General features: G+C 60.2%; 59 protein-coding genes and 1 tRNA gene (1 of these 60 cut by a window edge). 37 read left to right on the top strand and 23 right to left on the bottom strand.

Going from position 1 to position 55,504, the window contains the following annotated elements:
- Positions 1–319: the start of a penicillin-insensitive murein endopeptidase gene (mepA, locus tag AC1DYF_RS05735; RefSeq protein ID WP_477875728.1), read on the bottom strand. 743 nt of this gene lie to the left of the window's left edge; only the first 319 of its 1,062 coding nucleotides appear in the window; its start codon is at positions 317–319; its stop codon lies off the left edge, out of view.
- A 245-nt stretch (positions 320–564) separates the two neighbouring features.
- On the opposite strand from mepA, the gene AC1DYF_RS05730 reads away from it, so the two are divergent.
- The 9 genes from AC1DYF_RS05730 (at position 565) to AC1DYF_RS05690 (ending at position 11,024) form a co-directional block, all read left to right on the top strand.
- Entirely contained in the window at positions 565–2,400 is a 1,836-nt protein-coding gene (locus AC1DYF_RS05730) for an extracellular solute-binding protein (protein WP_477875727.1), read from the top strand.
- Between the two features lie 147 nt (positions 2,401–2,547).
- On the top strand, positions 2,548–3,618 hold the full coding sequence (locus AC1DYF_RS05725) for a microcin C ABC transporter permease YejB (RefSeq protein WP_477875726.1): 1,071 nt from the start codon (positions 2,548–2,550) through the stop codon (positions 3,616–3,618).
- A 7-nt stretch (positions 3,619–3,625) separates the two neighbouring features.
- Positions 3,626–4,735 (top strand): ABC transporter permease, encoded by a 1,110-nt coding sequence (locus tag AC1DYF_RS05720; protein ID WP_477875725.1) that lies wholly within the window; start codon positions 3,626–3,628, stop codon positions 4,733–4,735.
- 64 nt (positions 4,736–4,799) lie between these two features.
- The gene (locus tag AC1DYF_RS05715) at positions 4,800–5,084 is read left to right on the top strand and encodes a hypothetical protein (protein WP_477679902.1); all 285 of its coding nucleotides are present in this window, start codon (positions 4,800–4,802) and stop codon (positions 5,082–5,084) included.
- Positions 5,081–5,581 carry a type II toxin-antitoxin system VapC family toxin gene (locus AC1DYF_RS05710; protein WP_477875724.1) on the top strand — a complete coding sequence of 167 codons (501 nt, stop codon included), beginning with the start codon at positions 5,081–5,083 and terminating at the stop codon, positions 5,579–5,581. Before AC1DYF_RS05715 ends, AC1DYF_RS05710 begins: the two co-directional genes overlap by 4 nt.
- The gene (locus AC1DYF_RS05705; protein ID WP_477875723.1) at positions 5,578–7,206 is read left to right on the top strand and encodes an ABC transporter ATP-binding protein; all 1,629 of its coding nucleotides are present in this window, start codon (positions 5,578–5,580) and stop codon (positions 7,204–7,206) included. The genes AC1DYF_RS05710 and AC1DYF_RS05705 overlap by 4 nt, the downstream gene beginning before the upstream one ends.
- A 6-nt stretch (positions 7,207–7,212) precedes the next feature.
- Entirely contained in the window at positions 7,213–8,172 is a 960-nt protein-coding gene (locus AC1DYF_RS05700) for a 2-hydroxyacid dehydrogenase (RefSeq protein WP_477875722.1), read from the top strand.
- Between the two features lie 210 nt (positions 8,173–8,382).
- Positions 8,383–10,080 carry a long-chain-fatty-acid--CoA ligase gene (locus AC1DYF_RS05695; protein ID WP_477875721.1) on the top strand — a complete coding sequence of 566 codons (1,698 nt, stop codon included), beginning with the start codon at positions 8,383–8,385 and terminating at the stop codon, positions 10,078–10,080.
- 317 nt (positions 10,081–10,397) lie between these two features.
- On the top strand, positions 10,398–11,024 hold the full coding sequence (locus tag AC1DYF_RS05690; protein WP_477875720.1) for a TetR/AcrR family transcriptional regulator: 627 nt from the start codon (positions 10,398–10,400) through the stop codon (positions 11,022–11,024).
- Between the two features lie 19 nt (positions 11,025–11,043).
- Here AC1DYF_RS05690 and AC1DYF_RS05685 read toward each other — a convergent pair whose 3' ends face one another.
- A complete protein-coding gene (locus tag AC1DYF_RS05685; protein ID WP_477875719.1) occupies positions 11,044–11,280 on the bottom strand; it encodes a DUF1127 domain-containing protein in 237 nt (78 codons plus the stop codon).
- Between the two features lie 351 nt (positions 11,281–11,631).
- Entirely contained in the window at positions 11,632–11,916 is a 285-nt protein-coding gene (locus AC1DYF_RS05680) for a DUF1127 domain-containing protein (RefSeq protein ID WP_477875718.1), read from the bottom strand.
- A 123-nt stretch (positions 11,917–12,039) separates the two neighbouring features.
- Here AC1DYF_RS05680 and AC1DYF_RS05675 point away from each other — a divergent pair, with 123 nt between their 5' ends.
- Complete coding sequence (locus AC1DYF_RS05675; protein WP_477875717.1) at positions 12,040–12,990, top strand: LysR substrate-binding domain-containing protein; 951 nt, start codon at positions 12,040–12,042, stop codon at positions 12,988–12,990.
- Between the two features lie 120 nt (positions 12,991–13,110).
- Complete coding sequence (locus tag AC1DYF_RS05670) at positions 13,111–15,105, top strand: CocE/NonD family hydrolase (RefSeq protein ID WP_477875716.1); 1,995 nt, start codon at positions 13,111–13,113, stop codon at positions 15,103–15,105.
- 57 nt (positions 15,106–15,162) lie between these two features.
- Here the strand turns inward: AC1DYF_RS05670 and AC1DYF_RS05665 are convergent, their stop codons facing one another.
- Complete coding sequence (locus tag AC1DYF_RS05665) at positions 15,163–15,585, bottom strand: ACT domain-containing protein (protein WP_477875715.1); 423 nt, start codon at positions 15,583–15,585, stop codon at positions 15,163–15,165.
- Positions 15,563–17,155 carry a magnesium-protoporphyrin IX monomethyl ester anaerobic oxidative cyclase gene (gene bchE / locus AC1DYF_RS05660; protein WP_477875714.1) on the bottom strand — a complete coding sequence of 531 codons (1,593 nt, stop codon included), beginning with the start codon at positions 17,153–17,155 and terminating at the stop codon, positions 15,563–15,565. Before bchE ends, AC1DYF_RS05665 begins: the two co-directional genes overlap by 23 nt.
- Positions 17,156–17,330: 175 nt before the next feature.
- Here bchE and AC1DYF_RS05655 point away from each other — a divergent pair, with 175 nt between their 5' ends.
- Positions 17,331–18,032 (top strand): pyrimidine 5'-nucleotidase, encoded by a 702-nt coding sequence (locus AC1DYF_RS05655; protein ID WP_477875713.1) that lies wholly within the window; start codon positions 17,331–17,333, stop codon positions 18,030–18,032.
- A 183-nt stretch (positions 18,033–18,215) separates the two neighbouring features.
- Positions 18,216–18,701, top strand: a complete 486-nt coding sequence (locus AC1DYF_RS05650; protein ID WP_477875712.1) for an EF-hand domain-containing protein — start codon at positions 18,216–18,218, stop codon at positions 18,699–18,701.
- A 52-nt stretch (positions 18,702–18,753) separates the two neighbouring features.
- Here AC1DYF_RS05650 and AC1DYF_RS05645 read toward each other — a convergent pair whose 3' ends face one another.
- Positions 18,754–19,635, bottom strand: coding sequence for an LOG family protein (locus AC1DYF_RS05645; protein ID WP_477875711.1), 882 nt, complete (start codon positions 19,633–19,635; stop codon positions 18,754–18,756).
- A gap of 86 nt (positions 19,636–19,721) precedes the next feature.
- On the opposite strand from AC1DYF_RS05645, the gene dapD reads away from it, so the two are divergent.
- The 5 genes from dapD (at position 19,722) to AC1DYF_RS05620 (ending at position 23,677) form a co-directional block, all read left to right on the top strand.
- Positions 19,722–20,579 carry a 2,3,4,5-tetrahydropyridine-2,6-dicarboxylate N-succinyltransferase gene (gene dapD, locus AC1DYF_RS05640; RefSeq protein WP_477875710.1) on the top strand — a complete coding sequence of 286 codons (858 nt, stop codon included), beginning with the start codon at positions 19,722–19,724 and terminating at the stop codon, positions 20,577–20,579.
- 154 nt (positions 20,580–20,733) lie between these two features.
- Complete coding sequence (locus AC1DYF_RS05635; RefSeq protein WP_477875709.1) at positions 20,734–21,471, top strand: hypothetical protein; 738 nt, start codon at positions 20,734–20,736, stop codon at positions 21,469–21,471.
- A 1-nt stretch (position 21,472) separates the two neighbouring features.
- A complete protein-coding gene (locus tag AC1DYF_RS05630) occupies positions 21,473–21,853 on the top strand; it encodes a DUF805 domain-containing protein (RefSeq protein ID WP_477875708.1) in 381 nt (126 codons plus the stop codon).
- 50 nt (positions 21,854–21,903) lie between these two features.
- Complete coding sequence (gene dapE, locus AC1DYF_RS05625) at positions 21,904–23,097, top strand: succinyl-diaminopimelate desuccinylase (protein WP_477875707.1); 1,194 nt, start codon at positions 21,904–21,906, stop codon at positions 23,095–23,097.
- Positions 23,084–23,677 carry a hypothetical protein gene (locus tag AC1DYF_RS05620; protein WP_477875706.1) on the top strand — a complete coding sequence of 198 codons (594 nt, stop codon included), beginning with the start codon at positions 23,084–23,086 and terminating at the stop codon, positions 23,675–23,677. Before dapE ends, AC1DYF_RS05620 begins: the two co-directional genes overlap by 14 nt.
- Here AC1DYF_RS05620 and truA read toward each other — a convergent pair.
- The 5 genes from truA to def all read right to left on the bottom strand — a co-directional run bounded on the left by truA (position 23,672) and on the right by def (position 26,703).
- A complete protein-coding gene (gene truA / locus AC1DYF_RS05615; protein WP_477875705.1) occupies positions 23,672–24,460 on the bottom strand; it encodes a tRNA pseudouridine(38-40) synthase TruA in 789 nt (262 codons plus the stop codon). The two genes, AC1DYF_RS05620 and truA, sit on opposite strands and share 6 nt — an antisense overlap.
- Positions 24,460–25,395, bottom strand: a complete 936-nt coding sequence (fmt, locus tag AC1DYF_RS05610; RefSeq protein WP_477875704.1) for a methionyl-tRNA formyltransferase — start codon at positions 25,393–25,395, stop codon at positions 24,460–24,462. The genes truA and fmt overlap by 1 nt, the downstream gene beginning before the upstream one ends.
- A 22-nt stretch (positions 25,396–25,417) precedes the next feature.
- Positions 25,418–25,840, bottom strand: coding sequence for a PIN domain-containing protein (locus AC1DYF_RS05605; RefSeq protein WP_477875703.1), 423 nt, complete (start codon positions 25,838–25,840; stop codon positions 25,418–25,420).
- Entirely contained in the window at positions 25,837–26,124 is a 288-nt protein-coding gene (locus AC1DYF_RS05600) for a FitA-like ribbon-helix-helix domain-containing protein (protein WP_477875702.1), read from the bottom strand. Before AC1DYF_RS05600 ends, AC1DYF_RS05605 begins: the two co-directional genes overlap by 4 nt.
- A 66-nt stretch (positions 26,125–26,190) precedes the next feature.
- Positions 26,191–26,703, bottom strand: coding sequence for a peptide deformylase (def, locus tag AC1DYF_RS05595; RefSeq protein WP_477875701.1), 513 nt, complete (start codon positions 26,701–26,703; stop codon positions 26,191–26,193).
- Between the two features lie 134 nt (positions 26,704–26,837).
- Between def and AC1DYF_RS05590 the strand changes: the two genes are divergently transcribed.
- The 3 genes from AC1DYF_RS05590 (at position 26,838) to AC1DYF_RS05580 (ending at position 31,416) form a co-directional block, all read left to right on the top strand.
- Complete coding sequence (locus AC1DYF_RS05590) at positions 26,838–28,046, top strand: DNA recombination protein RmuC (protein ID WP_477875700.1); 1,209 nt, start codon at positions 26,838–26,840, stop codon at positions 28,044–28,046.
- Between the two features lie 44 nt (positions 28,047–28,090).
- The gene (locus AC1DYF_RS05585; protein ID WP_477875699.1) at positions 28,091–28,990 is read left to right on the top strand and encodes a ribokinase; all 900 of its coding nucleotides are present in this window, start codon (positions 28,091–28,093) and stop codon (positions 28,988–28,990) included.
- Between the two features lie 194 nt (positions 28,991–29,184).
- Positions 29,185–31,416: a methyl-accepting chemotaxis protein gene (locus AC1DYF_RS05580; RefSeq protein ID WP_477875698.1), complete on the top strand. Its 2,232-nt coding sequence runs from the start codon at positions 29,185–29,187 to the stop codon at positions 31,414–31,416.
- A 105-nt stretch (positions 31,417–31,521) separates the two neighbouring features.
- On the opposite strand, the gene AC1DYF_RS05575 is transcribed toward AC1DYF_RS05580, so the two are convergent.
- A complete protein-coding gene (locus AC1DYF_RS05575) occupies positions 31,522–32,466 on the bottom strand; it encodes a nucleoside hydrolase (RefSeq protein WP_477875697.1) in 945 nt (314 codons plus the stop codon).
- Positions 32,467–32,647: 181 nt separating this feature from the next.
- Between AC1DYF_RS05575 and AC1DYF_RS05570 the strand changes: the two genes are divergently transcribed.
- The 4 genes from AC1DYF_RS05570 (at position 32,648) to AC1DYF_RS05555 (ending at position 34,674) form a co-directional block, all read left to right on the top strand.
- Entirely contained in the window at positions 32,648–33,079 is a 432-nt protein-coding gene (locus AC1DYF_RS05570) for an Hsp20 family protein (RefSeq protein WP_477875696.1), read from the top strand.
- Positions 33,080–33,131: 52 nt separating this feature from the next.
- Positions 33,132–33,389, top strand: coding sequence for a BQ00720 family protein (locus AC1DYF_RS05565; protein ID WP_477875695.1), 258 nt, complete (start codon positions 33,132–33,134; stop codon positions 33,387–33,389).
- A gap of 111 nt (positions 33,390–33,500) precedes the next feature.
- Positions 33,501–33,758, top strand: a complete 258-nt coding sequence (locus AC1DYF_RS05560) for a hypothetical protein (protein ID WP_477875694.1) — start codon at positions 33,501–33,503, stop codon at positions 33,756–33,758.
- Positions 33,759–33,864: 106 nt separating this feature from the next.
- On the top strand, positions 33,865–34,674 hold the full coding sequence (locus tag AC1DYF_RS05555; protein ID WP_477875693.1) for an alpha/beta fold hydrolase: 810 nt from the start codon (positions 33,865–33,867) through the stop codon (positions 34,672–34,674).
- A gap of 16 nt (positions 34,675–34,690) precedes the next feature.
- Here the strand turns inward: AC1DYF_RS05555 and trmB are convergent, their stop codons facing one another.
- From trmB to lnt, 4 genes are all read right to left on the bottom strand, one after another.
- The gene (gene trmB, locus AC1DYF_RS05550; protein WP_477875692.1) at positions 34,691–35,422 is read right to left on the bottom strand and encodes a tRNA (guanosine(46)-N7)-methyltransferase TrmB; all 732 of its coding nucleotides are present in this window, start codon (positions 35,420–35,422) and stop codon (positions 34,691–34,693) included.
- Entirely contained in the window at positions 35,419–36,684 is a 1,266-nt protein-coding gene (metK, locus tag AC1DYF_RS05545) for a methionine adenosyltransferase (RefSeq protein ID WP_477875691.1), read from the bottom strand. Before metK ends, trmB begins: the two co-directional genes overlap by 4 nt.
- Positions 36,685–37,190: 506 nt before the next feature.
- Entirely contained in the window at positions 37,191–37,613 is a 423-nt protein-coding gene (locus AC1DYF_RS05540) for a helix-turn-helix domain-containing protein (RefSeq protein WP_477875690.1), read from the bottom strand.
- 146 nt (positions 37,614–37,759) lie between these two features.
- Positions 37,760–39,358, bottom strand: coding sequence for an apolipoprotein N-acyltransferase (gene lnt, locus AC1DYF_RS05535; RefSeq protein ID WP_477875689.1), 1,599 nt, complete (start codon positions 39,356–39,358; stop codon positions 37,760–37,762).
- A gap of 264 nt (positions 39,359–39,622) precedes the next feature.
- On the opposite strand from lnt, the gene AC1DYF_RS05530 reads away from it, so the two are divergent.
- The 3 genes from AC1DYF_RS05530 to AC1DYF_RS05520 all read left to right on the top strand — a co-directional run bounded on the left by AC1DYF_RS05530 (position 39,623) and on the right by AC1DYF_RS05520 (position 42,014).
- Positions 39,623–41,047, top strand: coding sequence for a mannose-1-phosphate guanylyltransferase/mannose-6-phosphate isomerase (locus AC1DYF_RS05530; RefSeq protein WP_477875688.1), 1,425 nt, complete (start codon positions 39,623–39,625; stop codon positions 41,045–41,047).
- 105 nt (positions 41,048–41,152) lie between these two features.
- On the top strand, positions 41,153–41,344 hold the full coding sequence (locus AC1DYF_RS05525) for a CsbD family protein (RefSeq protein ID WP_477875687.1): 192 nt from the start codon (positions 41,153–41,155) through the stop codon (positions 41,342–41,344).
- A gap of 397 nt (positions 41,345–41,741) precedes the next feature.
- Positions 41,742–42,014, top strand: a complete 273-nt coding sequence (locus AC1DYF_RS05520) for a hypothetical protein (RefSeq protein WP_477875686.1) — start codon at positions 41,742–41,744, stop codon at positions 42,012–42,014.
- A 170-nt stretch (positions 42,015–42,184) separates the two neighbouring features.
- Here AC1DYF_RS05520 and AC1DYF_RS05515 read toward each other — a convergent pair whose 3' ends face one another.
- Positions 42,185–42,490, bottom strand: coding sequence for a hypothetical protein (locus tag AC1DYF_RS05515; protein WP_477875685.1), 306 nt, complete (start codon positions 42,488–42,490; stop codon positions 42,185–42,187).
- A gap of 72 nt (positions 42,491–42,562) precedes the next feature.
- Between AC1DYF_RS05515 and AC1DYF_RS05510 the strand changes: the two genes are divergently transcribed.
- Positions 42,563–42,796 (top strand): hypothetical protein, encoded by a 234-nt coding sequence (locus tag AC1DYF_RS05510; RefSeq protein WP_477875684.1) that lies wholly within the window; start codon positions 42,563–42,565, stop codon positions 42,794–42,796.
- 63 nt (positions 42,797–42,859) lie between these two features.
- On the opposite strand, the gene AC1DYF_RS05505 is transcribed toward AC1DYF_RS05510, so the two are convergent.
- The 3 genes from AC1DYF_RS05505 to AC1DYF_RS05495 form a co-directional block, all read right to left on the bottom strand.
- The gene (locus AC1DYF_RS05505) at positions 42,860–43,537 is read right to left on the bottom strand and encodes a glycosyltransferase (RefSeq protein WP_477875683.1); all 678 of its coding nucleotides are present in this window, start codon (positions 43,535–43,537) and stop codon (positions 42,860–42,862) included.
- A gap of 592 nt (positions 43,538–44,129) precedes the next feature.
- Positions 44,130–44,205: transfer RNA gene (locus AC1DYF_RS05500), tRNA-Ala, on the bottom strand.
- A 135-nt stretch (positions 44,206–44,340) separates the two neighbouring features.
- Entirely contained in the window at positions 44,341–44,739 is a 399-nt protein-coding gene (locus AC1DYF_RS05495) for a TIGR02300 family protein (RefSeq protein ID WP_477875682.1), read from the bottom strand.
- A 257-nt stretch (positions 44,740–44,996) separates the two neighbouring features.
- Here AC1DYF_RS05495 and aroA point away from each other — a divergent pair, with 257 nt between their 5' ends.
- The 6 genes from aroA to AC1DYF_RS05465 all read left to right on the top strand — a co-directional run bounded on the left by aroA (position 44,997) and on the right by AC1DYF_RS05465 (position 49,545).
- A complete protein-coding gene (aroA, locus tag AC1DYF_RS05490; RefSeq protein WP_477875681.1) occupies positions 44,997–46,343 on the top strand; it encodes a 3-phosphoshikimate 1-carboxyvinyltransferase in 1,347 nt (448 codons plus the stop codon).
- Positions 46,344–46,475: 132 nt separating this feature from the next.
- Positions 46,476–47,294: a hypothetical protein gene (locus tag AC1DYF_RS05485; RefSeq protein WP_477875680.1), complete on the top strand. Its 819-nt coding sequence runs from the start codon at positions 46,476–46,478 to the stop codon at positions 47,292–47,294.
- Positions 47,295–47,356: 62 nt separating this feature from the next.
- The gene (locus AC1DYF_RS05480; RefSeq protein WP_477875679.1) at positions 47,357–47,974 is read left to right on the top strand and encodes a glutathione S-transferase family protein; all 618 of its coding nucleotides are present in this window, start codon (positions 47,357–47,359) and stop codon (positions 47,972–47,974) included.
- Entirely contained in the window at positions 47,971–48,354 is a 384-nt protein-coding gene (locus tag AC1DYF_RS05475; RefSeq protein WP_477875678.1) for a VOC family protein, read from the top strand. The genes AC1DYF_RS05480 and AC1DYF_RS05475 overlap by 4 nt, the downstream gene beginning before the upstream one ends.
- On the top strand, positions 48,351–48,959 hold the full coding sequence (locus AC1DYF_RS05470; RefSeq protein WP_477875677.1) for a class I SAM-dependent DNA methyltransferase: 609 nt from the start codon (positions 48,351–48,353) through the stop codon (positions 48,957–48,959). Before AC1DYF_RS05475 ends, AC1DYF_RS05470 begins: the two co-directional genes overlap by 4 nt.
- Before the next feature lie 130 nt (positions 48,960–49,089).
- The gene (locus AC1DYF_RS05465; RefSeq protein ID WP_477875676.1) at positions 49,090–49,545 is read left to right on the top strand and encodes a GFA family protein; all 456 of its coding nucleotides are present in this window, start codon (positions 49,090–49,092) and stop codon (positions 49,543–49,545) included.
- A 98-nt stretch (positions 49,546–49,643) separates the two neighbouring features.
- Here AC1DYF_RS05465 and AC1DYF_RS05460 read toward each other — a convergent pair whose 3' ends face one another.
- Both AC1DYF_RS05460 and AC1DYF_RS05455 read right to left on the bottom strand, forming a co-directional pair.
- Positions 49,644–50,159, bottom strand: coding sequence for a lysostaphin resistance A-like protein (locus AC1DYF_RS05460; protein ID WP_477875675.1), 516 nt, complete (start codon positions 50,157–50,159; stop codon positions 49,644–49,646).
- Positions 50,160–50,399, bottom strand: a complete 240-nt coding sequence (locus AC1DYF_RS05455) for a hypothetical protein (RefSeq protein WP_477875674.1) — start codon at positions 50,397–50,399, stop codon at positions 50,160–50,162.
- A 229-nt stretch (positions 50,400–50,628) separates the two neighbouring features.
- Here AC1DYF_RS05455 and cmk point away from each other — a divergent pair, with 229 nt between their 5' ends.
- Together cmk and rpsA are read left to right on the top strand one after the other, a co-directional pair.
- Complete coding sequence (gene cmk, locus AC1DYF_RS05450) at positions 50,629–51,285, top strand: (d)CMP kinase (RefSeq protein ID WP_477875673.1); 657 nt, start codon at positions 50,629–50,631, stop codon at positions 51,283–51,285.
- A 101-nt stretch (positions 51,286–51,386) separates the two neighbouring features.
- Positions 51,387–53,090 (top strand): 30S ribosomal protein S1, encoded by a 1,704-nt coding sequence (rpsA, locus tag AC1DYF_RS05445; RefSeq protein ID WP_477875672.1) that lies wholly within the window; start codon positions 51,387–51,389, stop codon positions 53,088–53,090.
- Positions 53,091–53,343: 253 nt separating this feature from the next.
- Here the strand turns inward: rpsA and AC1DYF_RS05440 are convergent, their stop codons facing one another.
- Positions 53,344–55,230: a hypothetical protein gene (locus AC1DYF_RS05440; RefSeq protein WP_477875671.1), complete on the bottom strand. Its 1,887-nt coding sequence runs from the start codon at positions 55,228–55,230 to the stop codon at positions 53,344–53,346.
- Positions 55,231–55,504 lie beyond the last annotated feature (274 nt).

The raw sequence follows: 55,504 nt of genomic DNA, 5'->3' as shown, positions 1-55,504 counted from the left end.
AAGCATGGCCGTTCAGCATCGGGCCGCCACGCGGCTGGGCGATGTCGCCGATCAACAGGCCATTCCAGCCGTCCTTGTCATGGGCGTCGTGCGACAGGCGCTCCAGAAGGCTGATCATTGCCGGATTGCCCCAGCGACGATTGCGCGATGGATGCAGCACCTGCCAGGTCGGGCCATCGGAGGGGATCGCCACGCCGCCCATCAGGCAGCCATTGGCGTAGAAGCCGATCGATTCGGTCGGCCCCACCGTCGGCAATTGCTTGACGCCAAACAGCTTCTTGGCGGGGATGGGATCCTGCGCCACAGCAGGCGCGGCCATGGTGAGACTCAGAATTGAAACGGCGAGCCGGAATAGAAAACTTCTCAACGCTGCTCCCTCTGAATTTCCTGTATTGATCATCGTCCTGCGCGAAACTGATTTGGCCAGACTACTATAATTCGTGAGGATTTGGCGGAAAGCATGGCTTTGCCGAAAAATCTCACTCGCGAATGGCAAATTTGCCACGATCGTTTTTTGACATTAGATCATCAGAGGAATCGCAGTCTGTCGCAAAGGAAGTGAAGATGGGTTTGAGGATGAATGGAAAACATGCGGCACTGTCGGGATTGCTTGCCCTGTCGCTCCTCATTCCCGGCCCCGTCTGGGCAGACAACTGGACCAACGGCGTGTCGGTCATCGGTAAGCTTAAATATCCGCCGGGCTTCAAGCATTTCGATTATGTCAATCCTGACGCGCCGAAGGCGGGGGATTTGCATCTTTCGGCATATGGTACTTTCGATTCGCTCAATCCGGTGGCAGGCAGCAAGGGCAACGTCGAGGGTGCAATCGGCCTGGTTTTCGAGACGCTGATGAAGTCTTCTTCGGACGAAGCGTTTTCGTCATATGGTCTGCTAGCCGAAGCAGTCTCCTATCCCGAGGATTTCTCTTCTGCCTCGTTCCGGCTCAATCCGAAGGCAAAATGGGCCGACGGCCAGCCAGTAACCGTGGATGACGTAATTTATTCCTTGGACAAGGCCAAAGAACTCGACCCGGCCAAGGCCTTCTACTATCAGCATGTTTTAAAGGCCGAGAAGACCGGTGACCGCGAGGTTAAATTCACCTTCGACCAGAAGGGCAATCGGGAATTGCCCAATATCGTTGGCCAGCTGATCATCGTACCGAAGCACTGGTGGGAAGGAGTGGATGCGAATGGCGAGAAGCGCGATGTTGGCGGAACGACCCTGGAACCGGTGATGGGGTCCGGTCCCTACAAGATCGTTGCCATCCGTCCGGGTTCATCGGTCAAGTATGAGTTGCGTGACGACTACTGGGGCAGGGACTTGCCGGTCAACGTCGGCCAGAATAACTTCAGGAGCATCGAATATACCTATTTCGTCGACCGCGACGTCGAGTTCCAGGCGTTCCGCAGCGGCGCCATCGATTATTGGCAGGAAAACAAGGCACAACGCTGGGAGACTCAGTTCAATTTCCCAGCAATGATGCAGGGTAAAATCAAGAGAGAAAAATTCCCGAATGAAGCTCGTGCACAAGGTGTGATGGTTGCCTTCATTCCAAATCTGCGGCGGGACAAATTCAAGGATGAGCGCGTCCGGGAGGCATTGAACGAGGCTTTCGACTTCGAGACGCTGAGGCGCACCATATTTTACGGCTGGTACGAGCGGATCAACTCCTACTTTGCTGGAACAGAACTAGCCTCCAGTGGCTTGCCGATAGGCAAGGAGCTGGAAATTCTCAGCAGTATCAAGGACGAACTGCCGCCGTCCATCTTTACCAAGGAATACAAGAATCCGGTTGGAGGCGACCCGAACAAGGTGCGCAACAACCTTCGACAAGCCGTGGCGTTGTTCAAGCAGGCTGGCTATGAAATCCGCGGCAATAAAATGGTCAATGTCAAAACCGGTGAGCCCTACAGCTTCGAGATCATGCTCAGCTCGAATATCATAGAGCCGGTCGCACTATCGCTGGCCGCCAATCTCAAGCTGATCGGTGTGACGGTCACTATCCGCTCCGTCGACGCTTCGCAATTTGTCCAGCGTGCCCGGACACGTGATTTCGACGTAATGTACAATGCTTGGGGCGAGAGCCTCAACCCGGGCAACGAGCAGGCGGAATACTGGGGTTCAAAGTCGGCTGCGACACCGGGTACGCAAAACTATCTAGGTGTTGCCGATCCCGCGATCGACAAGCTCATTCAGAAGGTAATCTTTTCGGCGGATCGTGACGACCAAGTAGCGGCGGTTCATGCACTGGATCGCGTCTTGCTGCATCACCATTACGTGATACCGAGCTATTTCCGCAGCGAAGATCCCGTCGCTTGGTGGGATAAGTTCGACCGGCCCAAGGAACTGCCGAAATATTCGATCGGCTTCCCGGCGATTTGGTGGATGAAGCAGAAATAGTCCTTGAGCCTGACGAAAGGCTGGTATCCTAGCCGTCGCAGATAGTCCCAATCGACGCGAATCAGCGGTTTTCTGGAGAATCATTTGACCACCGGACAGGCAACGGCATCACGATGCCCCGCAACGCTCATGGACCGGGAGGCCTGATTGGGAGCCTATATCCTTCGGCGCCTGCTGCTGATGATCCCGACGCTTCTGGGAATCATGCTGCTTTCATTCACCATCGTGCAGTTCGCCCCAGGCGGTCCGGTCGAGCAGATCGTCGCCGAACTGACCGGGCAGAATACCGATTCGCTGAATGGCGGCGGCAATGATGTCGGCGTGAACACCAGCTCGAAATATCGCGGTGCTCAGGGTCTTGATCCGGAATTCATCGCCAAGCTCAACAAGCAGTTCGGCTTCGACAAGCCTGCTTGGCAGCGTTTCGGCGAAATGATGTGGAACTATATCCGCTTCGATTTCGGCGAAAGCTTCTTCCGCAACGAAACGGTCATCAACCTGATCAAGGAGAAGATACCGGTATCGATCTCGCTTGGCGTCTGGATCCTGCTGCTTTCTTATGCCATTTCGATCCCGCTCGGTATTCGCAAGGCAGTTCAGGACGGCTCGACCTTCGATGTCTGGACCTCCGGCGTGGTCATCGTCGGCTATGCCATTCCGAGCTTCCTGTTCGGCATCATGCTGATCGTGCTGTTTGCCGGCGGCTCGTTTTTCAACTGGTTTCCACTACGCGGCCTGACCTCCGACAATTTCGACCAGTTGAGTATCGGCGGCAAGATCCTCGACTATCTCTGGCACATTACTCTGCCGGTCGTATCGATGTTGGTCTCGGCATTCGCCACCACCACGCTGCTTACCAAGAATTCCTTCCTCGAAGAGATCCGCAAGCAATATGTGACGACGGCGCGTGCGAAAGGCCTGACGGAGCGACGCGTGCTCTATGGCCACGTCTTTCGCAATGCCATGCTGATCGTCATCGCCGGCTTCCCCGGCGCCTTCATCACCGCCTTCTTCTCCGGCGCACTGCTGATCGAGAATATCTTCTCCCTCGATGGCCTCGGCCGGATGGGCTACGAGGCCGTGATAAAGCGCGACTATCCGATCGTTTTCGGCACGCTCTATATCTTCTCTCTGATGAGCATGTTCCTGACGCTGGCTTCCGACCTGATTTACACATGGGTCGATCCGCGCATCGATYTCGAAAGACGGGATGTCTGAGATGGAGATGCCGATCAGAAAACCGCGCCTGACACCACTCAACGCCCGCCGGCTCGCCAATTTCCGCGCCAACAAGCGCGGCTATTGGTCATTCTGGATTTTCGCCGTCCTGTTCGTGCTCAGCCTGTTCGCTGAATTCATCGCCAACGACCGGCCGATCCTAGTCTCTTACAAAGGCGAGATCCTGATGCCGATCTTCGTCGACTATCAGGAGGACAAGTTCGGCGGTTTCCTAGCCGAAACGGATTTCAAGACCGACTATATCCGTGACGAGATCAACGCCCATGGTTGGATGTTGTGGCCGCCGATTCGTTATTCCTATGACACCGCCAATTCCAACATACCGCATTCGGCACCGACAGAGCCGTTCTGGAGGATGGACGCTAAGGATCGATGTGCCGGCTATCCTGGGAAGGATGCCGATCCCGATTGCACGCTCGGCAATATGAACTGGCTTGGCACCGACAGCCAGGCCCGCGATGTGCTGGCCCGCGTCATCTATGGCTTCCGTATTTCGGTCTTGTTCGGCCTGGCGCTCACTTTGCTGTCGTCGATTATCGGAGTCGGCGCTGGCGCCGTGCAAGGCTATTTCGGCGGCCGGACTGACCTGCTTTTCCAGCGCTTCATCGAAATCTGGTCGTCCATGCCGGAACTCTACATCCTCTTGATCATCGCTGCCGTCCTGCCGTCCGGCTTTTTCATCCTGCTCGGCGTGCTGTTGTTGTTTTCGTGGACACGCCTTGTGGCGGTGGTGCGCGCGGAGTTCCTGCGGGCGCGGAATTTTGAATATGTACGTGCGGCCCGTGCGCTCGGCGTCAACAATGCCACAATCATGTGGCGGCATCTGCTGCCCAACGCCATGGTGGCGACGCTGACGTTCGTGCCGTTCATTCTGTCCAGCTCGATCTCGACACTGACTGCGCTCGACTATCTCAGCCTTGGAATGCCGCCCGGTTCTCCCTCCCTCGGTGAACTGGTCAGCCAGGCCAAGAACAATCTGCAGGCACCCTGGCTCGGCTTCACCGCCTTTTTCACGCTCGCCATTACGCTCTCGCTGCTAATCTTCATCGGCGAAGCAGTGCGCGACGCTTTCGATCCAAGGAAGACCTTCGGATGAGCAGAACTCGCTTTTTCACGGGTTCCAGCTTATCTTCAAGACAAAGCCTTGAGGATTGAATGTCATGAACAAGATCGTGCGCGAACACTATCCGGTTGCGAACCTGCCCGAGGATTTGCGGAAGGAATTTGAAGGTGCCGAGATGGTGACGCTCCAGATACAAGAGGAAAGCGATTTAGTGGAAATCCGCGATTTGTGGTCTGTTCCGATCGAGCAAATCAAGCCGCTTACGCCTCAGCAATTCGAGGCAGCGTTACAGGAAATTCGCAGTTCCGGTCTGCCCAACGTATCCCCGGATGAGTCTGTTAGACGCATTCGCGAACTTCGAGACGAATGGGATAGCGAATGACGGTGTTCGAACGCATCTACCTTGATGCCAATGTGCTTATCGACTTGGCTCAAGATCAGGGTAGGGTGGGTTCGCTTCTGCAATCCATAGTCATAAAGCATCCAAAAGAAGGTAGACACCCGCTTTTCATGACCAGCGAATTGACGTTCGCTGAAGTGTTGGTATGGCCCTACCGGGACAAAGTTGAATCTCTGGCGAAGTTTTATCTTCAGATCCGCTCCGGCAGCTATTGGCTGGATGTCATTCCGGCGTCGTTCACAATGCTTGCAAGAGCTGCCGCTCTTCGAGCGACATTCAAGTCGCTAAAGCTGCCCGATGCCATCCACTTGGGCACGAGCCGAATTGCCAATTGCTCTCATTTTCTCACCAACGATCTGGGGCTGTCGGATATCGCAGAAGCACGGCATCAATTCCGGGAGGAATTGATGCCTCCGGTGAATGTTATTCGTGCGAACATCAACAGCCTGGAGTCGATCCTCGGGGAAATTACATCATGACTGATCCTCTCCTGTCCATCCGCGATCTTTCCGTCGCCTTCCAGCAAGGCGGCAGGACATCGATTGCGGTCGACCATATTTCCTTCGACATCCTGCAGGGCGAAGTCGTGGCGCTGGTGGGTGAATCCGGCTCGGGCAAGTCGGTGACTGCCAACTCCATTCTCAAACTGCTGGCCTATCCCGCGGCCAGTCATCCGTCGGGGCAGATTTTCTTCAAAGGCCAGGACCTGCTCGCCGCAAAGTCTGAGGCCTTGCGGCATGTCCGCGGCAACGACATCACCATGATCTTCCAGGAGCCGATGACCTCGCTCAATCCGTTGCACACGATCGAGCGGCAGATCGCTGAAATCCTGCATCTGCATCAGGCGGTCAACCGGACGGAGGCGCGCAGTCGCGTGATCGAACTCCTGACCCAGGTTGGCATCCGCGACCCGGAAAAGCGGCTATCTGCCTTCCCACATGAACTGTCCGGTGGCCAGCGCCAGCGCGTCATGATCGCTATGGCGCTCGCCAACCGACCGGAGCTTCTGATCGCCGACGAGCCGACGACGGCGCTCGACGTCACGGTGCAGGCGCAAATCCTGGAATTGCTGCGCAAGCTCAAGGCCGAGCATGGCATGTCGATGCTGTTCATCACCCATGACCTCGGCATCGTCCGCAAGATAGCCGATCGGGTCTGCGTCATGACCAAGGGCAAGATCGTCGAGGCTGGTCCGACCGCCGAAATCTTCGCCAATCCGCAGCATCCTTATACGAAGCATCTTCTCGCCGCTGAGCCGAAGGGCGAGCCGCCGGTTACCGATGAGTCCAAACCGATCATCATCGAAAGCCAGGACTTGAAAGTCTGGTTTCCGATCAAGACGGGCTTCCTGCGCAAGATCACCGATTATGTGAAGGCGGTCGATGGCATCGACCTCAAGCTCAAGGCGGGCCAGACGCTCGGCATCGTCGGCGAATCCGGTTCCGGCAAGACGACGCTCGGTCTGGCCCTGACGCGGCTGATTTCGTCCAAGGGACGCATCGCCTTTGTCGGCTCGGATATTCAGAACGCCAGCTTCGCCGAGATGCGGCCGCGCCGTCGGCAAATGCAGGTCGTCTTCCAGGATCCCTATGGATCGCTATCGCCGCGCATGTCGGTGGCCGAGATCATCGGCGAGGGTCTTGGCGTGCATGAGCCGTCAATCTCCGACGAGGAACGCGATCGCCGTGTTTCGGAGGCGCTGACGGAAGTCGGGCTCGACCCGGAAACGCGTCACCGCTATCCGCATGAATTTTCCGGTGGCCAGCGGCAGCGCATCTCCATTGCCCGCGCCATGGTGCTGAAACCGAAATTCGTCATGCTCGACGAACCGACTTCGGCGCTCGACATGAGCGTGCAGGCCCAGGTCGTCGAACTGCTGCGAGACCTGCAGGCCAAGCACGACCTTGCCTACCTGTTCATCAGCCATGACCTCAAGGTGGTCCGGGCACTCGCCAACGAGATCATCGTCATGCGCAACGGCAAGGTCGTCGAGCAAGGCCCATCCAAAGAGTTGTTTTCGGCGCCCAAGGAGGATTATACCAAGGCCCTCCTCGCCGCGGCCTTCAATATCGAGGCCGTCAAGACCGCCGCCGTCCATCAGTGAGTGCCCATGCCTGCCAAAAGCCCGGTTATCGTCGATCTGCGTTTTCATCCCGATCAGGTGCGTGAGGGCCTGAAGCACGCCTTTGCGGGACGCGAGGTGATCAACCGTGCCGATCCGGCGAATGCGGGTCGCGATCTCTCCGGCATCCCCTATGCCGTGCTGTGGAAGCCGCAGGATGATCTCTTCTCCCGCGCCATGGACCTGAAGGTCCTGTTTTCCGGCGGCGCCGGCGTCGATCATGTGCTGACGCTGCCCGGTCTGCCGAGCCTGCCTCTGGTCCGCTTCGTCGACCACACGCTGACGACGCGCATGAGCGAATGGATCGTCATGCAATGCCTGCTGCATCTGCGTCAGCATCTCGCCTATGACCGGCACCAGCGTGCAAAGCTCTGGCGGCCGCTCACCCAGCCCGAAGCCGCCGACATCAATGTCGGCATCATGGGCATGGGCGTGCTGGGTTCGGATGCAGCCCACAAGCTGAAGGCTATGGGCTTCAACGTGCTCGGCTGGTCGAAAAGCGGCAAGGCAATCGACGGTGTGGAAATCTATGCCGCCGATGGTCTCGACGAATTCCTCGGCAAGACAGACATTCTTGTCGGCCTCCTGCCGCTGACACAGGAGACCCGCGACATTTTTGACATGGTGCTGTTCCGCAAGCTGCGCCGCACCGGCGCGCTTGGCGGCCCGGTTTTCGTCAATGCCGGCCGCGGCGGCAGCCAGGTCGAGGCTGATCTCACTGTTGCGCTCACGGACGGCACGCTCAAAGCCGCCTCGCTCGACGTCTTCGAGGCCGAGCCGCTGCCGCTCGACTCGCCTTTCTGGTCGATGCCCAACGTCATCCTGACGCCGCACTGCGCTGCCGATTCCGACACAGCCGCGCTGTTTGCCTATGTCGAGCGTCAGATTGATCGGTTCGAAAGCGGCCAGCCGCTTGAAAATGTCGTGACCCGCGAAGCAGGTTATTAACGACGATCCCAAATCACTGCCTGCGATGAGGCGCGCCGGCTGGCGCATTGCTCGGGAAACTGCGTTTTCCACGCTCGCACCTATGAGCAGACAATTTGACGTAAACGTAAGAGTTACAAATTTCTGTCATAAAGGGCTTGAAGGCGATTTGTTCTTTGATCATGTTCTGATGTGCGCGCGGACCGATTTGCGCGGTCCAGGGAGGAACGCATGAACGTAGTCTCTCCGGCTTCGACCATAGCACTGCCTGGCCGCCCTTGGCTCAAATCCTATCCGAGCGGCATACCGGCGGAGATCGCCCCGCTCGAACACCAGACGCTTGCAGCGCTCTTCGAAGACAGCTGCCGCCGCTACGCGGCCAAGACCGCCTTCATCAGCATGGGCAAGAAGCTGACTTATGCCGGGGTCGATCGCCAATCTGCGAAAGTCGCGGCCTGGCTRCAGTCGAAAGGGCACAAGAAAGGCGACCGGATCGCCGTGATGCTGCCCAATGTACTGCAATATCCCGTTGTCGTGATGGGCATCCTGCGCGCCGGCATGACGGTGGTGAATGTCAACCCACTCTACACGCCGCGCGAGCTCGAACACCAACTCAAGGACTCCGGCGCCGTCGGCCTCTTCGTGCTCGAAAATTTCGCGGTCACCGTGCAGCAGGTGATCGCCCGGACATCGGTGCGCTCCGTGGCGGTTGCCACCATGGGCGACATGCTCGGCCTCAAGGGCCTGCTGGTCAATTATGTCGTCCGCAAGGTGAAGAAACTGGTGCCAGCCTGGTCGCTGCCGGGCCATACGCCGTTCAAGGCGATCCTGGCGCATGACGGCAATTTCCGTCGCGAGGAATTCGGCCTCGATGACATCGCTTTCCTGCAATATACCGGTGGCACGACCGGCGTTTCCAAGGGCGCCATGCTGCTCAACCGCAATGTGCTCGCCAATGCCGTGCAGAGCGGCCTCTTCCTGCAGGCCGCCTACAAGCTGAAAGGCGGCGTGCCCGGCAACATCCTCTATGTCTGCCCTCTGCCGCTCTATCACATCTTCGCGCTCACGGTGAACATGGTCATGGGCATGTCCGAGGGCTCGTCCAACCTGCTGATCGCCAATCCGCGCGACATCCCTGCTTTCGTCAAGGAGCTGGCAAAGTACAAGGTCAATTTCTTCCCCGGCCTGAACACCCTGTTCAACGCGCTGGCCAATAACGAGGATTTCAAGAAGCTCGATTTTTCCAGCCTGATGCTGACGGTGGCGGGCGGCATGGCCTGCCAGCGCGTCGTCGCGGAAAGATGGCAGGCGGTCACTGGCTGCGTCATCCTCGAAGGCTATGGTCTGTCGGAAACCTCGCCGGTCGCCGCTGTCAATCCGCCGGGCACGACGGCTTTCACAGGCACGATCGGCCTGCCGATTCCCTCTACCGAGATCGACATCCGTGACGACGACGGCCACAGCCTGCCGTCGGGAGAAGTGGGAGAGCTTTGTATCCGCGGGCCGCAGGTGATGGCCGGCTACTGGCAGCGCCCGGATGAGACAGCAAAAGTGATGGCGCCGGACGGCTATTTCCGCTCCGGTGACATGGGTTTCATGGATGACCGCGGCTTCTTCAAGATCGTCGACCGCAAGAAGGATATGATCATCGTATCCGGCTTCAACGTCTATCCGAACGAAGTCGAGGAGGTCGTCGCCCAGCATCCCGGCGTGCTCGAAGTCGCCGCCATCGGCATTCCCAACGAGCATTCCGGCGAGGCGGTCAAGATCTTTGTCGTGCGCAAGGACCCGGCGTTGACGGCCGAGATGCTGAAGCAGCATTGCGCGGCGAACCTGACCAATTACAAGCGCCCGCATGCCATCGAATTCCGCGACAGCCTGCCGAAGTCCAATGTCGGCAAGATCCTGCGCAAGGAGCTCCGGCAGTAATTTCCGGCCATTGGCCGATGCGATGTCCAGGCTATCCCGCCTTGGAACAGGCGACGGGAATCATTTGCCGACGAAGGTGTATCTCGCAGCATGTTTGAGGCATGCCGCTGGCGCCACGCGGGAAATTACAATTAGAGGGTAAATTAAGCAAAGAAATATCAACCTGCGCTCATCACCCTCGGATCAATATGCGACATCGGCGTAAACCGCACTTGCAATCTGCGCGCTTGTCGCTCAACACTGAATGAAGATGTGGGAGCGTAAGCATTTTGAACTGGGCGAGTGTCCATGATGACTTCCATGTCAGAAGGACATGAATGCCGAAAGCCGAGCAGATCCTCAGGCGCGCTCCCAAGCAGGAGAGGAGCCGCGAGCGGGTTGATGAAATTCTGGCTGTTGCCAAACGGTTGATAGGGGAAAAGGGAAGGGACGCCGTCAAGATGCGCGAGATTGCCGCCCTGGCCGGCGGACCGATATCCTCGGTCTACCAATATTTCCCCAACAAATCCGCTATTGTCGCCACGCTGCACGACCGCTGGTCGAGTGATGTCTATGACATGCTCGAAGAAGGTCTCAAGGGCGTTGACAGCCTCGAGACATTGTTTATCGCCAGCGCGGCGACGCTGAGGCAATATCACCAACGCCTGCTGACCGATTCCGCGATGGTCGATGTCTTGAGTGCGGTCCAGGCAGACAAGACCTTGAACGCTGCCTATATCCAGTCCATTCGAAAGCTGGCGCATCTCTTCTGCGAGGTCGCCCAGCCATGGATAGATCCAGGCCGATTCGATATGTTTAGCCGGCAAACGTTCCTGATGTTCGAACTGGCGCGCGGCGTCGTCCGTCTCGCGCTCGCTGTCGGTGGTTCCGAGGCGGAAGGGATCATGACCGATCACAAGTCAATCATCTATACGTTGCTGATGAACTATGCCCGCCCCAGTTGATTATCTCCATCCTGCCCGATCAACGGCCGGCGCGGCGGCGTGTGAGATCAACCAGCTTTTCGTCGGCGGACGAAGCCAGGCGCAGATCGATGATATCGTCGCGCGTCAATCCGACATCGCGCAGCATATGGTCGTCGAGCTCATCGAGCTGTGCGAGCGTGTTGTGAAAGCGGACCCAGTCGCGCGTGCGCGCAAACGTCTTGGCGCGCTGCAGCAGCGAAAAGGGGACGGGATGGGTTTCGGCAAACATGGCCATAGAGGTAACTCCTTGTCTTGGCGCGCCTTCTAGAGCCGTTCGCGTCACTTGTCTGTTCCTTTCGTAACAAACCTGTCATGCATCTGTCACAAAGCGCATCGCGATCTCCGGGATTGGCTCCTGGCGCTTTAGCTGTTTGTTTTTTCGCATGTCGTTATCCCGAAGCCGGTGACCACTTTCGGCAGACATGCCTTAAAGAAAAAACCCGGCCGGCTGCCTGGGAAAGCAGCGTGACCGGGCAAGAGGCAGGGCGCTTGGCGTAGCCCTGCGGGGAAACTGGGGGGAGCGGGGGGCGGGACCCACTCCCTCAGCATGTCCAGGCGCGAGGATGCCCGGGCATGCGGAAAGGAACTAGAACCGTTTCGAACCGCGCAGCGGATTCTGGCGCAACATCACCAGATGCATCGACGGGTCGGCGGTAAACGGCAGCAACAGCGCAGATTCAACATCGCTGCGTTTCAGGCCGATGTCGGCGAGCTGCGCATCGTCGAAATCGCGCATGTCCTGCACGAGCTTGCGGCCGCGCCACGCTCTTGAAAAACTGGCCGGCCAGCCGAGCAGAGCCCGCCAGGCATTCGACAACAGTTCACCTCTGCCCGCAGCGGCGCTAGCGGGCGCTTGATCCAGCATAGACATTGGTTTCTCCTTGGCCTGACTGGCCAAATTGCATTTGATGGTGCCTTTATGAAAAATAATTATTGATCAGTCCAACGAATGTTTCTAATCATTACTATCAAACTCTCTTATGGGTGTATCCTCATGTCAGCGCCGCTCGATATTGACCAGTTGCAGACCTTCGTCGCCATCGCCGATGCCGGCAGTTTCACCAAGGCGGCGGACCGGGTGTTCAAGACCCAGTCGGCCGTGTCGATGCAGATGCGGCGGCTCGAAGAGCGCATTCGCAAGCCGCTCTTCGTCAAGGACGGCCGCGGCAACCGGCTGACGCCGGAAGGCGAAAAGCTGCTCAATTATGCCCGCCGCATGATCCGCCTCAACAACGAGGCCGTCGCCGCCTTCGATGACAATCGTCTCGAAGGCACGCTGCGCATTGGCACGCCGGATGATTATGCCGACCGGTACATGCCGGAGATCATCCAGCGCTTCGCCCGCTCGCATCCCAATGTCGAACTCTATATCGTCTGCGAGCCTTCGGTCGACCTGGCCGAGAAGATGGCGCGCGGCGAACTTGATATTGCGCTTGTCACCCACAATCCGCTGGAGCGTGAATCCGAAGTGGTGCGCACGGAGCCGCTCTGCTGGGTCACCTCGGCCAATCATCCGCTGCCGGAGAATGCGCCGGTGCCGCTTGCCGTTGGCCGGCGCGACTGTCAGTGGCGCAGGCTTGCCTGCGCCTCGCTCGACGCCATCGGCCGCGAATATCAGATTCTGTTCACCAGCTGGTCGTCGACCGTCGTGGCGTCGGCCGTGCTTGCGGGCATGGCGGTTTCGGTCCTGCCGGAATCAGCGCTCAGGACCGGCATGAAAGTGCTGGGACAGCCGGATGGTTTTCCGCCGCTGGCGCCGGTGCAGATCGGCATCATGAAGCGCCCCGGCCTGTCGCCATCGCTCACCAATGCCATCACCGCCCATATCAGCGCCTGCCTCGACAACATCACGCCCGTCAGTGTCGAGGACGAACTCGACCGCGACGTCAAGATGTGGCCGCGCATGCCGCGCCTCAAGGCCGGTCATATGCTGCCGGGATGGTAGGACGCGTTTGCGCTTCATCCGGCCGCAATTGGCATGACAAATCTTGAGGGTTAAACTAGTCTGGCGGCAGGCCACGAGCCTGTCGCCTATCCGCATGTCCAATTCTCCCGAGAGTACCCAATGCCCGACCGTTCCTTCACGACAATCGAAAACCAGTGGATCACGCTCAAGGACGGCACTCGCCTTGCCGCCCGCATCTGGATGCCTGATAATGCCGAGAATGATCCGGTGCCGGCCGTGTTCGAATTCCTGCCCTACCGTAAGCGCGATGGAACCAGCCCGCGCGACGAATCCACCTATCCGGTTTTCGCAGCAGCTGGGATTGCCGGCGTGCGCGTCGATATCCGCGGCTCGGGTGAATCCGAGGGCGTTATCGATGGTGAATATACGCCGCTCGAACTTGCCAATGCCTGCGAGTTGATCGAATGGATCGCGGCGCAGACATGGTCGAACGGTTCGGTCGGCATGATGGGCATTTCCTGGGGTGGCTTCAATTGCCTGCAGGTCGCAGCGCTGCGGCCAAAGCCGCTCAAGGCGGTGATCTCGATCGCCTCGACGGTCGACCGCTATAATGACGACATCCATTACAAGAACGGCACGCATCTGTCCGCCCAGCTTTCCTGGGCCGCGACCATGCTGGCCTATCAGTCGCGCTCGCCCGATAAGGATCTGACCGGCAACCGCTGGAAGGAAATGTGGATGGAACGGCTGGAAAACCAACCTTTCTTCATGGAGGAGTGGCTCACGCACCAGCGCCGCGACGCCTTTTGGCAGCACGGCTCGATTGGCGACAATTTCGCCGATGTCGAGATTCCTGCATTGGTGATTGCCGGCTGGGCGGACGGCTATCGCAATACGCCGATCAAGGCCGTCGAAGGCCTGGGACCGAAGGGCAAAGCCATTATCGGCCCTTGGGTGCACAAATATCCGCATTTCGCCTGGCCGAAGCCGCGCGCCGATTTTCATGGCGAGGCGATCCGCTGGTGGAACCGCTGGCTGCGCGATGAGCAGAATGGTGCCGAAGATCTTCCGCAGGTCCGCGCTTACATTCTTGACGCGATCCGGCCTGCGCCGCGCCGCGATTTCGATCCGGGCTTCTGGATTGCCAAGAGCGCCTGGACCAGCCCGGAAGCCCAGCACTTCCACGTCGATCCGCATGGCAGGCTGGCGACGGCCGGATCGAGCCGCGGCCATGGCGAGGTTTTCTTGCGCTCGCCCCTTAATACCGGCACGGCCTCCGGCGAATATTTCACACTGAAGCCGGATGCGGAAATGGCCGTCGACCAGCGCAGCGACGATGCCGGCTCGCTGGTCATCGAAACCGCGCCGTTGACGGAGCCGCTTGATTTCCTCGGTATGCCCTCGGTAAAATTGACCGTCTCCTGTGAAGCGGAACTGGCCAATCTTTGCGCCCGCGTTGTCGACATTCATCCGGATGGCACGGCGCAGCGCGTCTCCTTCGGCGTACTCAACCTCGCCCATCGCCAATCGAATGCCGATCCGAAGCCGCTTGTGCCGGGGGAGAAGACGACAATCACGCTGGTGCTCGACGCCTGCGGCTATCGTTTCGAGCCCGGCCACAGACTTCGCCTATCCTTGTCGACCGCCTACTGGCCGATGATCCTGCCGCCGCCGACCGATCCGGGCCTGACGGTGGATCTTGCCACGATCGAACTCGCCATGCCCAAACTCGGCGAGGCCGAGCGGATCGAGATGAAACAGCCCGACAATCCGTCGCCGCTTCCGGAATACATTGAACATGCACCGGGCAAGACGCATCGCTCCGTCACCCGCGAACTCTCGGCCGCCGAGACGCACTATCGCATCCATGAGGATACTGGCCTGCACGAACATCCCGGCACCGGCCTGTCGACCCGGCAATTGCGCGACGAGGTCTGGACGATCGCCGATGGCGAGCCGACCTCGATGACCGGCCGTTCCACCTGGACCTGCGACATGGCGCGGCCGGGCTGGTTCCTGAGGACGATCTCGACGGCAAAGATGTCCTGCACGACAACGGACTGGCATGTCAGCGCCGAGGTGATCGCCTATGAAGGCGACGCGGAAATCTTTCGGAAAACCTGGGATAAGGTCGTCCCGCGCGACATGATGTAGACGACACGGCGGTGTTTTTGGCTCGGTCCGCCGCCATGCGCTTGGCGTCCTCCGCGCCTAATGCCGCCCCACCGCATCACGGTTTCTCTCTGACAAAGCCTTCAGCGCCATGATTGCGCGCTCGGCATCCGCCGCGCCGACAAAGATGTGGTCGTGATAGAAAGCCGCGACCACGTTGGCGCTGATACCATGACGCGTGAGTTCGGCAGCGATGGCTGCGGTCAGCCCAACGGCCTCAAGTGAGGAATGCACTTTAAGGCTGATCTGCCGCATCGGCGCGCTCTTCGGGCAATCGAGTCGGGTGGCGATGACCGAGTCGACGATCAGTGTCAGCCCCTCTTTCTCCATGAAGGTTGCCAGGGCGGCGATATCGCGTTCCAGTTCGACGCCGGGCGGCAGGGTGCAAAAGACGAACGCACCGGGTTGCAATTCCGGCTCCATGCTGGCGAGCAGTGTTTCAAGGTCGGTAATGCCGGTCATCGCTTGCCTCCGCTATCCCGACAAGAGGTATCGCTTCTTCAGCACGTAAACGCAAATGGGCCTCCGCCTTCCGCGCCGGCGGCTTCATCGATTCTTCTTCGGTATCCAGTGGTGCACCCCAGAAATCCTCGAGGCTGGGGCCGTCCTGCATCTGCCGTCGCCTGAAAAGCGCCTCGAACAATTCGCGAAACCAGACACGGCGACCCATCTTCGTGTACCAGCGCATCGAATGCCGCTGGACAGGATCGCGATGCAAGAGGATGCGGGCAATCGCTTTCGGTCGCGCTTGCATCATCACTTCCACCAGCTTGACGCTGAGCACCAGAAGCAGCGGATGGAAATGGCGCATCTTCAGCACCTGATGCTTGTAGTCCCATTTGCGGATATCGGGTTCGATCACGGTTCGCTCCTTGGCGATCCGAAAAAATGGCGTCCAGCGATGCGGCGTGACGAACAGCATCTGGATCTGGTCAGGATCGTAAGCCAGCAATTGCCGGAAACCACGCCAGATGTCGGCGAAACGATCCTCCTCGAAGCCGACAACCCAGGTGCCCATGGAAAGGATGCCGTGCTGCCGCAGCAGCTTTACCGCCTCGCGGTCGGTGGACGTGCCGCCGCCCTTGCGGATCAATGCCAGCGTTGCCTCGTCCGTACTCTCCATACCAAGAAGCCAGCGTACGACACCTGCCTTGCGGTAGAGATGCAGGATATCGGCATCACGGACGATGTCATCGGCCCGGGTCGAGCCGGCGATCTGTACGGGGACATTCTCGGCAATCAGCGCCTCGCAGAATTCCTTCCAGGCCTTCTTGGAAACGGTGGGGTTCTCATCGGCGAGATTGATGAACTCGACGCCCTTTTCCCGGTAAAGCCGGGCAATCTCGGCGGCGAATTTCCTGGGGTCGCGATGGCGCCATCGGGTCCAGAATCCGCGTTGGCCGCAATAATTGCAAAGATGCGGGCAGCCGCGCGAAAACTGCATGACCACGGCGCGTTTGCCGCCCCAATAGCTGTAGAGCCGATGGTCGATCAGCTCCCAGCCGATGCGGTATTGATCGAGGTCGTTGCTTGCCTGGCGTGGCGACGTTGCGACGATGCGCCCTCTCGCATCGCGAAAAGCAATCCCGGAAATGCCGGCGAGCGGCCGGCCCGTCTCAAGAGCAGCCATCAGTTCGACCGCGGTTTCCTCACCCTCGCCACGGACAATCGCGTCGATCTCGGCACTTTCGGCGAGCGCCTCGCGCCAATGATAGGTCGGAAACACACCGCCATAGACGATCCTGACGTCAGGCGCCGCCGCCTTGATCTGCTTCATGATCCGCATGGCCGTCGGATGCACGCTGGTCGAGCCCGAATGACCGACAAGTACGGCGTCCGGCCGCGCAGTCAGCGTTTGCCGCACGATTTCGGGGATTGGCATGTCAACGCGATCGGCGTCGATAAGCCGGACATCGTGGCCGGCATCGATCAGCGGACCACCGATCGACAGAAGCCCGAGCGGCGGCAAATGGTCGTCCGGCACACGGCTGCCGATCGCCGTGTGTGGCGGATTGATCAAGATAATGCGCATGTATTGTTCTCCCACCCGTTCGCCATTATGGATGGAAACGGATCAGAGCGGAAATACGATCGAAAATGACAATGATTCCGGCGGAATTGCGGGTAAGCGACCTCGAACGCGATTGCGCCACATTGCTGTCGATTTCCTGCTTGCCAAGAGTGTCGATCCGCCGTAACCCCACCGCATGACCTCCAAGACCGATCTTCCCGACCGCGCCGAATTCGCCCATGTGACCGAGTGGGTGTTCGATCTCGACAACACGCTCTATCCGCACCACGTCGATCTCTTCGATCAGATCGACCGCAACATGACCGCCTATGTAGCGAAACTGCTGGGGATGGAGGTCGAGGATGCGCGCAGGCTGCAGAAGCAATATTACCACGATCACGGCACCACGCTGCGCGGCCTGATGCATCATCACGGGATCGATCCGGGGGAGTTCCTGGACGCGGCGCACCGGATCGATTATTCCCTGGTCCCCGCCAGTCCGGAACTCGGCGAGGCAATCAAGGCGCTGCCCGGACGAAAATTCATTTTCACCAACGGTACGGTCAAGCACGCCCAGGCCGCCGCTGGGGCACTCGGCATACTCGACCATTTCGAGGACATTTTCGACATCGTCGCGGCCGACTATGTGCCGAAGCCGGCCAACCAGACCTATGACAAATTCGCCAGCCTGCACCGTGTCGACAGCCGCCGGGCGGCGATGTTCGAGGACCTGCCGCGCAATCTCGCCGTGCCGAAATTGCTCGGCATGAAGACGGTGCTCATCCTGCCTTCTGGCGAGCACAAGCCGCTCGAACGCTGGGAAATCCCCGACGAGGCCGACGACAATATCGATCATATGACCCGCGATCTGACTGGATTCCTGCAGGCAGTTATTTAAGAAATCGCTGAAATGTGAACGGGCCATTCAGCCTGCATTCACCGGCTGATCCTATAAGGGTCACAACTTTGGCGAACGGGCAGGTGCTTTTCGCCGCCCACCGAAGCCATAGGAAACATTGACGACGACGCGCGGGATCGCGCGCATTGCAACGACTTGAGCAATCAAGCGAAAGGCTCCCCCATGAAGACCTCCACCCTGATCGCGGCTGCGGTCGCGTCCGTATTCGCGCTGGGCGCCGCCGCCCCGACACTCGCCGATGCGGCCCCCGTCAAGCATCATCACAAGCATATGCATCGTGTGATGCACCGCGCCGACCTGAACCATGACGGCCGGATCTCGCATGCGGAAATGCGGGCAGCCCTGGCCAAGAGCTTTGCCGTCCTCGATGCCAATCATGACGGCGTGCTGAGCAAGTCCGAACTTGCCGACAGCCGCGGCGCCTATAAGGCCTACCGCCAGGAGATCCGCGCCGAGCGCAAGGCCGGCCAGCATGTTGCCGGCGTCATCCGCATTCCCCACCGCGCCCTCAAGCACTTCGCCAGGCTCGACCGCAATCATGACGGTGTGCTGAGCCAGGCCGAGCTCGATCACGTCGCGCGCCATCTGTTCAAGCGCCGCGACCACAATGGTGACGGCTACATTTCCAAGGCAGAGCTCAAGGCGTAAGTATTCTTGAGTGATGCGTGGAGCGACGGCCCGGGAGACCGGGCCGTCAGCGTCAGAGCACGACGTTCGGAGTGTTGTCCCGGTAGAACTCGGTGATGATGTCGCAGGCCTCTGCGGCCGTTTCGACGAAACTCAGCAATTTGACGTCATCGGGGGCGATCGTGCCGAATTCGGCAAGTGCATCGAAGTTGATGACATTGCGCCAGAATTTTTCACCGAACATGATGATCGGCACCGGCGCCATGCGGCCGGTCTGGATCAGCGTCACCGCCTCGAAGAATTCGTCCAACGTGCCGAAGCCGCCTGGGAAGACGACGACCGCCTTGGCGCGCATCATGAAATGCATCTTGCGGATGGCGAAGTAGTGGAAATTGAAGCTCAGGTCCGGCGTCACATAGGGGTTGGGCGCCTGTTCATGCGGCAGCACGATGTTGAGCCCGATCGACGGCGCACCGACTTCGGCGGCGCCGCGATTGCCCGCTTCCATCACGCCCGGCCCGCCACCGGTCACCACCACATATTCATGATAATTATGCTTCGCTGACCATTCCGAGCATAGTCTCGCAAATTGCCGCGCCTCCTCGTAGTAGATCGAGGCGTCTTCGAGATTCTTCCTCTGGGTCTCGTTGCGCGCTGCCCAGGCCTTCTGGCCAGGGGCGGGGATACGTGCACCGCCGAACATCACGACGGTCGAGCGTATGCCGCGCTCGCTGAGGATCATCTCGGCCTTCAACAGTTCGAGCTGCAGCCGGATCGGCCTTAGTTCTTCGCTACAGAGAAAGTCGCTGTCGGCATAGGCGAGGCGATAGGAAGGCGAGAGTGTCTGCGGTGTATCGGGAATGCGTTCGGCACGGCGTTTGGTGGTGCCGCTCGATTCCAGCGGGGTCCAGGCGCCGTCTTTGCGTCGTAATCCGCCGGTTTTGCCCTTTGCCATTGCTTATTCCATCCGCTATAGACCGCCATCAGGCCAGTATGCCCTAGATTAAGGCAGAATAATCCTTCAAAGCTTAAGGAATTCACATGACCGCCAGCGATCTTTCCGCGCTTGAAAAGACCATCGACGCCGCCTTCGAAGCCCGTGACGGCATCTCGACCGCAACCCGCGGCGAAGTGCGCGACGCCGTCGAGGACGCGCTCAACCTGCTCGACAGCGGCAAAGTACGGGTGGCGACGCGCGGCGATGACGGCAGATGGGTGGTGCATCAGTGGCTCAAGAAGGCGGTGCTGCTCTCCTTCCGCCTGCGGCCGATGGAAGTCGTCAAGGGCGGTCCGGGCGAAGCGGTATGGTGGGACAAGGTGCCGTCCAAGTTCGACGGCTGGAGCGCCAATGAATTCGAAAAGGCCGGCTTCCGCGCCGTGCCGAACGCTGTCGTGCGCCGCTCCGCCTATATTGCGCCGGGCGCGGTGCTGATGCCGTCCTTCGTCAATCTCGGCGCCCATGTCGGCGCCAATACTATGGTCGACACCTGGGCGACGGTCGGTTCCTGCGCCCAGATCGGCGCCAATGTGCATCTTTCCGGCGGCGTCGGCATCGGCGGCGTGCTGGAGCCGATGCAGGCCGGCCCGACCATCATCGAGGACAACTGCTTCATCGGCGCCCGCTCGGAAGTGGTCGAGGGCTGCATCGTCCGCGAAGGCTCCGTGCTCGGCATGGGCGTGTTTATCGGCAAGTCGACCCGGATCGTCGATCGCAGCACCGGCGAAATCATGTATGGCGAAGTGCCGCCCTATTCCGTCGTCGTTGCCGGCTCGATGCCGACCACCAGCCTGATGGGCAATGGCCAGGCCGCGCCGAACCTTTATTGCGCCGTGATCGTCAAACGCGTCGACGAGCAGACCCGCTCCAAGACCGGCATCAACGAATTGCTGCGCGACTGAGCGAGACAGCGGCATTGTCAAATCCTGAAATCCCGGCCGCTTGAGCCGGGATTTTTGTTGAATATCTGCGGCTTGTTCTTCGTTATCTCCTCGGTATAGTTCGCCTTGCGGCACAGTGACGGGGGAGGCCTTGGATCGAGTCAGGACATTGTTTTTGACGGCTCTGGCAGCGCTGGTTCCGGCTGTTGTCGCTGCCGACGGGTTGACGGTGCGTTTTCATGATGTCGTCAAGCCCGATGCCGAACTCGAGGCTTTCGTCGCCCGTCTCAAAACACTCGATCCGAAGGACGGCAGGACGGTGAACACACTCTTTGCCAAACGCGTCAAAACATTCCGGCGAAGCCTCGATCCCTTTCAGCCATGGAACAGGACCGCTGACATAGACTCCGACTATCTCAAGGGTGCCGCCGACCTCATGGTCGAGCAGGGCGAACCCGAAGAGGGCAAGCCCACCCCGAATTATCGACCAGATGCGCTGAAGCAGATCGTCCAACAGGTCAGCAGCGGCCAGCCCTTCGGCATCCTGACGGAAATGCCCGGCGCCGTCTGCGCGCCCGCCGAATACGAGGTCAACCGCAAAGCGGCTTCGGCTTTTGCCAAAAAATTCGAACTCGATGCCTACAGCCTGCGTTTTTTCAGCGAGGAGAAATTTCTGTATGCAAGGCCAAACTTGAAAAGCGATCTCGTTGCAGCCGTGCCGCCCTACACAATGATGATGTTTGCCTATGATCCCAAAGCCAGGAATCCTTGGGCGCTCTACGAAAGCTCCGGCGGCGAAAAGGGCTATCTCATGGAGGACATGCCTGTCCTGGGCCTCTCCCAGCACCATGTCTGCTTCGGTAGGGTGAAAGGCGCATACAGGATCGTGGCGCTGTTTGGCTACGGGCTCTGACATGAACGGAATGAATGACAATCCGGGTGTCCGTTGGCTGCTGTTCAGCCCATCCGGCCGCATTGGACGGCACGCCTACCTGTTGTCGGTCCTGCTCTGGCTGATGCTACAAGGTGCCGCAGTCTTCTTGCTTCTGGCTATCGAGAACACGTCCAAGGCCGGCCTGCTGCTCGCGGCACTGGCGCTGGTGATCATCAGCGTCGCCACATTCATCTCCTTCATCATGCTGTCGATCAAGCGGCTGCACGACATGGGTTTCCCCGGCCTTTTCGTGCTGGTCCTCTTCGTTCCCCTCGTCAGTTTCTTTGCTTTTGTCGTCCTGCTGTTCTGGCCGTCAGCCCCGCCGAATGATTTCGGCGAATACCCCGACCGCCCGAAATGACAGCGGTTTTTCCGTGACAGAATTCGGCCAATCCATTATCGATTCCGCCCATGACCACAACTGATCCGATTGAAAATCTTCGTCTCCTGATCCGCTGCCCGTCCGTCACTCCCGCAGAGGGAGGTGCGCTTGGCGCGCTCGAAGCCATGCTCGCACCGATCGGTTTTCGCGTCGATCGCGTGACGGCGACGGAGCCCGGCACGCCCGACATCGAGAACCTCTATGCACGCCTCGGCGACAGTGGTCCGCATCTCGTGTTCGCCGGCCATACCGATGTCGTGCCGGTGGGCGACGAGGCCGCCTGGACGCACCAGCCCTTCGGTGCCGAGATCGCCGATGGCATCCTCTATGGCCGTGGCGCGGTCGACATGAAGGGCGGCATTGCCTGCTTCGCCGCCGCCGTGGCGCGGCATGTCGACAAGCATGGCAGGCCGAAAGGTTCGATCTCCTTCCTGATCACCGGTGACGAGGAAGGCCCCGCAATCAACGGCACGGTCAAGCTGCTCGAATGGGCATATGGCAGGGGCGAGCGGTGGGACGCTTGCCTCGTCGGCGAGCCGACCAATCCAGACACGCTCGGCGACATGATCAAGATCGGCCGCCGCGGCTCCTTGTCAGGCACGGTCACCGTCCACGGCGTGCAGGGGCACGTCGCCTATCCGCATCTGGCCGACAACCCGGTTCGGGCTGCAGTGATCATGGCCGCCGCCCTGATGGATCCGCCCCTGGATGCCGGAACCGAGAATTTTCAGCCTTCGAACCTGGAAGTCACCGCGGTCGATACCGGCAACCGCGCCACCAATGTCATCCCGGCCAGGGCGAGTTTCGCCTTCAACGTCCGCTTCAACGACAGTTGGACCGTCGAAACCTTGAGCGCGGAAATCCAGCGTCGCCTTGACGCCGCGGCTGCCGATCCACGATTGCGGCAAGGTCGTTTGCCGGCTAAATATGATCTGACGCTGGCCGAGCGCCCGAGCCACGTGTTCCTGACGCGCGACGACCGGCTGATCGCCTCCATGACCGCGGCGATCGAGGACGCGACCGGCCGCACGCCGAAGCTCTCGACCACGGGCGGCACGTCGGATGCGCGCTATATCAAGGACTATTGCCCGGTGGTCGAATTTGGCCTGGTCGGCCAGACCATGCATATGGTCGACGAATGCGTGCCGGTGGCCGATCTCGAAGCGCTGACCCGAATCTACGAAACCTTTATCGCCCGCTGGTTTGACGATGCCATGGTTTGATGAGATCGGCTATTACCTTTACGGTATCCGGCTGTTGCTGGAAGGCCGGCTCGATGGGCTGAAATGGCTCGATTTTTCCGACCGCGGCTTCTGGCGTTCCTGGTGGGCGCTGGTCTTCTGCCTGCCGCCGATGTTGCTCAGCTGGGCCGCCTTCCGGATCACCTATCTCTCCACCATGCCGGCCGGCGCGTCCACCGGACCCACCTTCATTCTTGGGCTTGCAGTTGTCGATATTTCGAGCTGGATTCTCTGCTATCTGGCGCTGGCCGTCGTTATGACGATCGTCGGCTATGCCGACGTCATCAGGCCGATGATCATCGCCCTCAACTGGCTCAGCATACCCTTGCAGTGGCTGGGGGTCGTCGTTTCGCTGATGCAGGTTTTTGTGCCGCTCGAAACCGAACTCTATGTTCCGATTTCTCTGGGCCTGCTGTTGATTTCGGCGGTGGCCTATTTCCTGGTCATCCGCCAGATCGCCGAGCGCAAGAGCGCGCCCGCACTCGCCTTCCTGTTGACGCTCGTCGTCGCCAGTCTCTGGGTGACCAACGTCATTGGCGAAATGCTTGGCCTGCCGCTATAGATCGTCGTCGTCTTCGAAACGCAGGAGCGTCGACAGGTCGCCATAATCGACCTTCATGAAGAACAGTCCTTCGGGCGGTGCCACTGGCCCGCAGCGGGTGCGGTCGCGCGCTTCGAGCGCCATCCGGACATCCTCAGGCGACCATTTGCCGTCGCCGACGAGCTTGAGCGTGCCGGCAAAAGAGCGGATCTGATTGTGCAGAAAACTCTGCGCCGAAGCCCGGATTTCGATCACGTCGCCATTGCGCGTCACATCGACCCGATCCATCGTGCGATTGGGGTTCCTCGCCTGGCAATGCGACGACCGAAACGTGGTGAAGTCGTGATGGCCCACCAGTTCCTGCGCTGCGCGATGCATGCGCTCATGATCGAGCGGCCGCTTCACATGCCAGGCGCGGCCAGCTTCGATAGCGATCGGCGCCCAGCGATTGATGATGCGGTAGAGATAGTGACGCTTGGTGGCCGAAAATCGCGCATCCCAGATGTCCGGCATCTGCTCGGCTTCAACGATGGCGACCCGCTCGTTTTCCAGGGTGAGATGCGCATTGACGGCATTCATCAGCGTCTGCGCTTTCCACTCGCGGCTGAGATCGACATGGCAGACCTGGCCATAGGCGTGCACGCCCGAATCGGTGCGGCCTGCGGCCCGAAGCGAGTAGGTTTCGCCACTCATCGCAAACACGGCCTTCTCGATCGCTTCCTGGACGGATTTGCCATTGTCCTGCCGCTGCCAGCCGACATAGGGCGTGCCGTCATATTCGACGACCATGCGGTAACGCGGCATCAGCAGAACCTCGTGCCGGCAGGCATGGGCGTCCCGCGCAGAAATTCCGCGGCATCGAGCGGCTTGCCGCCGGCCCGCTGCAGGCGCAGTAGCCGGACCGCACCATTTCCGCAGGCGACCGACAACCGGTCGTCAAGCACTGTGCCGGCGTCTCCGGTGCCCTCGGACAGTTCGGAGCGAAGCACCTTGATCCGCTCCTTCTTGCCGCCGATCTCGGCCTCGAACCAGGCGCCGGGGAATGGCGAGAGCCCACGGATGTGATTGTGGACGTTCATACCGCCACGCGAGAAATCGATATGCGATTCTTCCTTGCTGATCTTCGCCGCATAGAGCCCACCATCCTCGGCTTGCTGCGAGAGTGGCAAATCGCCGGCCTCGAGCTTTGCCATCGCCTCGACCATCAGCGCAGCTCCGGCCGCGGAGAGCCGGTCGTGCAACTCGCCGGCCGTCATCGCGATTGGGATCGGCACCACCGCGGTCAACGCCACCGGGCCGGTATCCAGCCCCTTATCCATCTTCATCACCATCATTCCGGTCTCGCGGTCGCCGGCCATGATCGCCCGCTGGATCGGCGCCGCACCGCGCCAGCGCGGCAACAGCGAGGCATGGCCATTGTAGCAGCCGAGCCGCGTGCCTTCGAGGATGGAGGTGGGCAACAACAGCCCATAGGCGACGACGACGGCGACATCGGCGTTGAATGCGCGGAACCGCGCAACATCTTCGGCCTGTTTGAAATTCACCGGGATCAGGACCGGCAAACCAAGTGCTTCGGCAGCCTGATGTACCGGCGATGGCGTTAGTTCCAGCCCGCGCCGCCCAGCTGGGCGCGGCGGCTGCGAATAGACCGCAACAATCTCATGGCCGGCGTCATGAAGCGCGCGCAATACCGGCACGGAAAAGTCGGGCGTTCCCATGAAGATTATTCTGAGCGGCATCGTCATTCCCAGGATTCGAATTTCACGGCTCTTCAAACGGATTTACGAGGCGAAGATCAAGCCCCTCGAAATCCCTCACATTGCGCGTGGCGAGCGTCGCGCCGTGGAAGAGGCAGATAGCGGCGATCTGGGCGTCCTGAACGGATATTCCGCGCCCGACATTTTCTCGACCTGCCCGTATTCGACCGGCTAGAGCTGCCGCTTCCGGACCAAGCGGCAAAATCCTGGCCACAAAACGTTTGCTGATTAGAGACTCGGTTGCATCCAGCAAGCGCGACGACCTATTACGCAGGAAAATCCGCTCGGCGCCGAACCACATTTCCATCACGCTGGTCGCCGTTAGAAAATGCTCTAACTGATCGCCACGTCTCAGCCAGCCAAGGACCGCAGGGTCTATAGCCGCCTTGATCAACTCGGAAGCGACATTGGTGTCAAGAACGATCATTCGAAGTCTTCGGGTCCCGGTGACCTGGATTCTTCCCTCCAGGCATCGATCGCATCCATCATCTCCTGATGTTCGTCATCGCCGAGCAAGGCATCGGCAAAAGTTCGCCGGAATTGCATATAGGGGTCGTCATCGATCGGGGATCTGTTCTCTTTCTCCACGGCCAGGCCTTTCCTAAGAATATGTTTTGTCTCCTCGGAAAGACTCCGCCCGCTGGCCTTCGCAAGTGCTTGAAGATCTTTTTTCAAGCCTTCAGAAACATTCCGGATCAGAAGATCACTCAAGGTGCGCCTCCTATGATATCACTGATATCATAGTGTGTTGCCGCTCCGGAATCAATGAACCCGGGCTCACGCCCGCATCTTGGCGGCCTTGGTGAATTTGCGGATCACCATTTCGCGCTTCAGCCGGGAAATATGGTCGATGAACAGGACGCCGTTCAGATGGTCGATCTCGTGTTGCAGGCAGGTGGCGAGCACGCCCTCGGCGTCGACCATCTGCTCTTTGCCCTGGAGGTCGATATGCTTGACGCTGATTCTCGCCGGCCGTTCCACTTCGGCGTAGTAATCCGGAATGGACAGGCAGCCTTCCTCATAGATCGAGCGGTCGTCCGAAACCGCCAAAATCTCCGGATTGATGAAAATCTGCGGCTTCTTGTCCTCGCCTTCCTTGGAAAGATCGATGACCAGCATGCGCTTCGGCACGCCAACCTGAATGGCGGCCAGCCCGATGCCGGGCGCGTCATACATGGTCGCCAGCATGTCGTCGGCGAGGCTGCGAATATCGTCGTTCACCTGCTCGATCTTGGTCGAGACCTGGCGCAGGACAGGGTCGGGAAGAATGATCAATGGTCTGATGGTCATATCCCCTCCTTATTACAGGCCGAAAACTCTTGCAATATATCTGTAACCGGCTACACAGGGCTATGTTCTCGTTTTGATCTGTTGTCTGCGTGCGAATCTGCTATGGTTTGCCCATGACAACGCAAAGTGCTCTGATGAACACGCCTCTCATGACGATCGCCAACATCCCTGTGACGCTGGGCATGATGCTGTCCGGCGGCGCGCTTGTCATCCTGCTCGTTCTGCTGGCTCTGTTTTTCGCATGGCGCTCAGCCAGCCGCAGGGCAGAACTGGAGGGCGAGGAAGTACGGTTCCGCGCAGTCGAAGCCGAAGCGCGCCTGGCTGAAATCCTTCGGGCGCAGAGCGAGATGCAGGGCCGCATTGCGGCGATGACCGATGTTTTTGGCAGGCGCCAGAATGAATTCAACCAGGCGATCAACCAGCGCATCGACGGCATGACGCATCGCCTCGGTCAGACCATGACCGAACAGACACGGTCGACGCATGAAAATCTGCGTCATCTGCAGGAGCGACTGGCGGTCATCGACACGGCGCAGAACAATATCCAGGCCTTGGCCAAGGATGTCGTCGGCCTGCAGGCGATCCTGTCCAACAAGCAGACACGCGGCGCCTTTGGCCAGTCGCGTATGGAGACCATCGTCGCCGACGGCCTGCCGATGGGCGCCTACGAATTCCAGGCGACGCTTTCCAACGGTGTGCGCCCCGATTGTCTCGTCAAAATGCCCAATGGCCAGCCGTCGCTGGTCATCGACGCCAAATTCCCGCTCGAAGCCTGGAATGCGATCCGCGACGGTGGGCCTGAAGCGATCAAGGCGGCCGGCCAGCAGTTCCGCCGCGACATGGACGTCCACATCCGGGACATTTCCGAAAAATATCTGATCCGCGGCGAGACGCAGGACACCGCCTTCATGTTCGTGCCGTCGGAATCGATCTTCGCCGAAATCCACGAGAATTTCGAGGTGATCGTGCAGCGGGCGCATAAGGCGCGGGTGGTGATCGTCTCGCCCTCGCTGTTGATGCTCTCCATCCAGGTGATCCAGTCGGTCCTTAAGGATCAACGCATGCGCGAGCAGGCACATTTGATCCAGGGCGAGGTGATCCGGCTGATGGAGGACCTTGGCAGGCTCGACGACCGCGTGCGCAAGCTGCAATCGCATTTCCTCGCCGCGCAAAAGGATGTCGAGCAGATCGTCACTTCGTCCGACAAGCTGGTGAAACGCGGCGAGAAGATCGAAGCCATGGAGTTCGAGGCGAGTGAACCGATCGGGGCTCAGGCCACCGCCGGCCGTTCCGTCGAGAGCCGGACCGGGCAGTTGAAGCTGAGGGTGGTTGACGAAGACTGAGATTCCCTGCGAGATGCGCATGGGAGAAATTTCAGGACCTTGCCATGATCACCGTTCTCGGCTCCATCAATATGGACCTCATCGCCACCGTGTCGCGGTTGCCCAAGCCGGGCGAAACGGTTGCCGGCAGCAATTTCGTCACAGCACCCGGCGGCAAGGGTGCCAACCAGGCGCTCGCAGCGCGCCGTGCCGGCGCTGAAGTCGCGATGGCCGGCGCATGCGGCGAGGACGAGTTTGCCGTGCCGGCGCTGACCTATCTCCGCTATGACGGCGTCAGCCTCGACCGGGTCAAATCCGCCTCCACGGCCACCGGCGTGGCGCTGATCTTCGTCGGCGGCGATGGCGAGAACGTCATCGCCATCGTTCCCGGCGCCAACGGCACGGTCACCACCGAGGATGCGAAGGCGGCGGTGGCAGCGATGAACCGCAACGACATCCTGATGCTGCAGATGGAGATTCCGCCGGCAGCGATCGAGGCAGGCCTGTTGGCGGCACGGGAAAAGGGCGTGACCACGGTCGTCAACATCGCCCCGATCACGCCGGATGCCCGGCGTCTGGCGCAACTCGCCACCATCGTCATCGCCAACGAGACCGAGTTTGAGCTGTTTGCCGGCCGCAGCGGGCTCAGCGACGAGGCACGGGAAGCCGAGATGCTGAGGATCAACAAGGACCATCGCCAGACCATCATAGTCACGCTCGGCGCGGACGGTGTCGTGGCGGCGCGCGAGGGCAAGATCGTTCGGGCCAAGGGGCTGGAGATCGAGCCGGTCGACACGGTCGGGGCAGGGGATACGTTCTGCGGCTATTTCGCCGCCGGGCTCGATCGCGGCCTGAAGTTCGAGACCGCGCTGCGGCGCGCGGCTGTCGCCGGCTCGCTTGCCTGCACGAAGGCCGGTGCGCAGCCGTCGATCCCGGTAGCGCACGAAGTCGAGGGGCGTCTGTAGGGCCGCTTGCTGCATTGCGGCAAGTCGCTGGAGAACTGCGTCAAAACGGCCGAATCAGGGCTAATTGTTCGTATACGGTTTTCCGCTAATTTAACGTTTTGCAGATAATCAGAGGGCAATGCCGGATCCCGGCATCGGCCGCGAGACATGTCGGCGGCCGGTGATTGTCGCCACTCACTCTCTCTGAGGCTTTTATGCGCATGCTTGCTCCGAAATCCCTGGCCACGAAACTGCTGCTTGTCACCGGCAGCACGGTCGCCATTCTTCTGCTCGGCTCCAGCTTTTTCCAGATCTCGCAGACGCGCGACCGCGTGCAGTCTCTGATCTCGGCCCAGGCGGAAACCGAAGCCAAATCGATTGCCTCCTCGGTGGCGGCGGATGTCGGCGCGCTTGCCAGCGCGGCCCGCACGATGGCGGGCGTCATTTCCCACGGCCACGAAATGGGCAATCTCGACCGCAAGGCGGTCATCGCCGTCCTCAAGACCAATCTCGAACAGCAGCCGTCGGCTTTCGGCTCCTGGTTCGCCGAAGCGCCGAAGGCTTTCGATACGCTGCAGGACACGGCGAAAAACAAGTTGGAGCTCGGCGGCAACAAGAAGGGCATCTTCGATCCCTACTGGACGAAGGGCGAGAACGATGAGGCGACCTTCAGCACCTTCGATGAGGATTACGGCGCCGAATGGTATGCGACATCCGCAAATGCGCTGAAGGGCTCGATCACCAAGCCTTATGAGGCCAATGTGCGCGACGGCAAGGTGGCAATGAGCTCGATCAGCTATCCGGTGATCGAGAAGGGCAAGCTCGTCGGTGTCACCGGCGTGGACGTGTCGCTGACCATGCTTGCCAAGAGCCTTTCGACGCTGACCCCGTTCGGCACCGGCAAAGTGATGTTGTTGTCGCAGGACGGCAAATGGCTGGTCGGCCCGACCGCTGGCCAGATGATGAAGGCCTATGATGGCGCCGAGCCCGGCAAGATCAAGGAAACGCTCGACAGCGGCCAGGCGCTTTCCATTCCCGACCTCAAGAACGCCAATGGCGAAGCCTTCAGCCGCCTCGTCTACCCGTTCAAGCTACCCGATCTCAATGTCAGCTGGGTCCTGTTGATCGATGTTCCCGAGGCGGCGCTGGCCGGTCCGGTGCAGGACCAGACGATGATGATGGTCGTCGCCGGTCTGGTTCTGCTCGTCGCGGTGCTCGGCGGCCTGTGGTTGGCGGCCCGCAAGTTCGTGCAGAAGCCGATCGAAGCGCTGATTGCCGATGTCGGCAAGCTGAGCTCGGGCGACTATGACGCCGTCGTCTCCGGCCAGGCCAACCGGGACGAAACCGGCGCCGTGGCGCGCGCGCTGGAAGGTTTCCGCCACAAGCTCGCCGACTCCGTGCGCATCGAGCAAGAGGCCGGCCGTGCCCGCCAGGCGAGCGAGTCCGAGCGTCAGCAGAACGAAAGCGAACGCGCCGAAGGCGTCCGCACCCAGCAGTTCATCGTCGCCGAAGTTGGCCGCGCGCTGGAAAAACTGTCGAGCGGCGATCTCGCCTTCCGCATCGACGCGGATTTCCCGGGCGAATATCGCAGCCTGAAGAGCAATTTCAACAGCGCGCTCGAAAGCCTCGAAGAGACCGTCCGCATGGTCAACTCTGCCGTCGTCGCCATCGGCAACGGCACCGGCGAAATCAGTGCCAGCGCCAACGATCTCTCCAAGCGCACGGAACAGCAGGCGGCCCAGCTCGAAGAGACGGCGGCTGCGCTCAACGAGCTCACTGAGCAGGTGCATTCGAGCGCCGAGAATGCCAAGACGGCAGCCAATGCCGTGCAGAGCGCCAGCGATGACGCGGAGAAATCCGGCAATATCGTCCAGCGCGCCATCCAGGCGATGCAGGGCATCGAAAAATCCTCGGGCCAGATCACCAACATTATCAGCGTGATCGACGAAATCGCCTTCCAGACCAATCTGCTGGCGCTCAACGCCGGTGTCGAAGCCGCCCGCGCTGGCGAGGCTGGCAAGGGTTTTGCGGTCGTTGCCCAGGAAGTGCGCGAACTCGCCCAGCGCTCTGCCACTGCCGCCAAGGAGATCAAGGCGCTGATCAGCACGTCCGAAGCGCAGGTCGACGACGGCGTCAGCCTCGTCGCCCAGACCGGCGAGACGCTGCAGGCGATCGCCTCGCAGGTCATGCAGATCAATGGACTGATCCGGATGATCTCGGTCTCGGCCAACGAACAGGCCACTGGTCTGCGCGAGATGAACTCGGCCATGCATCACATGGACCAGGTCACCCAGCAGAATGCAGCCATGGTCGAGGAGACCACCGCGGCTTCGATGTCGCTCAGCGACGAGGCGACGAACCTGCGCACGCTCGTTGGCCGCTTCCGGACCTCCGAGCCGGTTGGCACGCATCACCTGCGGGCCATGGCTGGCCGTATGCGGGCCTGATCCGAGTTGCGCCGCCCGCTCCCCGGGGGCGGCGCCCTCAAGCTTTTCCAGTCACAGCTTAACTATTGCGCCAGGCGATCCTCAGGCTCTGCTCGTCCGGCTGCATTACAGCCGAGCCACACGTTCCGTCAGCAGGTCGAAGAACCCCTGCGCATCGATGTCCCTGAGCACGAGTGCATTCTTCGGCCGGTCGGTGACGCGCCACCAGTCGACGACGGTCATGCCCAGCGTCAGTTCGGAATTCACCTCGATCTCGACATTGCAGTCGCGTCCGGCGAACAGGTCCGGCTTCAGCAGGTAGGCGATGACTGTCGGGTCGTGTAGCGGCCCGCCATCGGAGCCGTATTTCTCGATGTCGAAGCGCTCGAAGAAATCGAGCATCTGCGCCAGCGCCACCGCTGCACGGCTGCCGATGGCGCGGATCTTCTCGATGCGGGATTTCAGTGTCAGCACCTTATGCGTCAGGTCGAGCGGGATCATCACCAGAGGCGCGCCGCACTTGAAGACGATCTCGGCGGCTTCCGGATCGACATAGATGTTGAATTCAGCCGCGGGCGTTATGTTACCGACCTCGAAATAGGCCCCGCCCATCATCACGATTTGCTGGATGCGGCCGGCAATGTCGGGCGCGCGCATCAGCGCAGTCGCGACATTGGTCAGCGGGCCGAGGGTGCAGAGCGTCACTGTTCCCGCGGGCTCGCGACGCAGCGTTTCGATGATGAAATCCACGCCGTTCTGGGCCTGCAGCGGCATGGTCGGCTCGAACAGTTCCGGGCCATCGAGGCCGGTCTGGCCATGGACGTGTTCGGCCGAGACCGGACTGCGCTTCAGTGGCCGGTCGGTCCCGGCAAACACTTTGACATCCGGCCGCCCGGCGAACTCGCAGACGATGCGGGCATTGGTCGATGTGCGCTGCACTGAGACATTGCCGGCCAGCGTCGTGATCCCCAGTACATCGAGCTCTTCCGGCGAACCAAGCGCCAGCATGATCGCAGCGGCGTCGTCCTGGCCGGGATCGGTGTCGATGATGATCTTTCGCAGCACAGCCATGTCTTGAAAACCTCGTCTGATTCTAATGCCTTGTCGCCAAATTGCCGGCGACTATGGTCTGGCGCTGCGGCATGCGCAAGCGTCTTGCAAGTCTTTCGCATTCGCACCATATACGGGGAACCGGAGTGCTTCCTTATGAAGGCTCGGTGATTGTCGCTTGCAGCCAAGGACATGGATTGAGATGACCCGAGTTACGCCCTTTGCCAGCCCGCTTCTGCTGGGCTTCGATGCGATGGAAAAGACGCTGGAGCGCCTTGCCAAGAGCAACGATGGTTATCCGCCCTACAATATCGAAAGGCTGAAGGCCGAACCTGAGCTCGGAGAACCCGAGCGGCTCAGGATCACGCTTGCGGTTGCCGGTTTTGCCGATGAAGACCTCGATGTCACCACGGAAGAAAACCAGCTCCTCATCCGCGGCCGCCAGTCCGACCAGGGCGAAAGGGAATATCTTCACCGCGGCATTGCCTCACGCCAATTCCAACGCTGCTTCGTGCTGGCCGACGGGATGAAGGTGACCGGCGCAATCCTCAAGAACGGATTGCTGTCTGTCGATCTCATTCGGCCCGAGCCAGAGAAGATGGTGAGAAAAATTAACATTTCCGTTTCAGAGTAACGAAGCGGGGAGATCCCCCGTGCGTCTACCGAAATGAAGTAGGAGGCATGACATGACCGCGAGAGCTAGTCTCGACCGTTTGACCCGCAACGAATTCGAGCATCTGGGAGCCGGCAAGCTCGGCTATATCCGCAAGATGCGTTCCGAGGACGTTTCGCGCGTGTTCCCTGAAGCGCCGGCGCTCAATCCGGGTATTGACCTCTGGGCCCTGTTCGGCGCCGATGGCACCCCGATTCTGCTGACCGACAACCGCTCGTCGACCTATTTCAAGGCCGCCGAGGACGATCTGACGACGGTAGCGCTGCATTAAGCGCATTGCCATCTGGCTTCTGTTCGGGCGGAACGCACGGAAGTCTCGGCCGTTCCGAAAAGGCTGCAGCAGATGCGCAGAATACCGCCATTCAAGCTGCAGCTCGTGCCGTTGAACGAAGAGGCCGCCAGCCTGCCCGGATTCGAATGGGCGGGTGGTGATATCGGCGAAAGAAGCAAGCTCGGCGGAGAGCCTGACTTCATCCAGGGCGATGAGACACCTGTCTGCCCGCTTTGCCGCAGCAAAATGACTTTCTATGCGCAACTTGATTCGGTCAGCGATGACGTCATGCTGGCGGACTGCGGCATGATCTATGTGTTTGCCTGTTTTGATTGCCTRGAAACAGCAGCGATCTTGCAAAGCCATTGACGGTAGTGTCGCTGCCTCCCCGAAAATCAGATAGGGAAGGCATATGCTGCCGTTGCGCTCCGGCCTCAGATGACCAAGGCGCGATAACATCGGGGGATCGGCTTCCATGGCATTTCGCGACGACGATCTTGAAATCTTTGAAAAATCCGGCCCGACGCCGCTGCCACATGGCGGGCTGCACGGCTATGTCGAGCGTGAAGGCGCGCGGATCTGGTATATATCCTTCGGCACCGGCCCGGCCGTCATCCTGCTGCACGGGGGTAATGGTAATGCCGGCAACYGGGGCTACCAAGTCACGTCTCTGATCGAGGCCGGTTACAACACCATCCTGATCGACAGCCGCGGCCACGGCAGAAGCACGCGTGATAACCGGCCCTATTCCTACGTTTTGATGGGCGACGATGTCTTGGCAGTGATGGACGCCTTGCAGGTGCGATCGGCCGCGATTGTTGGCTGGAGCGACGGGGCCTGCACCGGTCTCGTCCTTGCCCACAGGCATCCGGGTCGCATTGCTGGCGTCTTCTATTTCGCCTGCAACATGGACAATTCAGGCACGCTGCCGTTCGAAATGACCCCGCTGATCGGTCGCTGTCTCTCCCGTCACAAACAGGACTATGCGGCTTTGTCGCCCACGCCGGACGGTTTCGATGCGATGATGCAGGCCGTCGGCGCGATGCAGAGCACCCAGCCGAACTATTCGGCAGCTGATCTGGCGGAAATCCGTGTGCCGGTGACGGTCGTGCAGGCCGAGCGGGACGAATTTATCCGGCACGAGCATGCCGAATATCTTGCGGGGGCCATTGCCGGCGCGAAGTTCAAGCTCCTGAAGGACGTCAGCCATTTCGCGCCGGTGCAGAGGCCAGACGAATTTACCAAGGCAATTCTGGACTTCCTGGAAACGATATTCCCCGGCTGATGTGGCAGACCGAGATTCACCGCTTCCTGAACGTCAGGTAGGCGGAGGAACGCCCCTCGCGCCGGGCCTTTGCCTCATAGCGCGTGCTCGGCCAATCCGGATAGGGCGCCAGCCAATCGCTGGCGTTCTTCGCCACCCATTCAAATCCGCCATGACGATCGACATGCTGCAGCGTCCAGTTGACATAGGTGTCGATGTCGGAAGCGAAGCAGAACAGGCCACCAGACTTCAGCACCCGATGGAAGCGCTTGAGGTTGACATCCGAGACGAACCGTCGCTTCCAGTGCCGCTTCTTCGGCCAGGGATCGGGATAGAGCAGGTCGATCTGATCCACCGATGCCTCCGGCAGCCAGTCTAGCACCACTGTCGCATCATCATCATGGACGCGGATATTTTTCAGGTCGAGCGCTTCGACCTTCCCCAGCAGCTTTGCCATGGAATTGACGAAGGGCTCGACGCCGATAAAGCCGGTCGAGGGCGATCCGGTCGCGCGGTGCACCAGATGTTCGCCGCCGCCAAAGCCGATTTCCAACCGGATCGTGTCGACAGGCACCGGGTAGAGCGAGGCGAGATCGGATGGCGCCGGGTTCCTGAGATCGAGCCTCAGCCCGGCAAGCCCCTCGCCCATCAGCTTCGACTGATGTTCGCGCAGCGCCTTGCCTTTGCGACGACCGAAAAACGCTTCGGTGGAGCGCGATTTCCGCACTCCACCGAGATTGTCTTCAGAATGTTCGTCGTCCTGGCTCACGCCGCCAGCGCTTCCTTGAGCGACTTGACGAGGTCGACCTTTTCCCAGGAGAACGAGCCGTCGCGGCCGGCCTTGCGGCCGAAATGGCCGTAGGACGACGTCTTGGCATAGATCGGCTTGTTGAGGTTGAGGTGCCGGCGGATGCCCGACGGCGACAGGTCGATCACCTTGCGGATCGCCGCCTCGACCTGGTCCTCGGTGACCTTCTTGCCGGTGCCGTGCAGATCGACATAGATCGACAGCGGCTGGGCGACGCCGATGGCGTAGGAAAGCTGGATCGTGCACTTCTCGGCAAGGCCGGCCGCCACGACGTTCTTGGCAAGGTAGCGGGCGACATAGGCTGCCGAACGGTCGACCTTGGTCGTGTCCTTGCCGGAGAACGCACCGCCGCCATGCGGGGCAGCACCGCCATACGTGTCGACGATGATCTTGCGGCCGGTCAGGCCGGCGTCGCCGTCCGGACCACCGATGACGAACTTGCCGGTCGGGTTGATGTACCAGTTGGCGTCCTTGGCGATCGGCAGGTCGCCGAGGGCCTGGCGGATATAGGGCTCGACGACCGAGCGGACCTTCTGCGAATCCCAGTTCGCATCGAGATGCTGGGTCGACAGCACGATCGAGGTGACCTCGGCCGGCTTGCCGTCGGCATAGCGGACGGTGACCTGGCTCTTGGCGTCAGGGCCGAGCTTGCCGGCATCGCCTTCGCCCTTGCGGCGGGCTTCGGAGAGCAGTTGCAGGATGCGATGCGCATAGTAGATCGGAGCCGGCATCAGGTCGGGCGTCTCGTTGCAGGCATAACCGAACATGATGCCCTGGTCGCCCGCGCCTTCTTCGCCCTGCTGGTCGGAGGCGTTGTCGACGCCCTGGGCGATGTCGGCGGACTGCGGATGCAGGAGCACGTCGATCTTGGCGGTCTTCCAATGGAAGCCGGACTGTTCGTAGCCGATGTCGCGAATGGCCTTACGCGCCGCGGATTTGAACTTCGAGGGGTTGATCAGCGGATGGCCGGCCGCGTCATGCATGACCGCGCCGCCCTTGTCCTTCTTGAGTAGCGTGTCGGGGACGCGCACTTCACCGGCAATAACGACACGATTGGTGGTGGCAAGCGTCTCGCAGGCGATGCGGACCGTCCAGGGATCGACACCCGTCTTCGCCGCTTCGCGGTAGACCAGATCGACGATTTCATCGGAGATACGGTCGCAAACCTTGTCCGGATGACCTTCCGAAACCGATTCGCTGGTGAAAAGATAGCTGGAACGCATTCGGGAATTCCCCTCAATGAAAAGACCGACGCATGTCTAGTGAGTTCGTCGTCAAAAGACAAGCGCAGAAAGACATAAATATATCCTTATATGCGCCGATTTCCTGCAAAAAATGCGGCTTTTTGGCCACTTCAGACATCCAATTGGCAAGCGCCTTCATCGCCGGTGTCGGTACGCGGAGCTTGAGCCGCGTGAGCTGACAGCTGCCGTTGGAGATATTTGCGGGAAATGGCTGCACGATGGCGCCAGCTGCCCTCGGGATGCCAGGGCAATATCGATCGCACGCGACCGCTCGCCTGGTTTGTCGGCTGGGGGTAAAAAGGGCAATTGGGAAATTGTCTTCGCGCGGCTGCGCATCGGCACAAAGAATCCAACAGTCTCCCGAGCCTGTTGCTCGGAAGCGATTTCCTGAAGGAATTGCCGGATCTCGTAAAGAAATAGGCGGCGTCAGCTGCCCGGTTGCGAGCCCGTTGCCACAGGGCTCGCAATCGCTGCGATGAGGCGGGTTATTCGGCCTCGGCGTCGGCGGCGAGCGCCTTGACGAGATCGACGATCTTACGGCGGACCTTCTGGTCGTTGATCTTGACGAAGGCGCGATTGAGCTGCAAGCCTTCGGAAGACGACAGGAAATCCACGACATAGTTGGAAGAGGAGGCTTCGGCCATGCCAGCAGGCGTGTTGGCAGGGTTGCCGTCGGGCGCGTCCTCGAAGAAGAAGGAAACAGGCACGTTGAGAATAGTAGAGATCGCCTGCAGGCGGCTCGCACCAACGCGGTTCGTACCCTTCTCGTACTTCTGAATCTGCTGGAATGTGATGCCAAGGGCTTCCCCAAGCTTTTCCTGGCTCATTCCAAGCATAGTACGGCGAAGGCGGATCCGACTGCCCACGTGGATGTCGATGGGGTTCGGTTTTTTCTTGTTTTCGATCATTTTCGTTTCCTGTTGATAGGGACCGCGCGAGCCTGTGTTCGGATCGTTGAAGATCGCAAACGCAGCGTTGCATGACGCCATACAGCGCTGTTTCACTCCCGCGCGGACGGTTCGCAAAATCACTATGCATTTTTAGGGGTTTTTGGTCAATTCGTATTAAATATAAAACTCATGCGCGCAAAAAATGCAATCAATAGCGCCAAAGCTTCCAACAACCCGAAGTACAGTGTCCTGCTTGCGCTGTCCGAAATCGGAACAATTTTGCCCGGCAAAGGCACATCGATGTAACCTTTCGCCTGAAAGTTCAGCCCTAAAACGATTTGGCCGCGGGCATCGATAACGGCGGAAATGCCGCTATTCGAGTTGCGAATCACTGGCAGGCCCGTCTCGACGGCGCGCAGCCGCGCCTGAAAGAAGTGCTGCCATGGCCCCGGCGTATAGCCGAACCAGCCGTCATTGGTGATATTGACGATGGCGTCGGCTTTTTCCGCAATTTCAGCCGTTTCATCCGGGAAGATGACCTCATAGCAGACGAGCGGCAGAAGTTTGGTGCCGTCGGGCATGACCAGAAGCTGATGCTGCGCCGCGGCGCTATAGCCACCCGGGATCTGGGCCGCGATCGATTTCAGGCCGATCCTGTTCCAGAAATTTTCCAGCGGCAGATATTCGCCAAACGGCACGAGATGCACCTTGTCGGCGGCGCCGATGATCTGTCCCTGGGAATCGATGACATAGACGGAATTGTAATAGCGCGGCGCCTGCGTTGCTCCGTCATTTTCCATGCGGACGGCGCCGGCGATCATGATCTGACCGTCCTCGAGCACATCGGCGATCCTGACCAACGCATCGGGGTTCTGCGTCAGGATGAAGGGGATCGAGGTTTCCGGCCAGACGATATAGTCGGGACGACGGCTGTCCTTGGCGGCCGCAGCCTTGGTCAGCGTAAGATGCTCCTCGAAAATGGCGATACGCTGGCTGTCGTCGAGCTTGGCCGACTGGTCGATCACCGGCTGGACAAGGCGGACGATATGGGGATGTTCGGGCGCCTTCGCCGGCTCGGCGATATTGAGCGCATAAAAGCCGTAACCGAGATGGGCGCCGAACAGGAGAACCGCGATCGTCATCCCGATGCCGGCGCCGCGGCCGGTCGCGATCAATGCGGGCGTGGCGAAAACCAGCACCGCGAGCATGTTCATCGAGTGGCTGCCGACCACGGCCAGCGACTGCATCATCAGCGGAAAGGGCATCATGCCCTGGCCGATCACATTCCAGGGAAAGCCGGTCAGCAGCATGCCGCGCAGCCATTCGACCAGCCCGAACGCCGCGGCCAGTGCCAGGATGCGGCCATAACCATCGACCCAGAACAGGCGGGCAAGGGCAGCCGCCAGACCGTAATAGATTGCCAGAACGGCCGGCAGGCCAAGCACAGCCAGCGGCAGCGCCCAGGCGAATTCGTCGGCTTCGACGAGGAGCGAACTGCCGGTCCACCATAGTCCTGCGACGAAATAGCCCAGCCCGAAAGCCCAGCCGGTGACGAAAGCAGGCAGCATGCGGGCGAGAACCATGCGGTCCGGATCGCCCGAAGCGCCATCGAGCAGCCAGACGAGGATCGAAAAGGAGATGAAGCCCACGACAAAAATGCCGAACGGCGGCAGCATCAGGGCGGCGAAGGCGCCGCTGAGCAAGGCGATCAAAAGCCGTTTCCAGCCCGAACTCAGCGTCACATACGCCGCAAGCCGCTCCATGCCGCCCTTCCCACTATCGCGAATCACCCGGTGGGGCGGAGTTTTGCAGGAATTCAGGCCGTTTGTCGCCAAATCTCCGGCAGCACCTTGAGCCGGGCTTAACCATGATTGCAGTCACGATAGCAACGCATTGTATCGTGAAGCTTGTCGGCTATCGAATAGGCATTGATCGCACCCGGCAATCGCGATACGCGGATTTGCATGTGGCGGCTCCGGTTTCGCGCCTGGGCCGCCGGTCAGGTCAGGTATTTTGGAGAACAGCAAATGACGAACAGCCTCATCGTCCCGGTCATTCTCGCCGGCGGCAAGGGTACGCGGCTCTGGCCGATGTCGCGCAGCGCCCGACCCAAGCAGTTCCTTGAACTGACCGGCGATCTCAGCCTGTTCCAGCTGACGCTGAAGCGGCTCGATGATCCCAGCCGCTACGACAAGCCGATCGTGGTCACCAATTCGGAATATCGCTTCCTGGTCGCCGAACAGGCACAGGAGGCTGGCATCGAACTCGCGGCCGTCGTTCTGGAGCCGATTGCCCGCAACACCGCAGCGGCAATTGCCGCCGCATCGCTGATCGCCGCCAAGGAGGAGCCGCGCCTGATCCATGTGCTCGCCTCCGACCACAATATTCGTGTCGATGCCGCTTATGTCAAAGCGATCGACACGGCCGCCGCAGCGGCAAGGGCAGGGCGGCTCGCGACCTTCGGCATCACACCGACCGCGCCGTCGACCGGCTTCGGCTATGTCGAGGCCGGCGAGGCCGAGCCGAGCGGTGCCCACCATGTCAAGCGTTTCGTCGAGAAACCGAACGAGGAGCGTGCCCGCGAGATGATCGCACAGGGCAATTACTACTGGAATTCCGGCATGTTCCTGTTCGATTCGGAGGTCTTTCTGTCCGAATGCCGCACGCTCGCGCCGGCGGTTCTCGATGCCGCCGAGGCCGCCGTCGCTGTGGCCAAGTCCGACCTCGATTTCACCCGCCTTGGCGAGAAGGAGTTTTCCCAGTCGCCGGATATATCGGTCGATTATGCCATTTTCGAAAAAACCACGCTGGCTTCGGTCGTGCCCTCGCCGATCCAATGGTCCGACCTGGGCGCCTGGGACGCGGTCTGGAAGGAAAGCGAATGCGATGCCGACGGCAATGTCACGCGCGGGCCGGTCAACCTCTATAATTCGAAAAACTCCTTCGTCCTTTCCGAGGGCGCGCATGTCGCGGTCAACGGCGTCGAGGACGCAGTGGTCATCGTCTCCGAGGACGCCGTCTATGTCGGCCGTCTGACGGAAGCGCAGGATGTCGGCCGCGTCGTCAAGGATCTGATGAAGAGCCCCAAAACCGCCAAGCTGACCGAGGAGCATCGGACGAGCTACCGCCCCTGGGGCGGCTTCTCCTCGGTACTGATGGGCGAGCGCTTCCAGGTGAAGCGGCTGTTCGTCAAGCCGGGCAAGCAGCTGTCGCTGCAGCGCCACTATCACCGTTCCGAACATTGGATCGTCGTGCGCGGCACCGCCCAGGTGCAGATCGGCGACGACAAGCAGATGCTGACGGAAAACGAGTCGATTTATATCCCGCAGGGCGCGATCCACCGTCTTTCCAACCCAGGCAAGATCCTGCTGGAACTCGTCGAAGTGCAGACCGGCTCCTATCTCGGCGAAGACGACATCGTCCGCCTGGAGGACACGTTCGGGCGGATTTGACGCCAATCTCTGAGGTGCCCGCCCGTCACGGAACCTTTACATTGCTCTCCCGTTGACTAACCGCACGCCCGCGAGGGTCGCGGGCACAACACCAGGGAGATTTTCATGGGTGCGACAGCAGATCGTGTGAAGGGTGCAACCAACCAGGCCGTCGGCAAAGGCAAACAGGCCGTTGGCCGCGCGACCGACAGCCCGAAGATGGAAGCCGAAGGCGCAGGCCAGGAGCTCAAGGGCAAGGTCCAGTCGGCTGCCGGCAAGGCCAAGGATGGCCTGAAAAAGGCGATCGACAAGGCCTGATCCTGTTCGCCATGCGGCGTCGCCGCGTCGGGCATACAATGAAGGCGTCCGCACCACCGGACGCCTTCATTGTTTCCTGGTTGCCGATCTCAGTGGGCGCGCGGCAGGACCTCCGACAAAATCGCGCTTCTGCTCGGCATCAACGAACGCACAGCGCGCAGGCATATTCCTCCGGCGCGGAAAAGTGCGGCGCCGAGAGGCGAATTCAAGCGGTTTTCCAAGCACTTCTGAATTGGCAGCCGAAAATCCCAAGGCCCGGAGAGGCCCGGCAATTGCGACTGGAAAGCCTGGCAATTTTTCCCGCAGCTGCGAACCTTTCCCGGAAATTTTATCGGAACCTCGCGGACGACGCATGCGTTAGCCGGGCATCGAACAGATGCAAAAAGGAGTTCGAAAGATGAAGATCAAGGCTTTTGCCGGCGCCGTTCTGGCGCTTACCACCCTTTCGTCGTTTGCCTATGCCGGTGACGCCAAAGTCACGGGCATGGCAGGGGGCGCAGTAACGGGCGCAGTGGTCGGTGGCCCGGTCGGTGCCGTCATCGGCGGTGCCGTTGGCCTGACCACCGGTGCGGCCATCGATGACAGCGACAAGAAGACGGTGATCATCAAGAAGCAGCAGCCTGACGTGATCGTCAGGGAACACCAGCCCGACGTTATCATTCACGAGTAAGCGGCGCTCCCGGCGCGTCTTCCACGGAGGATGCGCCGGGAGAAATCCAGCTCCAACGCAACAGCGGCGGACTCATTTTCCACCCGACTTTTGCCTTGTCTCAGCGCCGCACACCAAGTGCGTAGCACCGGTCCGGATCGGCGAGAGCGCGATCTGGACGGGCTAGGCCTCTACAAGGACAAGGCCGATTTCGAATCCAGACGTGAGGGATGGGCGATCAGCCTGCCCCATTTCTCGTTCCAGAGCCGGTCTTCGTCGACAACAACGATTTCGAGATAGTAGGGCTCCAGCGACATTTCGTCGGCGACGACCTTGAGGGCCTGCGGGACGGGCATCAATTCGCTGGCGGTCCTGGTCTGCGGATCGGCAATCGATGCCATCGGCATGCGCTCGCCCGGCACGATCTCGATCACCAGATCTCGATCCGGCACGATCTGGTACTTTCTGACCCGATGAAATACGCTCTCTTTCTCCACGGTTCGCTCCTATGATCCTGCGGCCACTGAGGACAACGCACGAGAAGCCAAAAAGTCGGGACCTATTTCATCATGTTGGAGAGCTTCACCGATGTCCGAATGCTGCAGCCCGAGCCTTCGCGCTACGCCATACGCGGCGAGGAAGACGGAACCTGGACCGTCTGCGAAGTCGAGACAGGTCTGCCGGTCGTCTTCGAAGAACAGATGCTCGTCCGATTGACCTTCGAACTTGCCGAAGTGATGTTGGAACATCTCAACGAACTGGATGCGGAAGCTGACGAATTGCACCAGGCAAAATCGGAATAGGTGTTGGCGATCCACATCCATGATGATTTTCATATCGATCGCATTCAACATTCTGCCGATGCCTTATTGGGCTCGTTGCAGGCAATAATCCGTCAGCAATTTCTCTCGATGCCACTCGGCAGCCATGTTTGCATTTGCATATTCGTGAAAACATGGAGTGCCCAGGGTCCAATGAAGCAGGCTCGCGTCCGGATTTTCCCCGAACTCGTCCGGGAGCCAATTCCATTCTTTTGGCAGCGATCCGATCAGGCTGTCGTCAAGCCAGGTAAAGCGGTGAAGTGAGGCCCCTGTACCGCTCATGACGAAGTCCGGGGTCACGGCGGCATTTGCCGGATGCCCACAATTCCATAAGACCACACTTGACCAGTTCTTTCTCGGATAATCCGCGTTCTCGGATCCAAGGTATTTCCGGGGCGATCTTGTCCGGTAATCGTGCTGGACGCATATAAGAGCCTTGCTCTCATCGATGCGCGACCATAAGTCGGCAATGTCGCGCCGGAAAATCATGTCTCCGTCAATGAAAAGCGCCCAGCCCTTATATCCCATGAGATGAGGCACCAGAAAACGTGTGTAGATGAATYGATTGCTGCCGTCGGTGTGGGCTTCTGCATAGCCATCGAGGTTGTTGAGGGCTAAAGGCGTAATCGCGACCGGCTGCGTCGAATGCCGGATAATGCTGTTGGCACAGACGTGGAACGCAACTGCTTCCCTTGGATCAAAACCGATAAACACGTTCTTCATTTTGAACTCCCTGTCGATTTGGGAGACAAGACACGCTCAGGCTCTCGTTGCTTTGACCTGCATCAACGACAAGGCTTCGGCTGCGACAGCTCTGATTTGAGGCCATCATCAAGCTTGCTCCTGCTTTGGTTCATCGTGGAGATGATTTGAGGGCATCCAAGCGCGCAGTGCCAATTCACAAGGTTTACCAAGGATCCAGCCGCGAGCCGTCCAGCCGATAACAAGCAGGCTATTGCCAGCTGGCTCGAAGTGACAAAGGCGGTCAAAGCCCTGAGGGAAATCCTGGCGGAGCTTTCGAGGCCAACCTCATCAACTTGATGTGTAGCTGGCATAGGCCAAGGCAAGTGCAAAGGCCGCAAATGCGGCAAAAGTGCCGCTGACAAAGTAGACTGTTTCGATTGGCATGGGGTTCTCCTCGCGTTCCATGCCAGACGCTATCGCCGATTTCGGCCAATCGAGTTGATCGAGATCAACAGCTTACGCCATCGGCCGGTGCGTGGCCCGTCAGGAATGTGATGCAGCGGGCTGAGAGCGTTGAAATGGCGAGCACTCAATCGAGCCGGCGAACGTTCAACGTGTCGAGGGAAGAATTTGGTGGAGCTAAGCGGGATCGAACCGCTGACCTCTTGCATGCCATGCAAGCGCTCTCCCAGCTGAGCTATAGCCCCATCCGGCCCCGTGGGGCGATGGTACCAAGGCCGGTTCGGCCTCGGTGGCGGGTGTATATTTCTGCTTCTCCGGAATGGCAAGCAGGAATTTCGTTCCGGGCGGATTTTTTTGCACCCGCCCGGAAATAGTGAAAATCAAACTTCGTCTTCGTCCGCGTTGACGCCGATGAGGTCGGCCATGTCGTCGTCCTCGTCGTCTTCGTCCTGTTCGAGGAAGGTGTCGTCGTCATCATCGTCGATATCGACCTCGTCGTCGCCGAGATCCGGAATCTCTTCGCCGCCGGCTGCCGCTTCGTCGTCGGCCTCCTCCAGCGGAACCAGTTCGACTTCGGTGTTCTCGGCATCAACCTCGGCGACTTCGTCCTCCTGCTGCTGCTGCTTCTCCATGACGGCGGCGATGGAGGATTCAGCGAAGAAAGACAGCGGATAGGACTTGCCGGTATAGGGCGAGACGACCGGGTCGCGGTTCAAGTCGTAGAATTTCTTGCCCGTGTCCGGGTCGATGCGCTTGGTGCCGAGTTCGGATTTTGCCACGTCAATGCCTCTTGGTAGATGGCCGTCCATATGTATTAGGAACGGCGGGCCGGCAACCGGCCGACGAAAAAATTAGAGAAAGGCCATTAGCGATGTTGACCGGTCCTGTCAAAGCCTAAGTTCGCAGGCATTGCGGCGTGCCGCAGCTTTCGCGCAATATCCTGGTGACCGGCGAAAACCTTTATGTTAACCAGCCCGCGAAACGGGCCGGGCGGCCCTGCCTCACGGCAATGAAGATCGAATGAAGGGCTGAACCCATGTCGCATAGTGGCACGCCGGTGCCGGCAACCGCCAGCAAATCCGAAAATCTCAGCGGCACCGTCCGCATCCCCGGCGACAAGTCGATCTCGCACCGCTCCTTCATGTTCGGCGGCCTGGCGGCCGGCGAAACCCGCATCACCGGCCTGCTCGAAGGCGAGGATGTCATCAATACCGGCAAGGCGATGCGCGCCATGGGCGCGAAGATCGACAAGCAGGGCGATACATGGGTGATCCACGGCACCGGCAACGGTGCGCTGCTGGCGCCCGCAGCACCGCTTGATTTCGGCAATGCCGGCACCGGCTGCCGGCTGACCATGGGCCTGGTCGGCGTCTATGATTTCGATGCGACCTTCATCGGCGACGCCTCGCTCTCGTCGCGGCCGATGGGACGGGTGCTCAATCCGCTGCGCGAAATGGGCGTGCAGGTGACCAGCGCCAATGGTGACAAGCTGCCGGTGACGCTGCACGGCCCCAGGACGCCGAACCCGATCACCTATCGCGTGCCGATGGCCTCCGCACAGGTCAAGTCCGCCGTGCTGCTCGCCGGCCTCAACACGCCCGGCATCACCACGGTGATCGAGCCGGTGATGACCCGCGACCATACCGAAAAGATGCTGGCTGGCTTCGGCGCCAATCTCTCGGTCGAAACCGACAAGGACGGCGTCCGCACCATCCGTCTCGAAGGCCGCGGCAAGCTGACCGGTCAGGTCATCGATGTCCCCGGCGATCCGTCCTCGACTGCCTTCCCGCTGGTCGCAGCCCTCCTGGTGCCGGGCTCGGACATCACCATCCTCAACGTGCTGATGAACCCGACCCGCACCGGCCTCATCCTGACGCTGCAGGAAATGGGCGCCAATATCGAGGTGCTCAATGCCCGCAATGCCGGCGGCGAAGATGTGGCAGACCTGCGTGTCCGTCATTCGGAGCTCAAGGGCGTCAGCGTTCCGCCGGAACGGGCGCCGTCGATGATCGACGAATATCCGGTCCTCTCCGTCGCCGCCTCCTTTGCCGAGGGCAAGACCATCATGACCGGCCTCGAAGAGCTGCGCGTCAAGGAAAGCGACCGCCTCGCCGCCGTCGCCCGTGGCCTGGAGCTCAACGGTGTCGAGTGCGAGGAGGGCGAGAGCTCGCTCGCGGTCCTCGGCATCCCCAGCGGCAAGGGCCTCGGCAATTCCAGAGGTGAGGCGGTGAAAACCCATCTAGACCATCGCATCGCGATGAGCTTCCTCGTCATGGGCCTTGCGGCCGAGCATCCGGTGACAGTCGACGATGCCCGCATGATCGCCACCAGCTTCCCCGAATTCATGGACCTGATGAAGGGTATCGGCGCGAAGATCGGCTGAGGCGCACTTGAAAGGGGTGACAGGCCAGATTGTCGACTTCTCCGGGATGCGTGCCGTGGGCTGGGATCGAGCCCGCGGCAAGACTTTGTTCGAACGACCATGGCTTGACCGCGTTGCATTTCGGTTTTTCGAATGAGCACGGTTTTGCGCCTCTTCCTTCATGGTCTCGTCGTCTTCATTCTCACCTTGCTGACCGAGATCGGCGGCGTGATCTGGCTGATGGCTCTTGCCGTTCGGGCAATGTCGGGATGGCAGACGCGTCGCGCTTTATTGCTGCTCTTTGTTCTTTTCTATGCTGTCGCCACCCTGATCACGCAACAGGTCGCACCGCTCTTCGGCAGGGTGCCGCTATCGTGCTTCGGCGGAGACAGCGCCTCCTTCTCCGTCCGCTCGCCAATGTTCTGTATGCTCAATCGCAATTTCGTAACGCCGAAGTTGAAAGCTGCCGCAGTCGAGCTTGCCGATCACATGCAGAAGACCTTTCCCGGCACGAAGACGCTGGCACTCGATGCCAATTTTCCCTTCATCAACGGCTTTCCGCTGATGCCGCATCTGTCCCACAGCGATGGCCGGAAGCTCGATATCGCCTTTTACTACAAGGACGAAACGGGCGTGTTCCGGAACGGCGAGACGCGTTCACCCATCGGCTATTTCGCCTTCGAACAGCCTTTGCCCAACGCGCCACAGCCCTGTGCGGGCCGCCGAAACTGGCTCACGCTCCGCTGGGACCTCGCCTTTCTCCAGCCGCTGTTTCCGGATTGGCATCCGGAAGACCGGCGGATGACAGAGGCTCTGTCCTGGTTGTCGAGTGCGGGGCGGAAATATGGTATCGAAAAAGTCTTCATCGAGCCGCATATTCCGGCGCGGCTAGGCATATCGAATGATGTGATCCGCTTTCAAGGATGCCGTGCCGCCCGGCATGATGATCACATTCACATCCAGGTACGCTGACATCGCCATCGCTTTTGGCTAGAACGAGGTATTGCTTCGCTTGTCGCCTCAAGGAAACACCCATGCTGAAATTGTTCTACGCTCCCGGAACCTGTGCTCTTGCCTCCCGCATCGCGCTGGAAGACGCGCGCGCCGACTATGAGCTCACGCGCGTCGATTTCTCCAGGCAGGAACAACGCAGTCCCGATTACCTCAAGATCAATCCGAAGGGCCGTGTGCCGGCGCTGGTCACCGAGCGCGGTATTCTGACGGAGACCCCCGCGATCCTCGTCTACATTGCCCAGGCTTTCCCCGATGCCAATCTGGCGCCGCTCGACGATGCATTCGCCTTTGCCGAACTGCAGGCCTTCAATTCCTACATGGCCTCGACCGTGCATGTGAACCACGCGCATGGCCGCCGCGGCTCGCGCTGGGCCAATGACCAGGCGTCCTTCGATGACATGAAACAGAAAGTCCCGGAGACCATGACCGCGGCCATGGAATTGATCGAATTCGAAATGTTCGAAGGGCCATGGGTGATGGGCGAAACCTATACGATCGCCGATCCCTATCTCTTCACCATCGCGCGCTGGCTTGAAGGCGATGGCGTCGATATCAACGTGCTGCCCCGCATCAAGGATCATATGGAGCGCATGTCCATGCTCGAAAGCGTCAAGCGCGCCATGGCCGACCCGGCATGATCCGCGGGTTCGACCATCTCGTGCTGACGGTCCGCGACGTCGGCGAGACGGTCGATTTCTATTGCCGCGGGCTCGGCATGCACAAGCAGGTGTTCGGCAATGGCCGCATCGCCATCCATTTCGGCGAGCAGAAATTCAATCTGCATGAAGCCGACGGCGCGCCGATCCTGCCGCGCGCCCGCAGCCCTGTGGCGGGCGGCGCAGATTTCTGCCTGGTCGCCGACCGACCGCTCGACGACGTGATCCGCCTGCTCGGCGAACGCGGCATTGCCATCGAGCGTGGTCCTGTCGAGCAAACGGGCGCGCAGGGTTCGATGCGCTCGGTCTATATGCGCGACCCCGACGGTAACCTGGTTGAGATTTGCGACTACGGCCGGTGAGCGATGCGGACGACATTGTCGGTCTCTATGATCGCCTGGCCGGTCGCTATGATGTTTTGCGTGGCAGGGACCTTCTCGAAAGAGCGTGGCTTGACCGGTTCCTGGCCGAGGTGGCGGAAAAAGGCCCCGTGCTCGACATCGGCTGCGGCATGGGTGAGCCGATCGCGCGTTACATCGCCAACTGTGGCCACTCTGTGACCGGCGCGGATTCCTCGGCCAGCATGATCGCGCTCTGCCAAAGCCGCATGCCTGAGCAGCAATGGCATGTCGCCGATATGCGCGGCCTCTCTCTCGGCCGCCGCTTCGCTGGTTTGATCGCCTGGGATAGCTTCTTCCATCTCACATTCGCTGACCAGCGGGGGATGTTTCCGGTCTTCGCCGCCCATGCCATGCCGGGGGCCGCGCTGATGTTCACCTCCGGGCCGGCGCATGGCGAGGCGATCGGAACGTTCGAAGGCGCGCCGCTCTATCACGCGAGCCTGGCGCCGGACGAATATCGGTCGCTCCTGGCCGGCAATGGTTTCGACGTGCTCGACTATCGCGCTGAAGATCCGGATTGCGGCGGTCACACGATCTGGCTGGCGCGCTATTTAGCCGGCTCATAGTTCCTCAAGCAAGCCCGACGCTTTGCGCCTCTGTCTGCGAGGCACTTTGTTGTGCGGCCGAGCTCGCGCTGAAAAAGGAACTTTGACACACGCTAACCCGTCTCGTAGCCTGCAGGCGAAGGAGATCCATATGCCCCATCTCAACCTTCCGATTGACGGCAGCTGCCGCTGTGGCCGCGTGAAACTGCGCATCAGCAAACCACCGCTCCTGACCATGGCCTGCCATTGCACCGGCTGCCAGAAGATGAGCGCGTCGGCCTATTCGCTGAGCGCGGCAATTCCCGCCGACGGCTTCGAGGTCACCGAAGGCGAGCCGGTGATCGGCGGCCTGCATGGCGACGCCAAGCATTATTTCTGTGGCTGGTGCATGACCTGGATGTTCACTCGGCCGAACGGCATCGATTTCTTCGTCAATGTCCGGCCGACCATGCTCGACGATGCCGACTGGTTCATGCCGCATATGGAAACCTGGACGAGCGAGAAGCTGCCCTGGGCGACGACGCCGGCGCAGCGCAGCTATGCCACGCTCCCGGAAATGCAGGACTATGAGGGCCTGATCGGCGAATATCAGGCCACGCTTGCCTGAGATTGCTCAGCGGTGACAGGCGACCTCGATCGCGCCGACATCGATTTTGCGCGTCAAGGCTAACGGCTTGCGGTTCCGGAGATCGAACGGTCCGAGGCTCAGGCTTGCTCGGTGCGACCGACTTTGCGCAACAGGAAGACCGAATAGGAGATTACCACAAGTACGAAAACGCCCGCGGCACCCATAACAGCGGGGGTGATTTCCGGCTTGATCGCCTCTGCGGGTTTCACTGCCGCCACGAGTGACAAGAGACCGAAATCCCAGGCCGCATGGAACAGTATCGCCGGATCGAGAGATTTGGTCCTGATCCGGATTGCCATCAGCAACATGCCCGTGCAGGCCGCTGCAAACGCCTGGAGAAGGGCTATCTGGATATTGCCCAGCCATAGCGCGTTCAGGAGATGGATCGAGCCGAACAGCAGCGACGTCAAAATAATCGATGGCCAGCTCGAGAGTTTTGACCGGAGGCCCTGGAACAGAATTCCGCGGAACATGAGTTCCTCCGAAAGGCCGATCAGAAATGTATTGACCAGAATGAAGATCATCGCCGTCCGCGGCGGCGGGCCGACGATGAAGACGGCTGTGACGATGAGGACGACGAAAGCGAGGGGCAATCAGAGCACTATCAGGGAGCGCGCTTCGAATGGCGCATTGAGGCCAACATCATTCCATTTGAAGATCAAAACCGTCGCGAAGAGAAACAGAACTGCGACGACGACGGGAGGATAGATCCCGTCGGACAGGACGTCGGTCATCGACGAGACGCCATCCAGTTTCATGTGTCCGACGATCCGGTAAATTGCCAGCCAGATGACAAGCGCGATGAGTGTGATAAGGAGCCTGTGTTTCTTCATGTCCCATTTATGTCGTTTTCTTCTGTGTGGTTATGTGAAAATGGGCTTTGAAAGGTGATGAAGCGATATTCTCATGCCGGCTATTGCTCAAGCGCCACGTCAATCGATCATTCGCTGCACTGTCTATAAGTTTTTGTCACAATCGCTTGGCATTCACGCCGCCTTTCCCTATGAAAATTTGTGTGTAGCCCGAAGATCCATCCCTGATTCCAAAACCACGGGATATTGAATGACGACGATCGCCATAGATGGCCCAGCCGCAGCCGGCAAAGGCACGCTCTCGCGCCTGATCGCCGACGCCTATGGTTTTCATCATCTCGACACTGGGCTCACCTATCGCGCCGTCGCCAAGGCTCTCCTGGACCGGCAGCTGCCGCTCGACGACGAGCAGGTTGCCACAGATATTGCAAGCACAGTGGAATTGGCTGGTCTGGATCGCTCGGTCCTCTCGGGTCATGAGATCGGCGAAGCCGCCTCGCGCATTGCCGTCATGCCGAAGGTGCGCAAAGCGCTGGTCGAGGCGCAGCGCGCATTCTCGCGCCGCCAGCCCGGTACGGTACTCGACGGCCGCGATATCGGCACTGTCGTCTGCCCCGATGCCGAGGTGAAGCTCTACATTACAGCGTCACCACCGATCCGCGCCGGACGCCGTTACGAAGAGATCATCGCCACCGGCGGTGAAGCCGATTTCGGCACCGTTCTGGCAGATCTCCTGAAGCGCGACGAGCGCGACATGGGCCGCGCCGACAGCCCGCTTCGGCCTGCGGAAGATGCTCACTTGATTGATACGTCCGAAATGGATATATCAGCCGCGTTCGAAGCCGCCAAAGCCATCATCGATGCGGCATTCGAACGGGATGCTCTCCCGCGCCGCGCGCCGGATTAGCCCTCCAGGACGGGGGGCTCGGCATGGGAAGCGTCCGTGTTCAACCCTAACCCCCGGCGCATTGGCGGCCAAAATTGTCTTGCCGCCTGTTTGGAGAACTTATGTCCGCACAAACTTCCCTCAAGGAGGACTTCGCGTCCCTCCTCGAAGAATCCTTTTCCAAGGTCGACCTCGCTGAAGGCTACGTCACCAAGGGCATCATTACCGGCATTGAGAAGGACATGGCGATCGTCGATGTCGGTCTCAAGGTCGAAGGCCGCATCGCGCTGAAGGAATTCGGTGCCCGGGCCAAGGACGGTCAGCTGAAGGTCGGCGACGAAGTCGAGGTCTATGTCGAGCGTATCGAAAATGCGATGGGCGAAGCCGTCCTGTCGCGCGAAAAGGCTCGCCGCGAAGAGAGCTGGGTCAAGCTCGAAGTCAAGTTCAATGCTGGCGAACGCGTTGAAGGCGTCATCTTCAACCAGGTCAAGGGCGGCTWCACCGTCGATCTCGACGGTGCCATTGCCTTCCTGCCGCGCTCGCAAGTCGACATTCGTCCGATCCGCGACGTCACCCCGCTGATGCATGTTCCGCAGCCGTTCGAAATCCTCAAGATGGACAAGCGTCGCGGTAACATCGTGGTTTCGCGCCGCACGGTTCTCGAAGAGTCCCGCGCCGAGCAGCGTTCGGAGATCGTCCAGAACCTCGAAGAAGGCCAGGTTGTCGAGGGTGTCGTCAAGAACATCACCGATTACGGTGCGTTCGTCGACCTCGGCGGCATCGACGGCCTGCTGCACGTCACCGACATGGCATGGCGTCGCGTCAACCATCCGTCGGAGATCCTGTCCATCGGCCAGCAGGTCAAGGTTCAGATCATCCGCATCAACCAGGAAACCCATCGTATTTCGCTCGGCATGAAGCAGCTCGAAAGCGATCCCTGGGGCGATATCGGCACCAAGTACCCGACCGGCAAGAAGATCCGCGGCACCGTCACCAACATCACCGATTACGGTGCGTTCGTGGAACTGGAGCCGGGCATCGAGGGCCTCATCCACATTTCCGAAATGTCTTGGACCAAGAAGAATGTCCATCCGGGCAAGATTCTTTCCACCACGCAGGAAGTGGACGTCGTCGTCCTCGAAGTCGATCCGTCCAAGCGCCGCATCTCGCTCGGCCTCAAGCAGACGCTCGACAATCCGTGGCAGAGCTTCGCCAACGCTCATCCGGCCGGCACGGTCGTTGAGGGTGAAGTCAAGAACAAGACCGAATTCGGCCTGTTCATCGGCCTCGACGGCGATGTCGACGGCATGGTTCACCTCTCCGACCTCGACTGGAACCGTCCGGGCGAGCAGGTGATCGAGGAGTTCAACAAGGGCGACGTCGTCAAGGCTGTCGTTCTCGATGTGGATGTCGAAAAGGAGCGTATCTCGCTCGGCATCAAGCAGCTTGGCAAGGATGCAGTCGGCGATGCCGCTGCTTCGGGCGAACTGCGCAAGAACTCGGTCGTGTCTTGCGAAATCATCGGCATCAACGATGGTGGCATCGAGGTCAAGCTCGTTCAGCACGAGGAGCTCACCTCCTTCATCCGTCGCGCTGATCTCTCTCGTGACCGTGACGAGCAGCGCCCCGAGCGCTTCCAGGTCGGCCAGATCGTCGACGCCCGCGTCACCAACTTCTCCAAGAAGGACCGCAAGGTTCAGCTTTCGATCAAGGCGCTGGAAATTGCCGAAGAGAAGGAAGCCGTTGCTCAGTTCGGTTCGTCCGACTCGGGCGCTTCGCTTGGCGACATTCTCGGTGCGGCTCTGAAGAACCGCGGCGGCGAATAAGCCTCTCGCCTGATTTGAGAAATAAAGAACCCGCCGGTGCGAGCCGGCGGGTTTTTTGCTGGGCGGCGCGCCCCTTCAGCGCCACCCTGCGAGGGCAATTCCGGGAAACACGCGAAGCGGTCTCCCTGCGGAATTGCGAAACGGAATCTGTGCCAGAGCATGTCGCCTGAAAGTGGATGCCGGTTTCAGGATAAAGACATGCTCAAAACAAAGACCTAGAGCGTGGTTCTGATTCGATCAGAACCAAAGCGCTCTAGAAGCCAGCCATGCGCTGGTAAAGCGCATAGGCGCGATCGGCCTGGCTGGAATCGCGGGTGATCTTTACTTCCGGCTCTGCGTCCGGCTCTGGGCGAAGCAGGTCGTCGATCGCCTTGCGGGCCAGTCGTTCCCGGCGAGCCTCGGGGTCTTCCCGGTCCTGGTCCCGGCCGGTATCGTCCTCCTCGTCCCGGCTCCGTTCCTGCGCGGCCTTGGCCTTGAACTCGTCCTTTGCCGGTTGCAGCGTGGCGTAGGCGAACGGCACCGGCCCGGCATTGGCGGCGGCCGTTTTAGGCGCCGTGCCGGCCTGCCCCTCGGGTGTCTTCGACGTGGCCGAAGCTTCTGCAGCCGCATCCCGCCGGGCGGTGGTCGCCGGGTTTGCATCCTCGGTTTCGGGTAAGGTGGCAGGCACGACATGCCGACCATCGGCGGCCTCTTTTCGCGCCGCTTGTGTGGGCGAGGGGACGCTGTCCGCTTGAGCGCCATCGTCGGGAAGATGCGCGGTCACGAGGGTCGATTTTTCAATCGTCTCGTCGCTCGCGCGGTCGCTCTTGAGCAACTGCCCCTGGGGCGCAGTGGCCATTGGTGCTTCCGCTCTGGCGGGCAGCGGTGTCACGACTTCGGCAAGGCCCTTCAACGCCAGCAGCGTCTGCACGCGCTGATCGCCGCCGTTCTTCTGTGCCGCCTTTTCATCCTCGATCGCCGTCTTGTTCGGCGCGAGTTCCTGCGCGATGGCGCGGATGCGCATCGCCAGACTCGGGCTGTTGTTGCTCTGCGAAAGCGGCAGGCCGATCACCCGTGGCTCCGGCCGCGGCAGAACGGATGCAGTGTCCTGTTTCTCGTCTGCGGCTACCTCAGTGTTTGCCGGCGCCGCCGGGATCGTCCCGGATTCCAGAGGTTTTGTGTCGGTCAGTCTCGTAGCCACGAGCTTGGTATCAGCGCCGGCTTGTTTCACGTCCACGGACTGGGAAGAGGTGCGTGGCTGGTCGAAGTCCGGCTCGACCGCAGACTGCTCGGCCAGCGCGGCAGCCAGCGGATCGGACATATCGGACTGTGGCTGCAGCGTCTCGGCGACTTCCGAGGCCGCGGCTTGCTCCGCTTGGATGCCTGCGGCCGGAGCTTCGGTGCGTTCGCCATCCGCCCCCAGGAGAAGCGTCTTGGCGGGCTCCGTCTTGTCGGCGATCTCCATCCGGGTCTCGGCAATCCCGGGCTCGAACAAAGACTTGAGCTGCATCTGCAGGCTTCGCGCATCCGACGGCCGGCGTTGTTCGGTCTCTGGCGCATTCGAGGAGAAGAGCCCGCTGCCCTCCGGATTGCTGCGCGACTGCGTCACCATGGCCAGTGTTTCGGCTGCCCGCGAATTGTTCGCCGTTTCCTGCAGATAAGTGGTGGTGGCGACGGCCGCGGCGGTCTTCTGCGGCGTCGCCATCGGCGTTTCGGCGATCGCCGACAGCCGGGCGGCAAGCGCGCTGTCGGGCTGCTTCAGCGCGGCTGAAAGTTCCGGAAGCGCGATTTTCAGCAGCTTCAGCCCGGCTCGCGCCTCGGTCGCCAGCATTTCGTCCGGCAGCATGTCGTCGATCGTCGCGGCAAGCCTGAGGAAGAAGGCATCCATCGTCTCGTCGTTGCGGCGCACGACGTTAAGCTGGGCAGCGACGGCAAGCGCCAATGTTTGCAGGATGGTGCGATTGCCGGCGGTCGCCGTCTCGGCATTGACATTGGCGAGGATGGTGCCCGCATCGAGCCCGATGCCGGCATTATGCGCAGTCGCCTGCGGAACGACCGGTGCCTCGGCCTGGCTTTGTCCAGCCGTCGCGCGGCTTTCCGAACCATGGGTCTTGATGGTCGTCGATGTCGTTATCGGGTTGGGTGTGACGGGCGTCAGCATGGCAAAGCGTTCCAGCGATGCAAAAGGTCATGGGGGACACGAGGTCGCTCATGCGGCCTTTGGCTTGCCTCGCGGATTGCGAGGGTGCGGTTGGCATTGCACAGGGGTAAGCCTATATTTGCTAGTCGACTCTAGCCACGTTTGGTTAAGATAAGACTAACGCCGGAAGCTGGATTTTTCGGGAATATGGCAGGATGAGTTTTCGCCCACCGCAGCACTACACGGAAAACGCCGGCGGCAAATCGCCGCTCAATGTCCTGGAAATGTCCTGGAA

The sequence above is a fragment of the Rhizobium sp. P2_G9 genome (genome assembly GCF_056403475.1).
Note: the sequence above shows the minus strand (reverse complement) of the source record. Positions and strands in the feature narration are given on the sequence as shown.

What these genes read in the sequence shown, in the direction of transcription:
- AC1DYF_RS05675 (WP_477875717.1), top strand. Translation starts at nt 12,040, where the DNA reads ATGTCAGCGCCGCTCGATATTGACCAGTTGCAGACCTTCGTCGCCATC.
- AC1DYF_RS05580 (WP_477875698.1), top strand. Translation starts at nt 29,185, where the DNA reads ATGCGCATGCTTGCTCCGAAATCCCTGGCCACGAAACTGCTGCTTGTC.
- AC1DYF_RS05570 (WP_477875696.1), top strand. Translation starts at nt 32,648, where the DNA reads ATGACCCGAGTTACGCCCTTTGCCAGCCCGCTTCTGCTGGGCTTCGAT.
- AC1DYF_RS05440 (WP_477875671.1), bottom strand. Translation starts at nt 55,230, where the DNA reads ATGCTGACGCCCGTCACACCCAACCCGATAACGACATCGACGACCATC.
- AC1DYF_RS05665 (WP_477875715.1), bottom strand. Translation starts at nt 15,585, where the DNA reads ATGACCGGCATTACCGACCTTGAAACACTGCTCGCCAGCATGGAGCCG.
- AC1DYF_RS05685 (WP_477875719.1), bottom strand. Translation starts at nt 11,280, where the DNA reads ATGGCCATGTTTGCCGAAACCCATCCCGTCCCCTTTTCGCTGCTGCAG.
- AC1DYF_RS05475 (WP_477875678.1), top strand. Translation starts at nt 47,971, where the DNA reads ATGATCCGCGGGTTCGACCATCTCGTGCTGACGGTCCGCGACGTCGGC.
- AC1DYF_RS05520 (WP_477875686.1), top strand. Translation starts at nt 41,742, where the DNA reads ATGAAGATCAAGGCTTTTGCCGGCGCCGTTCTGGCGCTTACCACCCTT.
- AC1DYF_RS05710 (WP_477875724.1), top strand. Translation starts at nt 5,081, where the DNA reads ATGACGGTGTTCGAACGCATCTACCTTGATGCCAATGTGCTTATCGAC.
- AC1DYF_RS05620 (WP_477875706.1), top strand. Translation starts at nt 23,084, where the DNA reads ATGCCATGGTTTGATGAGATCGGCTATTACCTTTACGGTATCCGGCTG.
- AC1DYF_RS05480 (WP_477875679.1), top strand. Translation starts at nt 47,357, where the DNA reads ATGCTGAAATTGTTCTACGCTCCCGGAACCTGTGCTCTTGCCTCCCGC.
- AC1DYF_RS05485 (WP_477875680.1), top strand. Translation starts at nt 46,476, where the DNA reads ATGAGCACGGTTTTGCGCCTCTTCCTTCATGGTCTCGTCGTCTTCATT.
- metK (WP_477875691.1), bottom strand. Translation starts at nt 36,684, where the DNA reads ATGCGTTCCAGCTATCTTTTCACCAGCGAATCGGTTTCGGAAGGTCAT.
- aroA (WP_477875681.1), top strand. Translation starts at nt 44,997, where the DNA reads ATGTCGCATAGTGGCACGCCGGTGCCGGCAACCGCCAGCAAATCCGAA.
- AC1DYF_RS05565 (WP_477875695.1), top strand. Translation starts at nt 33,132, where the DNA reads ATGACCGCGAGAGCTAGTCTCGACCGTTTGACCCGCAACGAATTCGAG.
- AC1DYF_RS05715 (WP_477679902.1), top strand. Translation starts at nt 4,800, where the DNA reads ATGAACAAGATCGTGCGCGAACACTATCCGGTTGCGAACCTGCCCGAG.
- AC1DYF_RS05650 (WP_477875712.1), top strand. Translation starts at nt 18,216, where the DNA reads ATGAAGACCTCCACCCTGATCGCGGCTGCGGTCGCGTCCGTATTCGCG.
- AC1DYF_RS05690 (WP_477875720.1), top strand. Translation starts at nt 10,398, where the DNA reads ATGCCGAAAGCCGAGCAGATCCTCAGGCGCGCTCCCAAGCAGGAGAGG.
- AC1DYF_RS05630 (WP_477875708.1), top strand. Translation starts at nt 21,473, where the DNA reads ATGAACGGAATGAATGACAATCCGGGTGTCCGTTGGCTGCTGTTCAGC.
- truA (WP_477875705.1), bottom strand. Translation starts at nt 24,460, where the DNA reads ATGCCGCGTTACCGCATGGTCGTCGAATATGACGGCACGCCCTATGTC.
- cmk (WP_477875673.1), top strand. Translation starts at nt 50,629, where the DNA reads ATGACGACGATCGCCATAGATGGCCCAGCCGCAGCCGGCAAAGGCACG.
- AC1DYF_RS05645 (WP_477875711.1), bottom strand. Translation starts at nt 19,635, where the DNA reads ATGGCAAAGGGCAAAACCGGCGGATTACGACGCAAAGACGGCGCCTGG.
- lnt (WP_477875689.1), bottom strand. Translation starts at nt 39,358, where the DNA reads ATGGAGCGGCTTGCGGCGTATGTGACGCTGAGTTCGGGCTGGAAACGG.
- bchE (WP_477875714.1), bottom strand. Translation starts at nt 17,155, where the DNA reads ATGCGCATTATCTTGATCAATCCGCCACACACGGCGATCGGCAGCCGT.
- AC1DYF_RS05670 (WP_477875716.1), top strand. Translation starts at nt 13,111, where the DNA reads ATGCCCGACCGTTCCTTCACGACAATCGAAAACCAGTGGATCACGCTC.
- AC1DYF_RS05720 (WP_477875725.1), top strand. Translation starts at nt 3,626, where the DNA reads ATGCCGATCAGAAAACCGCGCCTGACACCACTCAACGCCCGCCGGCTC.
- AC1DYF_RS05455 (WP_477875674.1), bottom strand. Translation starts at nt 50,399, where the DNA reads ATGAAGAAACACAGGCTCCTTATCACACTCATCGCGCTTGTCATCTGG.
- AC1DYF_RS05590 (WP_477875700.1), top strand. Translation starts at nt 26,838, where the DNA reads ATGAACACGCCTCTCATGACGATCGCCAACATCCCTGTGACGCTGGGC.
- AC1DYF_RS05700 (WP_477875722.1), top strand. Translation starts at nt 7,213, where the DNA reads ATGCCTGCCAAAAGCCCGGTTATCGTCGATCTGCGTTTTCATCCCGAT.
- AC1DYF_RS05540 (WP_477875690.1), bottom strand. Translation starts at nt 37,613, where the DNA reads ATGATCGAAAACAAGAAAAAACCGAACCCCATCGACATCCACGTGGGC.
- AC1DYF_RS05465 (WP_477875676.1), top strand. Translation starts at nt 49,090, where the DNA reads ATGCCCCATCTCAACCTTCCGATTGACGGCAGCTGCCGCTGTGGCCGC.
- AC1DYF_RS05605 (WP_477875703.1), bottom strand. Translation starts at nt 25,840, where the DNA reads ATGATCGTTCTTGACACCAATGTCGCTTCCGAGTTGATCAAGGCGGCT.
- AC1DYF_RS05510 (WP_477875684.1), top strand. Translation starts at nt 42,563, where the DNA reads ATGTTGGAGAGCTTCACCGATGTCCGAATGCTGCAGCCCGAGCCTTCG.
- AC1DYF_RS05530 (WP_477875688.1), top strand. Translation starts at nt 39,623, where the DNA reads ATGACGAACAGCCTCATCGTCCCGGTCATTCTCGCCGGCGGCAAGGGT.
- AC1DYF_RS05525 (WP_477875687.1), top strand. Translation starts at nt 41,153, where the DNA reads ATGGGTGCGACAGCAGATCGTGTGAAGGGTGCAACCAACCAGGCCGTC.
- AC1DYF_RS05680 (WP_477875718.1), bottom strand. Translation starts at nt 11,916, where the DNA reads ATGTCTATGCTGGATCAAGCGCCCGCTAGCGCCGCTGCGGGCAGAGGT.
- fmt (WP_477875704.1), bottom strand. Translation starts at nt 25,395, where the DNA reads ATGCCGCTCAGAATAATCTTCATGGGAACGCCCGACTTTTCCGTGCCG.
- AC1DYF_RS05575 (WP_477875697.1), bottom strand. Translation starts at nt 32,466, where the DNA reads ATGGCTGTGCTGCGAAAGATCATCATCGACACCGATCCCGGCCAGGAC.
- def (WP_477875701.1), bottom strand. Translation starts at nt 26,703, where the DNA reads ATGACCATCAGACCATTGATCATTCTTCCCGACCCTGTCCTGCGCCAG.
- AC1DYF_RS05705 (WP_477875723.1), top strand. Translation starts at nt 5,578, where the DNA reads ATGACTGATCCTCTCCTGTCCATCCGCGATCTTTCCGTCGCCTTCCAG.
- AC1DYF_RS05655 (WP_477875713.1), top strand. Translation starts at nt 17,331, where the DNA reads ATGACCTCCAAGACCGATCTTCCCGACCGCGCCGAATTCGCCCATGTG.
- AC1DYF_RS05585 (WP_477875699.1), top strand. Translation starts at nt 28,091, where the DNA reads ATGATCACCGTTCTCGGCTCCATCAATATGGACCTCATCGCCACCGTG.
- dapE (WP_477875707.1), top strand. Translation starts at nt 21,904, where the DNA reads ATGACCACAACTGATCCGATTGAAAATCTTCGTCTCCTGATCCGCTGC.
- AC1DYF_RS05730 (WP_477875727.1), top strand. Translation starts at nt 565, where the DNA reads ATGGGTTTGAGGATGAATGGAAAACATGCGGCACTGTCGGGATTGCTT.
- dapD (WP_477875710.1), top strand. Translation starts at nt 19,722, where the DNA reads ATGACCGCCAGCGATCTTTCCGCGCTTGAAAAGACCATCGACGCCGCC.